General features: G+C 73.3%; 53 protein-coding genes (1 of these 53 cut by a window edge). 29 read left to right on the top strand and 24 right to left on the bottom strand.

Going from position 1 to position 55,719, the window contains the following annotated elements; translation table 11 throughout:
- Positions 1 to 45: 45 nt before the first annotated feature.
- The gene (locus AMK26_RS19590) at positions 46 to 285 is read left to right on the top strand and encodes a hypothetical protein (protein WP_073755971.1); all 240 of its coding nucleotides are present in this window, start codon (positions 46 to 48) and stop codon (positions 283 to 285) included.
- Here AMK26_RS19590 and AMK26_RS19585 read toward each other — a convergent pair.
- The 3 genes from AMK26_RS19585 to AMK26_RS19575 all read right to left on the bottom strand — a co-directional run bounded on the left by AMK26_RS19585 (position 259) and on the right by AMK26_RS19575 (position 2,549).
- Entirely contained in the window at positions 259 to 1,512 is a 1,254-nt protein-coding gene (locus tag AMK26_RS19585; RefSeq protein ID WP_073756295.1) for a cytochrome P450 family protein, read from the bottom strand. The genes AMK26_RS19590 and AMK26_RS19585 overlap by 27 nt on opposite strands.
- Positions 1,513 to 1,663: 151 nt before the next feature.
- A complete protein-coding gene (locus tag AMK26_RS19580) occupies positions 1,664 to 2,083 on the bottom strand; it encodes a cold-shock protein (RefSeq protein ID WP_073755970.1) in 420 nt (139 codons plus the stop codon).
- Positions 2,084 to 2,162: 79 nt separating this feature from the next.
- A complete protein-coding gene (locus AMK26_RS19575; RefSeq protein WP_073755969.1) occupies positions 2,163 to 2,549 on the bottom strand; it encodes a DUF4345 domain-containing protein in 387 nt (128 codons plus the stop codon).
- A gap of 110 nt (positions 2,550 to 2,659) precedes the next feature.
- On the opposite strand from AMK26_RS19575, the gene AMK26_RS19570 reads away from it, so the two are divergent.
- Together AMK26_RS19570 and AMK26_RS19565 are read left to right on the top strand one after the other, a co-directional pair.
- Entirely contained in the window at positions 2,660 to 3,631 is a 972-nt protein-coding gene (locus AMK26_RS19570) for a LysR family transcriptional regulator (RefSeq protein ID WP_073755968.1), read from the top strand.
- A 1-nt stretch (position 3,632) separates the two neighbouring features.
- Positions 3,633 to 4,133 carry a GNAT family N-acetyltransferase gene (locus tag AMK26_RS19565; protein ID WP_073755967.1) on the top strand — a complete coding sequence of 167 codons (501 nt, stop codon included), beginning with the start codon at positions 3,633 to 3,635 and terminating at the stop codon, positions 4,131 to 4,133.
- A 32-nt stretch (positions 4,134 to 4,165) separates the two neighbouring features.
- On the opposite strand, the gene AMK26_RS37030 is transcribed toward AMK26_RS19565, so the two are convergent.
- From AMK26_RS37030 to AMK26_RS19520, 10 genes are all read right to left on the bottom strand, one after another.
- The gene (locus tag AMK26_RS37030; protein ID WP_158071134.1) at positions 4,166 to 4,333 is read right to left on the bottom strand and encodes a hypothetical protein; all 168 of its coding nucleotides are present in this window, start codon (positions 4,331 to 4,333) and stop codon (positions 4,166 to 4,168) included.
- A 59-nt stretch (positions 4,334 to 4,392) separates the two neighbouring features.
- A complete protein-coding gene (locus tag AMK26_RS19560) occupies positions 4,393 to 6,519 on the bottom strand; it encodes an ATP-binding protein (protein WP_143608562.1) in 2,127 nt (708 codons plus the stop codon).
- Positions 6,520 to 6,733: 214 nt separating this feature from the next.
- Positions 6,734 to 7,423, bottom strand: a complete 690-nt coding sequence (locus tag AMK26_RS19555) for a response regulator transcription factor (RefSeq protein WP_241837970.1) — start codon at positions 7,421 to 7,423, stop codon at positions 6,734 to 6,736.
- A 48-nt stretch (positions 7,424 to 7,471) separates the two neighbouring features.
- Positions 7,472 to 8,593: an NAD(P)-dependent alcohol dehydrogenase gene (locus AMK26_RS19550; protein ID WP_073755964.1), complete on the bottom strand. Its 1,122-nt coding sequence runs from the start codon at positions 8,591 to 8,593 to the stop codon at positions 7,472 to 7,474.
- 17 nt (positions 8,594 to 8,610) lie between these two features.
- Positions 8,611 to 10,149 carry a GMC family oxidoreductase N-terminal domain-containing protein gene (locus AMK26_RS19545; RefSeq protein ID WP_073755963.1) on the bottom strand — a complete coding sequence of 513 codons (1,539 nt, stop codon included), beginning with the start codon at positions 10,147 to 10,149 and terminating at the stop codon, positions 8,611 to 8,613.
- Positions 10,146 to 10,691, bottom strand: coding sequence for a VOC family protein (locus AMK26_RS19540; protein WP_073755962.1), 546 nt, complete (start codon positions 10,689 to 10,691; stop codon positions 10,146 to 10,148). Before AMK26_RS19540 ends, AMK26_RS19545 begins: the two co-directional genes overlap by 4 nt.
- Positions 10,688 to 11,185 carry a hypothetical protein gene (locus AMK26_RS37350; protein WP_073755961.1) on the bottom strand — a complete coding sequence of 166 codons (498 nt, stop codon included), beginning with the start codon at positions 11,183 to 11,185 and terminating at the stop codon, positions 10,688 to 10,690. The genes AMK26_RS19540 and AMK26_RS37350 overlap by 4 nt, the downstream gene beginning before the upstream one ends.
- Positions 11,182 to 11,886, bottom strand: a complete 705-nt coding sequence (locus AMK26_RS19530; RefSeq protein ID WP_073755960.1) for a cupin domain-containing protein — start codon at positions 11,884 to 11,886, stop codon at positions 11,182 to 11,184. Before AMK26_RS19530 ends, AMK26_RS37350 begins: the two co-directional genes overlap by 4 nt.
- Positions 11,879 to 13,075, bottom strand: a complete 1,197-nt coding sequence (locus AMK26_RS19525; protein ID WP_073755959.1) for a sedoheptulose 7-phosphate cyclase — start codon at positions 13,073 to 13,075, stop codon at positions 11,879 to 11,881. The genes AMK26_RS19530 and AMK26_RS19525 overlap by 8 nt, the downstream gene beginning before the upstream one ends.
- Before the next feature lie 8 nt (positions 13,076 to 13,083).
- On the bottom strand, positions 13,084 to 14,235 hold the full coding sequence (locus AMK26_RS19520) for a 3-dehydroquinate synthase family protein (RefSeq protein ID WP_073755958.1): 1,152 nt from the start codon (positions 14,233 to 14,235) through the stop codon (positions 13,084 to 13,086).
- Positions 14,236 to 14,650: 415 nt separating this feature from the next.
- Between AMK26_RS19520 and AMK26_RS19515 the strand changes: the two genes are divergently transcribed.
- The 3 genes from AMK26_RS19515 to AMK26_RS19505 are packed head-to-tail and all read left to right on the top strand — an operon-like array spanning position 14,651 to position 17,031.
- Positions 14,651 to 15,445, top strand: coding sequence for an ABC transporter substrate-binding protein (locus tag AMK26_RS19515; protein ID WP_073756294.1), 795 nt, complete (start codon positions 14,651 to 14,653; stop codon positions 15,443 to 15,445).
- Positions 15,442 to 16,242, top strand: coding sequence for an amino acid ABC transporter permease (locus AMK26_RS19510; RefSeq protein WP_073755957.1), 801 nt, complete (start codon positions 15,442 to 15,444; stop codon positions 16,240 to 16,242). Before AMK26_RS19515 ends, AMK26_RS19510 begins: the two co-directional genes overlap by 4 nt.
- Before the next feature lie 9 nt (positions 16,243 to 16,251).
- Positions 16,252 to 17,031, top strand: coding sequence for an amino acid ABC transporter ATP-binding protein (locus AMK26_RS19505; protein WP_073755956.1), 780 nt, complete (start codon positions 16,252 to 16,254; stop codon positions 17,029 to 17,031).
- 566 nt (positions 17,032 to 17,597) lie between these two features.
- Here the strand turns inward: AMK26_RS19505 and AMK26_RS19495 are convergent.
- Entirely contained in the window at positions 17,598 to 18,206 is a 609-nt protein-coding gene (locus AMK26_RS19495) for a DUF6629 family protein (protein WP_073755954.1), read from the bottom strand.
- A gap of 47 nt (positions 18,207 to 18,253) precedes the next feature.
- Between AMK26_RS19495 and AMK26_RS19490 the strand changes: the two genes are divergently transcribed.
- Positions 18,254 to 19,099: a GNAT family N-acetyltransferase gene (locus AMK26_RS19490; protein WP_073755953.1), complete on the top strand. Its 846-nt coding sequence runs from the start codon at positions 18,254 to 18,256 to the stop codon at positions 19,097 to 19,099.
- Position 19,100: 1 nt separating this feature from the next.
- On the opposite strand, the gene AMK26_RS19485 is transcribed toward AMK26_RS19490, so the two are convergent.
- The gene (locus tag AMK26_RS19485; protein ID WP_073756293.1) at positions 19,101 to 21,041 is read right to left on the bottom strand and encodes an ABC transporter ATP-binding protein; all 1,941 of its coding nucleotides are present in this window, start codon (positions 21,039 to 21,041) and stop codon (positions 19,101 to 19,103) included.
- A gap of 133 nt (positions 21,042 to 21,174) precedes the next feature.
- Between AMK26_RS19485 and AMK26_RS19480 the strand changes: the two genes are divergently transcribed.
- The 5 genes from AMK26_RS19480 (at position 21,175) to AMK26_RS19460 (ending at position 26,498) form a co-directional block, all read left to right on the top strand.
- Positions 21,175 to 22,605, top strand: coding sequence for a collagen-binding domain-containing protein (locus tag AMK26_RS19480; protein WP_079277685.1), 1,431 nt, complete (start codon positions 21,175 to 21,177; stop codon positions 22,603 to 22,605).
- Between the two features lie 414 nt (positions 22,606 to 23,019).
- Complete coding sequence (locus AMK26_RS19475; RefSeq protein WP_107421007.1) at positions 23,020 to 23,694, top strand: nucleotidyltransferase family protein; 675 nt, start codon at positions 23,020 to 23,022, stop codon at positions 23,692 to 23,694.
- The gene (locus tag AMK26_RS19470) at positions 23,691 to 23,945 is read left to right on the top strand and encodes a hypothetical protein (RefSeq protein WP_073755951.1); all 255 of its coding nucleotides are present in this window, start codon (positions 23,691 to 23,693) and stop codon (positions 23,943 to 23,945) included. Before AMK26_RS19475 ends, AMK26_RS19470 begins: the two co-directional genes overlap by 4 nt.
- Positions 23,942 to 24,745 carry a metallophosphoesterase family protein gene (locus tag AMK26_RS19465; RefSeq protein ID WP_073755950.1) on the top strand — a complete coding sequence of 268 codons (804 nt, stop codon included), beginning with the start codon at positions 23,942 to 23,944 and terminating at the stop codon, positions 24,743 to 24,745. The genes AMK26_RS19470 and AMK26_RS19465 overlap by 4 nt, the downstream gene beginning before the upstream one ends.
- Before the next feature lie 94 nt (positions 24,746 to 24,839).
- Positions 24,840 to 26,498 carry a catalase gene (locus AMK26_RS19460; RefSeq protein ID WP_073755949.1) on the top strand — a complete coding sequence of 553 codons (1,659 nt, stop codon included), beginning with the start codon at positions 24,840 to 24,842 and terminating at the stop codon, positions 26,496 to 26,498.
- 55 nt (positions 26,499 to 26,553) lie between these two features.
- On the opposite strand, the gene AMK26_RS19455 is transcribed toward AMK26_RS19460, so the two are convergent.
- Positions 26,554 to 27,363 carry an SDR family oxidoreductase gene (locus tag AMK26_RS19455; RefSeq protein WP_073755948.1) on the bottom strand — a complete coding sequence of 270 codons (810 nt, stop codon included), beginning with the start codon at positions 27,361 to 27,363 and terminating at the stop codon, positions 26,554 to 26,556.
- Between the two features lie 126 nt (positions 27,364 to 27,489).
- Between AMK26_RS19455 and AMK26_RS19450 the strand changes: the two genes are divergently transcribed.
- Together AMK26_RS19450 and AMK26_RS19445 are read left to right on the top strand one after the other, a co-directional pair.
- Positions 27,490 to 28,728 (top strand): FUSC family protein, encoded by a 1,239-nt coding sequence (locus AMK26_RS19450; protein ID WP_073756291.1) that lies wholly within the window; start codon positions 27,490 to 27,492, stop codon positions 28,726 to 28,728.
- A gap of 85 nt (positions 28,729 to 28,813) precedes the next feature.
- On the top strand, positions 28,814 to 30,007 hold the full coding sequence (locus AMK26_RS19445) for an amidohydrolase (protein WP_073755947.1): 1,194 nt from the start codon (positions 28,814 to 28,816) through the stop codon (positions 30,005 to 30,007).
- 66 nt (positions 30,008 to 30,073) lie between these two features.
- Here AMK26_RS19445 and AMK26_RS19440 read toward each other — a convergent pair whose 3' ends face one another.
- The 4 genes from AMK26_RS19440 to AMK26_RS19425 all read right to left on the bottom strand — a co-directional run bounded on the left by AMK26_RS19440 (position 30,074) and on the right by AMK26_RS19425 (position 34,066).
- Positions 30,074 to 31,540: an aminotransferase class I/II-fold pyridoxal phosphate-dependent enzyme gene (locus AMK26_RS19440; protein ID WP_073755946.1), complete on the bottom strand. Its 1,467-nt coding sequence runs from the start codon at positions 31,538 to 31,540 to the stop codon at positions 30,074 to 30,076.
- A 42-nt stretch (positions 31,541 to 31,582) separates the two neighbouring features.
- Complete coding sequence (locus AMK26_RS19435) at positions 31,583 to 31,891, bottom strand: hypothetical protein (protein ID WP_073755945.1); 309 nt, start codon at positions 31,889 to 31,891, stop codon at positions 31,583 to 31,585.
- 9 nt (positions 31,892 to 31,900) lie between these two features.
- The gene (locus tag AMK26_RS19430) at positions 31,901 to 32,314 is read right to left on the bottom strand and encodes an SRPBCC family protein (protein WP_073755944.1); all 414 of its coding nucleotides are present in this window, start codon (positions 32,312 to 32,314) and stop codon (positions 31,901 to 31,903) included.
- A 225-nt stretch (positions 32,315 to 32,539) separates the two neighbouring features.
- Positions 32,540 to 34,066 (bottom strand): MFS transporter, encoded by a 1,527-nt coding sequence (locus AMK26_RS19425; protein ID WP_073755943.1) that lies wholly within the window; start codon positions 34,064 to 34,066, stop codon positions 32,540 to 32,542.
- 87 nt (positions 34,067 to 34,153) lie between these two features.
- On the opposite strand from AMK26_RS19425, the gene AMK26_RS19420 reads away from it, so the two are divergent.
- The gene (locus tag AMK26_RS19420) at positions 34,154 to 34,945 is read left to right on the top strand and encodes an SDR family NAD(P)-dependent oxidoreductase (protein WP_073756290.1); all 792 of its coding nucleotides are present in this window, start codon (positions 34,154 to 34,156) and stop codon (positions 34,943 to 34,945) included.
- On the opposite strand, the gene AMK26_RS19415 is transcribed toward AMK26_RS19420, so the two are convergent.
- The 4 genes from AMK26_RS19415 to AMK26_RS38380 are packed head-to-tail and all read right to left on the bottom strand — an operon-like array spanning position 34,942 to position 39,617.
- Complete coding sequence (locus AMK26_RS19415) at positions 34,942 to 35,979, bottom strand: 2-hydroxyacid dehydrogenase (protein WP_073755942.1); 1,038 nt, start codon at positions 35,977 to 35,979, stop codon at positions 34,942 to 34,944. The two genes, AMK26_RS19420 and AMK26_RS19415, sit on opposite strands and share 4 nt — an antisense overlap.
- A gap of 17 nt (positions 35,980 to 35,996) precedes the next feature.
- Complete coding sequence (locus AMK26_RS19410) at positions 35,997 to 36,614, bottom strand: histidine phosphatase family protein (RefSeq protein WP_073755941.1); 618 nt, start codon at positions 36,612 to 36,614, stop codon at positions 35,997 to 35,999.
- A complete protein-coding gene (locus AMK26_RS19405; protein ID WP_073755940.1) occupies positions 36,611 to 38,110 on the bottom strand; it encodes an FGGY-family carbohydrate kinase in 1,500 nt (499 codons plus the stop codon). The genes AMK26_RS19410 and AMK26_RS19405 overlap by 4 nt, the downstream gene beginning before the upstream one ends.
- Positions 38,103 to 39,617 (bottom strand): FGGY-family carbohydrate kinase, encoded by a 1,515-nt coding sequence (locus tag AMK26_RS38380; RefSeq protein WP_073755939.1) that lies wholly within the window; start codon positions 39,615 to 39,617, stop codon positions 38,103 to 38,105. Before AMK26_RS38380 ends, AMK26_RS19405 begins: the two co-directional genes overlap by 8 nt.
- Positions 39,618 to 39,820: 203 nt before the next feature.
- Between AMK26_RS38380 and AMK26_RS19395 the strand changes: the two genes are divergently transcribed.
- The 14 genes from AMK26_RS19395 to AMK26_RS19335 form a co-directional block, all read left to right on the top strand.
- Positions 39,821 to 40,594, top strand: coding sequence for a DeoR/GlpR family DNA-binding transcription regulator (locus tag AMK26_RS19395; protein WP_198944113.1), 774 nt, complete (start codon positions 39,821 to 39,823; stop codon positions 40,592 to 40,594).
- A 290-nt stretch (positions 40,595 to 40,884) separates the two neighbouring features.
- Positions 40,885 to 42,228, top strand: a complete 1,344-nt coding sequence (locus AMK26_RS19390; RefSeq protein ID WP_073755938.1) for an MFS transporter — start codon at positions 40,885 to 40,887, stop codon at positions 42,226 to 42,228.
- Positions 42,229 to 42,230: 2 nt separating this feature from the next.
- Positions 42,231 to 42,404 (top strand): hypothetical protein, encoded by a 174-nt coding sequence (locus AMK26_RS37345; RefSeq protein WP_198944112.1) that lies wholly within the window; start codon positions 42,231 to 42,233, stop codon positions 42,402 to 42,404.
- 260 nt (positions 42,405 to 42,664) lie between these two features.
- Entirely contained in the window at positions 42,665 to 44,449 is a 1,785-nt protein-coding gene (locus tag AMK26_RS19385) for an N-acetylglutaminylglutamine amidotransferase (protein ID WP_073755937.1), read from the top strand.
- Complete coding sequence (locus tag AMK26_RS19380) at positions 44,422 to 46,563, top strand: prolyl oligopeptidase family serine peptidase (RefSeq protein WP_073755936.1); 2,142 nt, start codon at positions 44,422 to 44,424, stop codon at positions 46,561 to 46,563. Before AMK26_RS19385 ends, AMK26_RS19380 begins: the two co-directional genes overlap by 28 nt.
- A gap of 96 nt (positions 46,564 to 46,659) precedes the next feature.
- Entirely contained in the window at positions 46,660 to 47,661 is a 1,002-nt protein-coding gene (locus AMK26_RS19375) for a glycosyltransferase family 2 protein (RefSeq protein ID WP_073755935.1), read from the top strand.
- On the top strand, positions 47,658 to 48,182 hold the full coding sequence (locus AMK26_RS19370) for a D-glycero-alpha-D-manno-heptose-1,7-bisphosphate 7-phosphatase (RefSeq protein WP_198944111.1): 525 nt from the start codon (positions 47,658 to 47,660) through the stop codon (positions 48,180 to 48,182). The genes AMK26_RS19375 and AMK26_RS19370 overlap by 4 nt, the downstream gene beginning before the upstream one ends.
- Positions 48,179 to 49,186 carry a glycosyltransferase family 9 protein gene (locus AMK26_RS19365; protein ID WP_073755934.1) on the top strand — a complete coding sequence of 336 codons (1,008 nt, stop codon included), beginning with the start codon at positions 48,179 to 48,181 and terminating at the stop codon, positions 49,184 to 49,186. The genes AMK26_RS19370 and AMK26_RS19365 overlap by 4 nt, the downstream gene beginning before the upstream one ends.
- A gap of 254 nt (positions 49,187 to 49,440) precedes the next feature.
- Positions 49,441 to 50,514 carry a glycosyltransferase family 9 protein gene (locus AMK26_RS19360; protein ID WP_443333170.1) on the top strand — a complete coding sequence of 358 codons (1,074 nt, stop codon included), beginning with the start codon at positions 49,441 to 49,443 and terminating at the stop codon, positions 50,512 to 50,514.
- Positions 50,487 to 51,356, top strand: a complete 870-nt coding sequence (locus tag AMK26_RS19355; RefSeq protein ID WP_073755932.1) for a glycosyltransferase family 2 protein — start codon at positions 50,487 to 50,489, stop codon at positions 51,354 to 51,356. Before AMK26_RS19360 ends, AMK26_RS19355 begins: the two co-directional genes overlap by 28 nt.
- Positions 51,353 to 52,249 (top strand): glycosyltransferase family 2 protein, encoded by an 897-nt coding sequence (locus AMK26_RS19350; protein ID WP_073755931.1) that lies wholly within the window; start codon positions 51,353 to 51,355, stop codon positions 52,247 to 52,249. The genes AMK26_RS19355 and AMK26_RS19350 overlap by 4 nt, the downstream gene beginning before the upstream one ends.
- Before the next feature lie 57 nt (positions 52,250 to 52,306).
- On the top strand, positions 52,307 to 53,401 hold the full coding sequence (locus AMK26_RS19345; RefSeq protein WP_073755930.1) for a carboxylate-amine ligase: 1,095 nt from the start codon (positions 52,307 to 52,309) through the stop codon (positions 53,399 to 53,401).
- Positions 53,402 to 53,604: 203 nt separating this feature from the next.
- A complete protein-coding gene (locus AMK26_RS19340) occupies positions 53,605 to 54,573 on the top strand; it encodes a UDP-glucuronic acid decarboxylase family protein (RefSeq protein WP_073755929.1) in 969 nt (322 codons plus the stop codon).
- Between the two features lie 43 nt (positions 54,574 to 54,616).
- On the top strand, positions 54,617 to 55,719 hold the 5' portion of the coding sequence (locus tag AMK26_RS19335; protein ID WP_073755928.1) for a carbamoyltransferase family protein. The gene runs 565 nt beyond the window's last position; 1,103 of the gene's 1,668 nt are visible here — the first part of the coding sequence; its start codon is at positions 54,617 to 54,619; its stop codon lies off the right edge, out of view.

Raw genomic sequence — 55,719 nt, 5'->3', positions numbered from 1 at the left:
AGTGGACAGCATGGACGGCACCAACCGGTCGACAGGGAGCGAGAGATGACCACCACGCTGACCACGCAGGAGCGCGCCGCTGCCCAGGCGTACATACGGCTGATGGAGACGGCCCAGGCGGTGCTCTCCGACCCGGAGCTGGCCCCGATGGCCGGGGTGTATCTGTCGTCGCCGATGGCGGAGGCGGACGAGGCGCTGGGCCGCGCCGGTCTGACGGGCAATGAGGCGCGGCTGCTGCGCCTGGTGACCGCCCTGCGCTCACCGGGCGGCGCCGCCCCCGCGTAGCCGTACGGGCAGGGTTCGTACGCTGTTGCCCACGAAGCTCGGGAGACGGGGCAGGCTGGCTTCGGGGACGGCGAGGTCCAGGTCCGGGAAGCGGGTGAAGAGCCGTTCCAGCGCGATACCGGCCTCCAGCCGGGCCAGCGGGGCGCCCAGGCAGTAGTGCGGGCCGTGGCCGAGCGAGAGGTGGCGGGGGCCGGAGCCGCGGGCGGTGCGGGTGATGTCGAACCGGTCGGCGTCGGGCCCATGGGCCGCCGGGTCGCGGCCCGCGGCGGAGTAACCGGCCAGGACGGGGGTGCCTTTGGGGATGAGTGTGCCGTCGAGGACGAGGTCGCGGACGGGGTAGCGGAAGGGGAAGTGGCTGACGGGGCTGTCCCAGCGCAGGGTCTCCTCGACGACGCCGGCCCAGTCGGCCCGGCCGCCGAGGACCAGGTCGAGCTGGTCGCGGTGGGCGCACAGGGCGCGGACGGCGTTGGTGATGAGGTTCAGCGTGGTCTCGTGTCCGGCGACGACCATGAGGAGCAGGGTGCCGATCAGTTCCGGCTCGCCGAGCCGGTCGCCGTTCCCCTCCCGGGCGGCGATCAGGGCGCTGGTCAGGTCGTCGCCGGGGTCGGCGCGCCGGGCCGCCACGACGGCGCGGAGGGCGGCCACCATCTCCCGGTTGGCGGCCACCGCCTCCTCGGGTCCGATGTCGGTGGCGACGACCCGGCTGGAGAGGTGGTGGAGCCGGTCGTGGTGTTCGGCGTCCACGCCGAGCAGCTCGCAGATCACGCCCATGGGGAGGGGCAGGGCGAAGTGGCGGCGCAGGTCGGCGACGCCGTCACCGGCCCTGGCGGCCTGTTCCAGGCCGTCGAGGAGCCGGGCGGTCAGCGTCTCGACCCGGGGCCGCAGTTCCTCCACCCGCCGTGCGGTGAACGCCTGGCCGGCGAGCGAGCGCAACCGCCGGTGGTCGTCGCCGTCGGCGGTGATCATGCCCTGGACGGTGGCGAAGGTCCGCAGGGGCCAGCCGCCGGGTATCAGCCCGTCCTGGAGTGCGGCGAAGTGTTCGGCGCCCTTGGCCACGTCCGGGTGGGTGAGGAACTCCTTCAGCGTCTCGTGGCCGAGCACGGCCATGCCGGGGACGTCGCCGGGGAGGACGACGGGCGCGACGGCGCCCTGGGCGAGGAGCCGCGCGTTGTCCGCGTGCGGGCAGCCCCCGGCGGGGTTCATCCGGTACGGGCGTGCAGCGGTCATGAGCGGGCTCCCGTCCGTCGCAGGGAGGTCCTTCATATGAAGGACCTCCGGAAAGATCCTTCACATCGGTGCCGCCCGGCGCACGAATGTCCGGCGCACGGATGTCCGCCCCACGGGCATCCGCCCCACGGGCATCGGTCGTACGGTCCGGTCAGCCCTCGACCCAGCCGTGCGAGCGCGCCAGTTCGGCGACGCGGGTGCGCACACGCTTGAGCTGGGCGGCGGTCAGGGTGGAGTCGGCGTCGATGAGGATCTCGGTCAGCTCGGCCTGGAACTCGGCGCTGGACAGCACGTCGACGGTGTCGTCGTCCGGGGCGTCCCGCAGCACCGGGACCGGCTCGGGCTGCGGCAGCCGGCGAGTGGGCTGCTCGACCAGCCGGATCTCGGACGCCTTGGGGCCCTTGTCACCCATCTCCAGGTAGAACTCGACCTCGCGGCCCGCCTGGTACAGGTACTTGTCGTCCACCAGGTCGTTCGCGTGCATGAAAACGTCCTCGCCCCCCTCTCTGGGGACGATGAACCCGTAACCGCGGACCTCGTCGAACCGAAGGATCTTGCCCACCATCAACACAGCCATACCTCCACGCCAACACCACTGCTCTTCCACCCGGGCGCCTCCCCCCGTGAGGCGCGCCCGCTCGCCGGTGAATCTACAGCGTCGGGTGGATCCGGGTGTACCAGAACAGCATCAGAGGCGGCAGGAGCAGTTCGACACCGATGAAGGCCGTGTGCATGGCGTGCGGTGCGCCCACGTCGAGGTACGAGATCCCACGTGCCACTCCCCCGAGGAACACGGCGCCGAAGACCGCCCGGAGGGCGGGGGCGTGGCTGTCCGGGCGGCGTGCGGCGACCGCCAGGATGATGCCGAGGCTGCACCAGATCCCGGCGAAGAACCGGTAGTTGCTGTCGACGGTGGTGCTCACCTCGGGGTCGCCGGGCAGCAGCGAGGGCCCGACAATGATCTCCAGCGCGCCGGTGACCAGCACGAACACAGCGAGCAGGACCAATACCGACTGGAAACCGCGACGTGCCGACATGTCTGCTCCTCAGGTGTCCGTGCATGACCGGCTTCCATCGTCGGCCGGAGGCCTCCTCTGAGGAAGCGGAAAATGATGCGCCTCGCACCCTCATTGATACCGTCCAGGGCATGGACGGCGAGCCGGGCGGGTCCGATCCGAGTGTGCGTCAGTTGCGGCTGCTGCTCGTACTGGCCGAGGAGCTCCACTTCGGCCGGGCGGCCAGGCGCCTCTACATCAGCCAGCCGGCGTTCAGCCGCCAGATCCGCAGGCTGGAGGACCACCTGGGCGTCGTCCTCCTGGAGCGCTCCACCCGGCGCGTACAGCTGACCGCCGCCGGGGAGGCGTTGCTTCCCCGGGTCCGGGCCATGGTGGAGGCCGCCGACCAGCTGCGCGAGGCCGTGCGCGCGGAGGCCGGGGCGCCGGCGGGCCGGGTGGTCCTCGGCTGCTACATCACCGCCCTGCCGGTCATCACCGCCCTCGCCGAGCGGGTGCGCGCGCGACACCCGGGCGTGGAGGTCGTGCTGCGGGAGGTGGACTTCGTCGAGCAGACCGCCGCACTGCTGGACGGCCGGGTGGACGCCGTCGTGGCGTACGCCCCCATGCCGCCCGGCATCCAGACGCTTCCGCTGGCGACGGAACGGCAGGTGGTGTGCCTGTGGGAGAAGCATCCCCTGGCCGGCCGGACCTCCGTGTCGGTCGCGGAGCTGGCCCACCTGCCCGTCATCGGGGTGTCGCCCCTGGTGGCCCGGGTGTGGCGGGACTTCTGGGCGGCGGACCCCCGCCCGGACGGGGCGCCGGTCACGTACACCGGCCATGCGACCACCACGTTCGAGGGCGGGATGTCGGCCGTCATCCAGGGGCACGGCATCCGTTTCGTGTCGGCCGGCTGCCGCGAGCTGTTTCCCCGGCCGGGGATCCGTTATGTCGACGTGTCGGACACGCCCGTGTACACGGCGGTGCTCGCCTGGTCATCCGCTCGCCGCGACACACCGGAGGTCGCCGCGCTGCGTCTCGCGGCGGGCGGCATGGTGGGGAGGGGAAGGACCGACCCGAACCCTCGCTGGTGGCACACCGAGCACACCGAGTCCAAAGGGGATTGACATGCCGATGATGCGCCGGGCGCGCGTGTCCGACCATCGCACGCTCGTCGAGTGCGTGCACAGGTGGTGGGGCGATTCGCGTACGCCCGCGGAGGCCCGTGAGCTGTCCCTGCTGCTGCCGAGGCTGTTCCTGCAGTGCTTCGCGGGTACGAGCCTGGTGGCCGAGGACAGTACGGGGGTCAAGGCGTTCCTGGTGGGCCTGTATTCCGGCGACAACGAGGAGGACGCCTACATCCACTTCGTGGGGGTCGATCCGGCGCTGCGGGGGCGGGGCCTGGCGCGCGGGCTGTACACGGCGTTCTTCGATCGTGCCGCGGAGGCGGGGCGGCGGGAGGTGCGGGCGGTGACATCTCCGGGGAACACCGGATCGATCGCGTTCCACCGGGCGCTGGGCTTCAGTCTGGTGGCGAGCGACGACGAGGTCGAGGGGGTGCCCGTGCACCGCGACTACGACGGGCCCGGGCAGGACCGGGTCTGCTTCCGCAGGAAGATCGAGGTGTGACGAGCGGGCCCGGGGGTTCCCGGGCCCGCGCGCTAGCCGCCCTTCTTGCAGATCGGTATGCAACCGGCCGCCTTGGTGACGCCCTCCTGTCTGCGCATCCGTCGCACGGCCCAGGGGATGCTGATCAGGGCTGCCGCCGCGGCGGTGGCGGCGCCTGCGGCCTTGGCCTTCGAGGACCGGGGTCGGCTGGTGCGGGCCATGAGGGACTCCTTCGGTGGGCTTCAGGTCGGTGTCGCTCGAGCGGGGGTTGCCCCGTCCCTCATGAGTCTGGGCGGTCCCGGGTCTCGGGTGCATGGGGCTGAGGTCCCGTCGTTGTCCCAGAGGCGATCGGCCTGGTCGCGACGGCGGAGGCCGGGCGGGAGGGGAACACGGCACGGACGACCGTCCCGTCGGCGCTGCTGGTGAGGGTGAAACGGCCGCCGAGCTCGTCGGAGCGTTCCGCCATGGAACGCAGGCCCACCCCGGCGTGCTGCTGGTGGTCGGAGAAGCCGTCGCCGTTGTCGTGGACCTGGACGGTGACGGTGTCGTCGGCGACGGTGACCATGGCGTGGGCGTGGTCGGCGTGGGAGTGGCGTACGGCGTTGTTGAGCGCCTCGGCGGTGATGCGGTACACGGCCACTTCGAGCGCGGCGGAGAGCCGGGGCAGCGGGTCGGGGCGTACGGTCACGGAGATGCTCAGCGTACGGCTGCTGAGGTGCTCGCCGAGCTGCCGCAGCGCCCGGGACAGGTCGGCGCCGTCCAGCGCGGCGGGCGCCAGGCCGTCGGTGATGTGGCGCAGCTCCCGGATGGCGCGGCCGATGCCCTCGGAGACGGTGAGCAGGGGGCCGGCGACATCGGGCTGGGCGGTGCAGCGTACCGCGTCGACCTGGAGGCGGAGGCCCGACAGGGCGGGGCCGAGGCCGTCGTGCAGATCGTGCCGCAGGCGGCGCCGCTCCTCCTCGCGGGCGACGATGATCTGCTCGCGGCTGCTCTGGAGGTCCTCGTACAGCCGCAGCGACGCGATCGCGGGGGCGGCGTGGTCGGCGAGCACCTGGACGGCTTCCCGGTCCTGCGGGTCCAGTGCGAGCTCGCCGGGGCGCGGGGGCACCGTCAGGCGGCCTATCTCCTCGCCCTGGTAGCAGAGCGGGAAGTTCTCGCCCGCCGGGCCGAGGTGGCCGAGGGCGACCAGTTCACGCGGGCCGTGGTGGGTGTCCACGGTCAGGGCGGCGGCGCTCAGGCCCAGCGTGTGCACGACCGTGGCGCACAGCAGCCGTGGCGCCTCGCCCGGGTCGGGTGCCTTGCTCAGGCGGTCGGCGAGGTCGCGGACGACCTGGTACGGCTGGGCGCGGGCGCCGTAGTAGTAGCGGTCGACGACACGGGACGCCCAGCGGGCGGTGGGGCGCAGCAGCGCCCCGATCAGCAGGGCGACGGCGAAGGGCAGCAGGGTCGAGCCGTCGAGGTCCCGGAGCCCGGCGTTCCAGACGAGCAGTCCGCCGGCGCCATACACCAGGAACAGGACGAAGGTCAGCACGAGGGCCGTCAGGATGCGGCGGGCCGCCCGGTCCAGGTGCCAGGCCCGTTCGCGGAGGTCGATGAAGGCGAGGGCGGCCGGCCAGACGGCCGCGCCCAGGTACTGCACCGCGTAGACGACGGTCCGCGGGGTGTCGGCGTAGGCGCCGAAGTACATGACGGCGAGCCACACCAGGTACGGCAGGGCCAGGAAGTAGTTGCCGCGCCCCGCCGCCGGTGTGCGGTACCAGCGGACCACCAGGATGAGCAGGGCCGCGCCGGCGGCGAACGGCGGCACCCACTCGATCGCCGGGACCATCACGGGTGCGGCCCACTGCCCGAGCCCCGCCCAGCCGCCACCGGCGAGGGGGTTGTCCATGTACCAGGTGTCGAGCTGGATGAACTCGTACAGCTGCTGTGCGAAGCTCCACACCGTCAGGGCGATCGCGTAGGCCCTGGCCCATCCGCGGGGGAACCGGCCGTCGGGGAGCCACAGCGGGAGGGTGTAGACGACCGTTCCGAACAGGGCGTAGCCCGTCACGTCGACGAGTATCAGGACGGTCGCGACCGCCGGGGGGACTCCGGCGAGCCCTGCCGTCAGGGACAGGGCCGCGCCGCCCGCGAAGACGCCGCCGGTGGACAGCAGCAGCCAGCCCAGGGCGAGTCCGGAGCCGCGCGCGACGAGTGCCATGCCGGACAGGGCGAGCCCCATGGCCAGCAGGGCGCCGATGGCCGCGTAGTGGAGGGTGATGGTGTCCAGGACCGGATGGACGGGATGGACGAGGACGAGCGTCACCCACAGGAATCCGGAGAGCATCGCCACCACGCACACCACATAGGCGGGGAGAGCGGCAGGACCGGCTCCGGGAGTCCCCCTGGTGGTCTGCGGTCGAGGCATCTCACGCTCCTCGCGGTCGGTGCTCCCGTTCACGTTCAGGGTGGGCGGCCCGCTGTCCCGGCCGCATGAGGTGGATGTCCCATCCCCGGTCCCGCCCCGGTCCCGCCTGGTTCCGGGCCGGTCCCGCACTGGTTCCGGGCCGGCGCCTCCTGGGCCGGTGCCCCGGGCCGGTGTCCTGGTTCCGGGCAGCGGTCCCCGGGCAGGGGCGGTGGAGTCAGGCGTCCTCGCCGAGGCCGGCGTCCCGGGCGCGGGCGACGGCCTCGGCGCGGGTGGCCACATGCAGCTTTTCGAAGATGTGCGTGATGTGGTTGCGCACGGTCTTCTCCGACAGCACCAGCTCGCGGGCGATCCGGCGGTTGTCGAAACCGCGGGCGATCAGCTCCAGGACCTCCACCTCACGCGCCGTCAGCGCCGGGAAGAGCTGCTCGGCGTCGCGCCGCCGGCTGCCGGAGACCAGCCCCGTCAGGCGGGCGGCGACTCCGGCGCCGAACACGGCGCCGCCTGCCGCGACGGTACGCACGGCGTGCAGCACCTCGTCCGCGCTCGCGCCCTTGACGACGTAGCCGCGCGCGCCCGCCTGGAGCGCGGCGAGCAGGTCGCCGTCGTCGTCGGACATGGTGAGGGTGAGGACCGGCAACCCGGGATGGAGCTCGGCGAGCCGGCGGATCGCCTCGATGCCGGAGCCGTCCGGAAGGGACAGGTCCATCACGACGACGTCCGGTCGGCACCGTCCCACCGCGTCGGGCACTTCGGCGACGGTCTCGGCCTCGCCGACCACCAGTACCTCGCCGAGGTTCTCCAGCGCGGACTTCAGGCCGTTCCGGAACAGCGGGTGGTCTTCGACGATGAGCGTGCGGAGCACGGGCCGCTCCGCCGCGTCCGGAGTTTCACCTTCTTCACTCACACTGCAGACGGTAAGTGATCTTTGTGACGGAGGCATATTTTTGAGGCATTAGGGCATGGTCAGCACCGGTTTGACGACCTTGCCGCTCGTCGCGGCCGCCGCGGCTTCCTCGATCGCGGCGAAGGGGAACGTCTCCACGATCGCGTCGACGGGCAGGCGCCCGGCCCGGTACAGGTCCAGCAGGGCCGGGATGGACACGCGCGGCACGACACCGCCCTGGTTCACGCCGACGATCCGCGGCCCCCGGTCGAGCATCCGCGGTACGTCCAGACACACGTCCGTCCCGGCGGGCGGGGCGCCGACCACCCCGCACACGCCCCCGACGGCGAGACCGTCCACCGCCTGGCGCAGCACGCGCGGCAGACCGCTCGTCTCCAGTGCCCGGTCCGCGCCGCGCCCGCCCGTCAGGTCCCGCACCACCTCCAGGGGGTCGGCGTCGCCCGGGTCGACCGCGTCGGTGGCGCCCAGCCGGAGAGCCAGGGCCCGCCGCCCCGCGTCGGGGTCGACCGCGACGACCCGGGTGGCGGCGGTGAGCCGGGCGGCCATGACGGCGGCCAGGCCCACCGATCCGGTGCCGTACACGGCGAGGGTGTGGCCCGGCTCGGGGCGCAGCACGTTGAGCACGGCGCCCGCCCCGGTCTGGACGCCGCAGCCGAACGGGGCGACGACCTGGGGCGGCAGGTCTCCGGGCACGGGCACCACATCGCGTACGGAGGCGAGGGCGAGCGTCGCGAACGAGGACTGGCCGAAGAAGTGTCCGTGCAGCGGGGCGTCCGCGTGCCGGCCCGTTCCGCGCAGGGTGGGGCTGCCGTCCAGGCGGCTGCCGCCGAACAGGTTCAGCGCCGGCCAGTGGGCGCATCTGACCGGGTGGCCCGTCAGGCACTCCGGGCAGGCCCCGCACGAGGCGAAGCTCATCACGACGGTGTCGCCGGGCGCGACGGAGGTGACGGCGGCGCCGACGGCCTCGACCGTGCCGGTGCCCTCGTGGCCGAGGACGGCGGGCAGGGGGAAGGGGGTGTGCCCGGCGCGGACGCTGAGGTCGGTGTGGCAGATGCCGACGGCGCGTACGCGCACGAGGACCTCGTCCGGGCGGGGCGCGTCGACCCGTATCTCTTCGAGGGTGAAGGCGTGGCCGGGGGCACGGACCACTGCGGCGGTGGCGGAAGGCATGGGGCTCTCCTTACGTGTCAGGGCAGCACGCCGCCTTCGCGGGCGGTACGCAGTGCCTGGGCGGCGATGGTCAGCGTCGGGTTGACGGCGGCGGAGGAGGGGAAGAAGCCGCCGTCGACGACGAACAGGTTGCGGACCTGGTGGCTGCGGCAGTGCGGGTCGAGGACGGAGCGGGTCTCGTCGAGTCCGGCGACCGTCGTGCCGCACTGATGGCCGGTGGCCTCCACGCCCATCCGGCGGCGCAGCACCAGCGGGTAGCCGGCGCGCCGCATCATGCGGGCCGCGCCGCGCACCAGGCCGCGGTGAGCGCGGGTGTTGGTGGGCCGCCGGCGCAGGATGACACCGCCGTCCGGGCCGGGCAGGACCCGGTTGTCCGGGTCGGGCAGGTCCTCGGACATCACCCACCAGTCCACGCTGCGCGCGGCCACGGCGCCGAGGATCCGGCGCGGCACGTGCGGGTGGGAGGCGGCCAGCGCGGCCTCGTGGACCTTCCCCATCAGCTGGAGGTTGCCGAGGGGGTGGTAGAAGTCGTTGACGGCAAGGGTCTTCTGGAACGTCACGGGGTTGCGGCGCCGGGGGTCGACGGCCATGAGCACGCTGTTGTTGTGCACCATCAGGTTGCGGCCGACGAGCCCGCTGCCATTGGCCAGCCCGTCCGGGTGCGCCGCCCCGCCCGAACGCAGCAGCAGGGCAGCGGAGTTGATGGCCCCGCAGGACACCACCACGGTGCCCGCCCAGATGCGTACGGTCCTACCGCCCCGTTCGGCGTCGACGGCGGTGACCCGGCGCCCGGCCGGGTCGGTCAGCAGCCGCTCGGCCCTGGTACGGGTCAGCAGCCGGACCGTCCCGGTGCGCAGCGCGGGCCGCAGCGCACGGGTCTCCGCGTCGCTCTTGGCGTCGACGCGGCACGGGAAGGCGTCACACGTACCGCAGCGGAGGCAGGCGCCGCGTGCGGCCAGGTCGATGCCCAGCTCGACCGGGAAGGGGTGCAGCCCCTGGTCCGTCAGCTTGGCCGCCAGCTCGCCGATGACCGGCTCGTGCGGGACGGGCGGATGGGGATACGGCTCCGAGCGCGGCGGCGCCGTCGGGTCGGCGCCGTCCTGGCCGTGGACGCGGTAGAGGCGTTCGGCCTCGGCGTAGTACGGCTCCAGGTCGGCGTACGAGAACGGCCAGCCGGGCGAGGTCCCTTCGAGCTGCTCGGTGGCGTCGAAGTCGCTGACGCGGAGCCGGGGCAGGGCGGCGCCGTACACCTTGGTGGTGCCGCCCACGTAGTAGTGGTTGGCGGGGGTGAAGGGGCGGCCGTCGGCGGTGTGCCAGGTGCCCGCATTGTGGTAGCGGCCCTCGCCGAAGACCGCGTCGGGCGACCAGTTGGCCTCCTCGTGGGGGAGGAAGCCGCCGCGTTCGACGACCAGGACGCGGGCGCCGGTGGAGGCCAGGGCCCAGGCGAGGGTGGAGCCCCCGGCGCCCGATCCGATGACGGCGACGTCGGCGTCGTAGGTGTCCTGCTCCTGGATGACGACGGGCGGAGCGCCCCGCCCCCAGATGGTCCCGTTCATGAGGTGCCTCCCGCGGGGTCGAACAGACGGACCGGTGTCTCGTGGTGGTATGGCAGCCGGGCGGGCGCCTGGACGAGTTCGATGTGCAGGCCGATGGGGGTGCGGAGGTAGAGGAAGCGGGTCCCGGCGATCGGCCCGTCGCCGACCGTCTGCGGCTCGCCGAGCGGGCGGACCCCGTCGTGCGCGGTGAGCCGGCGCAGCGAGGCGTCGAAGTCGTCGGTCCACAGGGCGAGGTGGTGGCCGCCCCAGTCGCTGTTGCGGGGGTACGCCCGGCGCTGGCCGGGCGCCTCGTACGCGAACAGCTCGACGTTGGTGACCGGGCCGAGGCGCAGCATGGCGATGTGGGCGACGGCGTGCGGGTGGACGCCCAGCTGGCGGGCCATCCACTGCCCGTCCGGGTCGGCTATCGGGCCGGTCCGGTAGGCGAGTTCGGCGCCGAGGACGCCGGTGAAGAAGCCGACCGCCTCGTCGAGGTCGGGCACCGTGTAGGCGACGTGGTGGACGGCGGTGACGCCGGGCACCAGCTGCGGGTGTGCGGTCATGACGGGTGCTCCTCGGGGATGCTGGGGGTACGGGGCGGCAGGGTGCGGGTGACGGCGGGCGGGGTGAGGGTGAGGCACAGCAGGGCGGCGCCGTCCGGGCCGGCGGTGAGCCGGACGCGGTCCCCGTGCCGGCCGAGGACGAGGGCGCGCGCGGTGAGCGGCGCGGGGGCGTCACGGACGGGGCCGTCGGGCGGGGCGCCGGGCGCGTCCTCGGGCGGGGCGCCGGGCGGGGCGCCGGGCGGGGCGCCGGGCGGGGCGTCCGCCGTGACATCGGGCGTGACATCGGGCGTGACCGAGCCCGACAGGACGTACCAGGCGGCTTCGGTGCCGTCCCGGCCGGACAGGTCCAGGCGGGTGCCGGGGTCGAGGCGTACCTCGTCGAAGGCCTCGCACTCGCTGTGGAGCATGCCGCGCCGGGCGAGGCAGCGGATGGTGGTCCGTTCGCCGCCGGGGCCGAGGAGGACGGAGGCCCGGTCGCCGGAGTGGATGATCACTGGGGTCCCTCCGGTACGGCGAGCGCGGCGTGGAAGTACTCCAGCCCCTCCGAGCCCGCGCTCAGCCACACGGATGTGCCGAGCGGCAGGGTGAGGGCGGTGCCCCGCGTCACGGACACGTGCCGGCCCGTGGCGCGGGCGGTGCCCGACCCTCCGGTGATGAACACGGTGTGCTCCTCGCCGTGGGCGTCGAGCGCGGTGCTGCCGCCGGCCGGCAGTCGGGTGAGGCGGACCGTGCGCAGGGGGCCGGTGAGGACGGTGGAGGCGTCCAGCGGGCCGTGGCGGCGCAGGTCACGGATGACGGCACTGCGGTGACGGTCCATCTGCTGCTCCTTCGTGGTGTCCGTGGTGGTGAGTTCGACGACGAGCCAGGCCAGGGGCCGGCGCCCGGTGTTGCGCAGCGCGTGGCGGGTGCCGAGGCCCGTCAGGACGGTGTCGCCCGCCCTGACGGGGAGCGGGCGTCCGTCGAGGGTGATCTCGCCGCGCCCGGAGAGCAGGAAGTACAGCTCCTCGGTGCGGGAGTGCAGGTGCTCCCCGCTCACCCCGCCCGGCGGCAGCCAGGCCCATTCGACGGCCTCCCAGCCGCCGTGGAGCCCGGTGCGGCGGGCGAGGCACGTCCAGCGGGAGTGACCTTCGGCGGCGTGTACGCCGTGGACGTCGGCGGGGGCGTGCACATCGGCGACGACGACTGCCTCACGCATGGGAGGTCACCTCCCCCAGGGCGGCCAGGTCACCGGCCGCGCGGGCCAGTTCGCCGGTGGTGAGGTCGTTGACGAACACGGAGCCGCCGATGCCGACCGGCAGCGGCAGGCGCTGCTTGCCGTCGCGGTGGCGGACGGTGTCGGCGAGCGCCTCCTTGAGGACGCCCGGTTCGCACAGGGGGTGCGTGACGGGCAGCCTGAGGGTGCGCATCACGTTCAGGACGCGGTCGCGCTGATCCGTGCTCATCAGGCCCCGCCGGCAGGCGATGACGGTGGTGAGCGCCATGTCGAGGGCGACGGCCTCGCCGTGCAGCAGGGCGGGCAGGGCCCGCATCTCCAGCGTGGGGCTGAAGGAGTGCCCGTAGTCCACGACGCGTTCCAGCTTGTGTTCCCACAGGTTGTCGTGGAGTTCTTCGAGCATGCCGTGCACGGCTCTGCCCAGGACCTCGTCGCCCGTCGCCCCGGCCGGCTGGAAGTGGTCGGCGACGAGCCGGGCGCCATGGGTCTCCAGCAGTGCGAAGAGGTCGGCGTCCTTGATCAGGGCGATCTTCAGGATTTCCGCCATGCCGTTGCTGACGTGCCGCTCGTCCAGGGTGGCGAGGAAGCCGGGGTCGAGCAGGGTCTCGGTGGCGGGGTGGTAGGTGCCGAGCCGGTTCTTGCCGGTGCCGAAGTTGACGCCGGTCTTGGCGCCGACGCCGGCGTCGACCAGCCCGATGAGGGTGGTGGGTACGCGGACGTAGGGGGTGCTGCGCCGGTACAGGCTGCACGCCAGGCCGACGATGTCGAGCAGCACGCCGCCGCCGACCGCGACGACCGGCTCCCGGCGGCGGTCCAGGCCGAACCGGTCCATCGCGGCGACCACGGAGAAGACGGAGTCCATGGTCTTGAGCCGCTCGTGGGCGGGCAGCACGTGGATCGCGTACTCGTCGTGGCCGCGCGCGTCGCAGTAGGCGCGGATCAGGTCGCCGTACAGCATGTCGACGCGTTCCTCGACGACGAGGAGCCGCCGGGCCGGGGCCGGGCCGCCGTCGACGGCTCCGGCCTTGGCGAGGGCGCTGTTGGACGGGTTGAAGACGCCGGGCGCGAAGCCGACGCGGTAGCTGACCGGTTTGGCGGTGCTGACGGTCCAGCTGCGGACCGGGCCGCCGTGGGTGAACAGTCCGTGCGGGTCGGTGTGGTGGGCGAACATGGTTCTCCTCAGTCGATGGTGATCAGGTCGGTCTCGGATACGGGGGTGTGGGGGGCGATCACGTCGAGTGCCGGGCGCAGTACGTCGTCGTCGACTTCGGTGAGCATCCGGCCGCGTACGACGTGCGGGGCGCCCAGCCCGTCGAGCAGCACCATCCGGGCGGGTCCGGCGTACGGGGCCGGTACCGGGCCGGTGGCCGCGCCACGCCGGAGGACCGCCGCGACGGTGTCCACCGTGAGCGGGGCGGGCAGCTTGCGCGGTGCTCCCCAGCGGGCCATCAGCTCGTGGTGGGCGCGCTCGGCGGCCGGGTCGAGCAGCCCGAGCAGGACGGCGACCCGTGCGGCGACGAGCATCCCGAGCGCGGCTGCGTCGCCCTCGGACAGCCCGGCGCCCATGGACAGCAGGGCGTCCGCGACGGTGCGGCCGTAACTGAACGCCATGGCCGGGCCTTGTTCGCTCGGGTCGTAGTACATGAGCGTGGCGCGGATGTCGGCGTTCAGGGCGACGACGCGTGCCATGAGGGGGGCGTCGAAGCCGGTCACGTCGGGCCGCAGCAGGGCGGCGGCCGTGTCGTAGAAGGACGGGCTGACCGCCAGGACGTTCCTGACGAGGGCCGCGAGCCCGGTGCGCAGTTCGTCCGGCGGCAGGGTGCGCAGCAGGTCGAGCTGGGCCCAGACCAGGGTGGGCGCCAGGCCGTGGGCGGCCGGGTGCTCCAGGCTCAGTGCCGTGTCGGTCATGGCCCGCGGCGTGGTGGGCACGAGGAGCAGGCGCGGCCGGTCCGGGGTGCCGGCGGCCAGCCGGGCGGCGGCCTCGATGACGGTGCTGCCGCCGAGGGCGACGACCACCGTGTCCGGCGTGGGGGTCTCGTCCCAGGCCGTGTCCGGGGCGGGGGCCCGAAGGACGCGCGTCGGGGCGGCCGGGCCGAGCGCGGACAGCACCCGGGCGGTGTGGCCGCGGGGCAGTCCGGCGTCGGTGACCAGCCAGAACGCGTCCGCCGCCAGGTCGGTGGCGATCCGCGTCAGCTCCGGCCAGGTGGCGTCGCCGCCCCGGACGAGGACGGGGAAGTGGAGGTTGCCGGCGAGGATGGCGCGGTCCATGGAGATGGCGGTCGGCGGAGTGGTGGTCGGTGGAGTGGTGGTCGGTGCGGTGGTGGGGTACATGAGAGAGCTCGTTCACTCGTTCACTGGTGCGTCTCGGAATGTCGCCCCTTCACCGTCGGGCGCCCGCTGTCCCGTCCACCTGAGGCCCCGGCCCCCACGCGGCCCCTGACCTGCCCCGCTTCCCACCGGGACGTGCACCCGGCCCCCTCGCGCACCGGCCCGGGACGCCGACCGGGACATGGACCGGGCCGTGTCCGGGGGCCTGGGACATGGGGCCCGGACCCGGGCCGGGATCCGGGGCGGCGATCTCCGCGACGGGGCGCGCTCCGTGTCATACGATCACGCCCGGCGGCTGCGTCACCCCGGCGTCACCCCCCGGCGTCATCCGAGGCCGCCCACGCGCCCATGGAGGTCAACCGTGACGAGGACTGCCGGCGCCAAGCGACGCGCCCACCGCACCCCCCGTACCGTCTTCATCGCCTGTGCCGCGGCGACCGGGCTGCTGCTCGTCGCCACCGGGTGCGGGAACGGCGACGAGGGTCCCGGTGAGGCGGCGGGCGGGGTGCCCGTGGTGGAGAAGGGCAAGCTGACGACCTGCACCCATCTGCCGTACCCGCCCTTCCAGTTCGAGCAGGACGGCGAGATCGTCGGCTTCGACGTGGCGCTGATCGACCTGGTCGCCAAGAACCTGAAGGTCGAACAGAAGATCCTCGACACACCGTTCGAGAACTTCAAGACCGGCGCGTTCCTCAACTCCGGCGAGTGCGACCTGGCCGCCGCCGGGATGACCATCACCGAGGAGCGCAAGAAGAACGTCGACTTCTCCGTCCCCTACTTCGACGCCACCCAGGCCCTGCTGGCGACCAAGAAGAGCGGCGCCACCAGCCTCGCGGACGTCAAGGCGAAGAAGCTGAAGCTGGGCGCCCAGGCCGAGACCACCGGGGAGAGCTACGCCACGTCCCAGGGCTTCGACCCGGTGGCGTTCGAGAGCTCCGACGCCGTGCTCAACGGGCTGCGCACCGGCCAGGTCGACGCCGTCGTCATCGACTACCCGGTCGTGCAGGGCTGGTTGAAGGACAAGGCGAACGCCGACGCCTTCGCGCTAGGGCAGAACATCGAGACCGGTGAGCAGTACGGCTTCTCGGTGAAGAAGGGCAACGACAAGCTCCGCGCCGCGATCGACAAGGCGATCAAGGACGCCAAGGCGGACGGCACGTACAACAAGCTCTACGAACAGTGGATCGGCCCGCTGCCCAAGGGCCTGTCGTGACCTCACGGCTGACGAGGCGGCAGCGGCGGCGGATCTCGCGGGGCGTTCAGTACGCGGTCTTCGTCGCCGTCGTCGTCCTGATCGCCGTCCTGGCCGACTGGGACCGGCTGCAGAACCAGTTCGCGCAGGCGGACCTGGCGGGGCGGCTCTTCCCGGACATCATCACCACCGCGCTGCGCAACACGGTGGTGTACACCCTCTCCGGGTTCGCCTTCGGCCTCGTCCTGGGCCTGGTCATCGCCCTGATGCGGCTGTCGTCGGTGGCGCCCTACCGGTGGGCCGCGAGCGTCTACATCGAGATCTTCCGCGGCCTGCCCGCCCTGCTGATCTTCATCTTCGTGGGCGTCGCCGTACCGCTCGCGTTCCCGGGTACGGAGATCCCCGGCGGGACGTACGGCAAGGTCGCCCTCGGCCTCGGGCTGGTGGCCGCGGCGTACATGGCGGAAACGATCCGGGCGGGCATCCAGGCGGTGCCCAAGGGCCAGATGGAGGCGGCGCGTTCGCTGGGCTTCTCGCACGCCCGCGCGATGGTGTCGGTGATCCTCCCGCAGGCGTACCGGATCATCATCCCGCCGCTCACCAATGAACTGGTGCTGCTGTTCAAGGACTCCTCGCTGGTGCTGTTCCTCGGGGTGACACTTCAGGAACGGGAGCTGACGAAGTTCGGCCGGGACCTGGCCAGCCAGACCGCCAACTCCACACCCATCCTCGTCGCCGGCCTGTGCTACCTGCTGGTGACGATTCCGCTGAGCTTCGTGGTGCGCCGCCTCGAGGCCCGTGCCGCCAGGGCCAAGTGAGGGATACCGATGCCGACACGGAACGAGATCGAGATCCGGGGGCTGTACAAGTCCTTCGGCGACAACGAGGTGCTGCGCGGCATCGACCTGGACGTCGCCACCGGCGAGGTGGTGTGCGTCATCGGGCCGTCCGGCTCCGGCAAGTCGACACTGCTGCGCTGCGTGAACCTGCTGGAGGAGCCGACCAGGGGGCAGGTCTTCGTGGGCGGTACGGAGGTCACGGACCTGGACGTCGACATCGACGCCGTACGCCGCCGGATCGGCATGGTGTTCCAGCAGTTCAACCTCTTCCCGCACGTGACCGTGACCGAGAACCTCACGCTGCCGCAGCGGCGGGTGCTGGGGCGCGGCAAGGAGCAGGCGGCGAAGGTCGCCCGGGAGAACCTGGCGCGCGTCGGGCTGGCGGACAAGGCGGACGCCTATCCGGCGCAGTTGTCGGGCGGGCAGCAGCAGCGGGTGGCGATCGCGCGGGCGCTGGCGATGGGCCCGGAGGTGATGCTGTTCGACGAGCCGACGTCGGCGCTCGACCCCGAGCTGGTCGGCGATGTGCTGGCCGTGATGCGGATGCTGGCGGCGGAGGGCATGACGATGATGGTCGTCACGCACGAGATGAGCTTCGCCCGGGAGGTCGCCGACCGGGTGGTGTTCATGGACGACGGCCGGATCGTCGAGGAGGGCCCGGCCGCCCAGGTCGTGGGCGACCCACGGCACGAACGTACCCGCCACTTCCTGACCCGCATCCTCGACCCGGCCGCCGCCGAACCTCCGGGACCGGAGGACACCCGCTAGGTGCGCTCCGTTCCGCAACGGCGGTGTCGCGCAACAGGCCCCGGCCACCCGCTGGTCACCCTCTAGCCGCGGAACCAGCCCTCCGCCTCGACGAGAGGCATAGGCACGGCCCACGAAACCGCAGCATTGGTCTGCCGACGGTGATACTCACGGACGCTCGGAGCGACGCAGGTATGATCGGCGGCTGTCGCCTCGCGCCACACATATCCCTTGACACATGTATCCGGGCCGTAAGGGCCGGCCGCCGCAGCAGAGTTCATGCTGCTGAGATCGCTGAGTGCGCCGATCAACAGCCCGGCAACCAGCACAGCCGACCTCTTGCGCAATACCCCCCAGGTACACGTCGATTCGCTTCGCATGTGCGTCTCCGGGGAAACTGGGTATCGCCGGGAACGCTCGTGCCCCGGCACTCCGAGGCAGAGCGCAGCGCTCGAAAAGCATGCCATGCGATGGGCCGGGGGACACCGAGGTCGCCCGCGCCGATGAGTCCAAGTGCAGCATGAGGCCGCGCCCCCGGCAACTCGGTCCCCAGACCTTCGCCCTGAGGGAGGGACGTCACTGAGCCCTCAGCCTGTACGCCGGGTCCTGGCGAGCAGGAGCAGGGACGCCACCGCGGCGAAGGCGCACCAGGTGGAGACGAACTCGGTGCGCCACAGCGCGACGCACAGCGCCGCCCCGGCCGCGACGACCGCGCCGAGGATTCTCAGGCCCCGGTCGGCCGCGAGGAGCAGGGCGCCGACGGTGGCCAGGAGGTAGCCGGCGACGAGGAGCGGGGCGTACGGGAGGTCGAGGACGTAGCCGATGGTGCGGCCCCGGATGTGGGCCGTCACCGGCCGGGTGGCGAGGCAGTACGCGAGAGCGGCGGCCGTCACGAGCCCGGCGGCGGCCGGGACGGTGAGGCGGGCGCGGCTCGCGGCGGGCGTGACGAGCAGGACGCCGAGCGGCAGCCAGAGGGGCAGCAGCGGCAGCGCGATGACGGCCCAGGCCAGGGTGGCGGGGCCGCTGCCGCCGCCGGCGTCCCAGACGGCCGACTCGACGATCTGGTGGGCGCCGAGCAGCAAGGGCAGGGCGGCGAGCGGCAGTTCGCGTACGCCTCGGGCGCGGGCCACGCACAGGGCGCCGACGGCGGTGATGACGGTGCCGGCCGCGAGGTCGGCCGTCGCGCTCCAGCACATGTGGGTAGCGTACGAGGGGAACCGTACGACGGCCGGGAGGAGATCCCTTGTCAACGCTGCGGGTGTCGCGGGCGACGCCGGAGGACTGGTCGGTGGTCGGGGAATGGGCCGCGGCGGAGGGCTGGAACCCCGGCCTTTCGGACGGGCCGAGCTTCTTCGCGCAGGATCCCGGCGGGTTCTTCCTCGGCAGGCTCGACGGCGAGCGGGACCCGGTGTCGGCCATCTCGGTCGTCAACTACAGCGACGCGTACGCCTTCCTCGGCTTCTATCTGGTACGCCCCGACCGGCGCGGCCTCGGGCACGGGCTGGCCACCTGGAAGGCGGCGCTCGCCCATGCCGGGGACCGCACCGTCGGCCTCGACGGGGTGCCCGCACAGCAGGCCAACTACCGCCGCTCGGGGTTCGCCCTGGCGCACCGCACGGCGCGCTATGTGGGGGCGGTGTCGCCGCGTACGCCGGGGGCGGGTGTGGTGCCGGCCGCCGAGGTGGGGCTCGCCGCGATCGCCGCGTACGACAGCGGCTGCTACCCGGCGGAGCGGCCCCGGTTCCTGGAGCGGTGGCTGGGCGCGCCCGGCCACCGGGCGCTGGCGCGGGTCGTGGACGGCCGCCTGGCGGGGTACGGGGTGATCCGGCCGGCGCTGGAGGAGGCCCGGGTCGGTCCGCTGTTCGCCGACTCGCCGGGTGACGCGGAGGTGCTGCTGGACGCGCTCGTGGACGGTTTCGGGGCGGAGCGGGTCGCCGTGGACGTACCGGAGTCGAACGCGGAGGCGGTGCGGATGGCCCAGGCGCGGGGCCTGGTGCCGTCGTTCCGTACGGCACGCATGTATACGGGGCCGGTGAGGCCGTTCGCCCAGGAGCGGGTCTTCGGCGTCAGCACCCTGGAGCTGGGGTGACTCAGGAGCCGGTCCCGTACTGGTCGGCCTGGAGGAGGTACATGCGCCGGTAGCGGGAGCCCGGCCGGTCCATCAGCTCCCGGTGCGAGCCCGACTCGACGAGCCTGCCCTCGTGGAGGACGTGGATGACGTCGGCGGACTGGATGCCGGCCATGCGGTGGCTGACGAGCACGACGGTCCTGCCCTCGCCGGTGAGGGCGCGGATGCGTTGGAACGACTCGATCTCCGCCTCGGGGTCCAGGGCGGAGGTCGGCTCGTCGGCGATGACGAGGCCCGCCTCCCGGTAGCGGAGGCGGGCCTGGCCGACGGTCTGCCACTGGCCGCCGGAGAGCTCGGAGCCGTGCCGGAACTGGCGGGCGAGCAGGGTGTCGTAGCCGCGTGGCAGGGTGGCGCCGAGCCTGTCGGCGCCGGAGTAGGCGGCGGCGCGCTCGACCCGGCCGGCGTGCGGGGCGGCGTGGGGCTGCCCGATGCGGATGTTGGTGTGGAGGGTGAAGGGCCAGCGCTGGAAGTCCTGGTCGAGGACGGCGACATGGCGGAAGACGTCGAGCCGGTCGGCGTCGGCGAGGTCGGTGTCGCCCCACAGGACGCACCCCTCGCCCGGCCTGTGGAGGCCGGCGAGGATCTTGACGAGGGTCGACTTGCCCGATCCGTTGGCGCCGACGAGGGCGACGACGGAGCCGGCGGTGATGGTCAGGGACACGCCGCGCAGGGCGGGTTCGTCGCGATCGGGGTAGCGGAAGGTGACGTTCTCCAGGGTGATCTTCTCGGGGAAGTCCGGGACGGGGGTGCCGCCGGACGGGATGGCCCGCGATTCGGCGGCGGCAGTGAAACGGTCGAGGTCGCGGACGTACAGGGACTCCTCGTGCAGGGTGTTGATGTGGGTGATCAGCGCGCTGAGGCTGGCCGAGCCGGTGCGTACCGCGAGGGCGGCTGTGCCGGCCATGGCGATGTCCATGCGGCCGGTGACCAGCAGGGCGCCGAGGGCGGCGTACGTGAGGAGGGCGGCCACGCCGGAGAACGCGGCGGCGAGCAGCTCGGTGACGGCGCGTCCGTCGGCGAGGCGGGTCTGCTCGGCCTCGGAGGTCTCGGCCATGTCGTGGAACTTGTCGAGGAGGTAGCGGCCGACCTGGTGGACGCGGATCTCCTGGGCCGACTCACGGCTGGTGATGAGGTTGTTGACGAGGCGGGCCGCTCGCTCGTGCTCGATCCAGTTCATCCGGGAGGCGTAGCGGCGCTGTGCCACATGCATGGCGCCCCAGCCGCGCGGCAGGGCGATCAGGACGAGCAGTGGCAGGAGCGCCGGGTGGAGCACGGTGAGGACACCGGCGGCGGCGACGATGGTGAACACGCCGTTGAGGGCGCCCACACAGGCGCCGATCATGTTCCGGGCGGCCAGGGCGCCGAACTGGGCCGAGTCCAGGAGCTTGCGGAACGCCCCGTCCTCGATGGCTTCGAGCTCCACTCCGGCGGCGCGGTGGAGGTACTTCTCGGTGGCGAGCCGTTCCACTTTGGGCTCCAGGCGGCCGGTGCCTGCCGTGGAGAGGGAGGCGAGGACCGCGTTGACCACGGCGAGGACGCCGGCGGCGATCAGCGCGGGCAGGGCGGCGCGGAGGCGTTCGGTGGTGGTGCCGGCGGCGAAGAGGGCCTGGAGGACCTGGTTCGTCAGGAGCAGTCCCACGGCCTGGGCGATGCCCTGGCCGATCTCGGTGAGGCCGACGGTGAGCAGGGCGCGCCGGTCGGACTCCCAGGAGAGCCGGAGGGTGCTGCCGATGAGGCGGGGCAGGGCGCGGACGGCGGCCAGGGGCTTGAGGTCGAGCACGGCGTACTCGTGCTTGACCCAGCCGAAGTCGTAGCGCAGGGCTCCGCCGAAGAGCTCGCGTTCGCTGTCGGAGACGGGTGGCTCGGCCCTCCAGGCCCGCCGGAACAGCTTCTTGTCACGCACGATCCCCACCCCCCGGCTGCGGCGCCCTTGCCGTCGCAGCAACCGCTCCCCCACCGCCGACCGGGTGAAACGTCGCCCGGCCGGGTGGGCGCGTCCCCGCCACCATGGGTCCGATGATCCTATTTTCTCCGCTATGCGAACGACTGGACTGGCGGCCGTGATTCCGGCGGTGGTGTGCGGGCTGTGCGCGGTGAGCCCCGGAACACCGGCGGCTGGGGCACACGAGACCTCCACCGTGATCGGCAACCCGATGGCCGGGAACCACGGCTTCGGTGTCGTCACGCGCCGGGACGCGCGGCTGGGCGGTACGGAGTCCGGGAGCGCCGTCGCCGTGGGCGGCGACCTCGCCCTCGGGTCGCGGTACACCGTCGCGCCGCGCGGCGCGGGCGGCTTCGTGGCTCCCGGGGACGCGCGGCCCACCGCTCTCCTGGTCGACGGCGCGGTCGACTTCCCCGGCAGCGCGGTGGACGCGGTGCTGCGGGTGGCCGGCGACCGCTACGTCAAGGTGGGCGACCTCGGCGGCGGCGCGCGGACCACCGGCATGAACGGCACGCCGGTCAGGACCCGGCTGGTCGCGGCCGGGGCCGGGTACGGCACGACGCCGCGCGTCGAGCTGACCACCGCGCAGCCGCCCCCGTCGGTGGGGCCGGCGCGGGGCCTCATCGACTTCGGCACCCTCTTCGCCGGCCACCGGCAGCGCGCCGACGCACTGGCCCGGTGCCGGGCCACGGTGACGCCGCGCGACGCGGGCGGCGCCACCGTGCGCGTCCGGCTGGCCGACGACCGTACGAACGTGCTGCGACTGACCGGCGCGCGGCTCGCCGGCATCCGGGTGCTGGCGTTCGAGAACCGGCCGACGGCCGCGCGCCCGCTCGTGATCGTGGTCGACACGACGGCCGAGGGCGGCGAGCTGTCCTGGCGTACGCCGACGATGGCGGGCGTCGGGGGCGAGGGGGCCCCGTACATCCTGTGGACGTTCGCCGACGCCACCGACATCGCCCTCACGGCGGGCGACACCCTCACCGGATCCGTCTACGCACCGCGCGCGGAACTGACGGACGGCAGCCCGGCCGACATCGAGGGCGACGTCGTGGTCCGCGCGCTGAAGGCGGGCCCCCTCGCGGGCGGCATCCGCAACGCCCCTTTCGCGGCGGAACCGTCGTGCGACGACGACCCGGCGGCGGCGCCCGCGCACTCCCCCTCACCGGCCCTGTCACCACCGGGCGCGCCCGGACCGGAACCGAAGCCGGAGCCTGGGCCGAAGCGCGAGCCGGACGCGGAGCCCGAACCGGAACCGGAGCCCGCTGTCCCCGGCCCGGAACCGGAGCCCGCCGCCTCGGAAGCCGTCACGGACGCCCGGCCCCCCTCCGAGCCCTCCCCCGCCGAGCCCTCCCCCGCCCCGCGCGGCGAGCCGCGCGCCGAGCGGGCCGAGGGCGCCGAGATGGCGGACACGGGCGCCCGCCCGAAGCTCTGGCTCCTGGGCGCCGGCGCCGTCCTGCTCGTCACCACCGGCGCCGTCCTGACCAGGGCGTCCCGCCGCGACCACCGGGACCCCGGCGAGTGAACCGAGTTCCGGGGCCACGGCGGAGAACCGAGCCATAAAAGAGAGAGGCCCGGGTACCCGAACCGCCTCCCGCAGGCCGACGAGGAGGGCGGAACACCCGTGAGGAACCACTCGCAAGACGCCACCCAGCCGGGCGGGCCGGCCGAGCCGTCCGGGCCGACCGGGCTGCGACTGGCCGGGGGCAGAGCCGTGGAGGGCGAGCCGGACGGCGCGCTCCTCGGCGCGCCCATGGGCGGCGGGGCGGCGGGCGGCAGCCCGGGCGGGCCCACTGGCCCCGGTGTCACCGGAGGCCCGGGCGGCCCCGGGGCCACCCAGCCGGGCGGACCGGCCGAGCCGTCCGGGCCGACCGGGCTGCGACTGGCCGGTGGCAGAGCCGTGGAGGGCGAGCCGGACGGCGCGCTCCTCGGCGCGCCCATGGGCGGCGGGGCGGCGGGCGGCAGCCCGGGCGGGCCCACTGGCCCCGGTGTCACCGGAGGCCCGGGCGGCCCCGGGGGCCTCAGTGGCAGCCATCCTCCGGACCGTACGCAGTCCATCCTGGAGGCCACCAAGCAGGTGGCGGGACTGCTCAAGAGCACCGGCCATCCGTTCGCCCTGGCCGGCAGTGTGGCGGCGTACGCGCACGGCGTCCCGCAGAGCCTCCAGCACGACACCGACTTCGCCATCCTCCGCGAGGACGCGGAGGCGATCACGCAGGATCTGGAGGCCGCCGGCATCCAGGTGCGGGTGCCGCCGGAGGACTGGCTGATCAAGGCCCGCAGCCACGGTGAGGAGATCGACCTGATCTTCGAGCTGGCGCGGCACCCGGTGACGCGTGAGCTGCTGGACCGGGCCCACATCCTGCCGGTGGACTCGGTACGGATGCCGGTGCTGGCGCCGACCGACCTGGTGGGCAGTCTGCTGGCCGCCTTCTCGGAGCACCACTGCGACTTCGGTGCCGTCCTCCCGATCGCCCGCACCCTGCGGGAGAAGATCGACTGGGACCTGCTGCGCCGGGAGAACGAAGGCTCTCCGATGCCCGAGGCGTTCCTGTACCTGCTGGAGCGCCTGAACGTCATCGAACCACCCGAACCACGGGAGGCAACGTCATGAGCGCCGCCGACACCGCCGAGTACCGCATCGCCCATCTGCGGGACCGGCTGGCGAGCGAGGACATCGCCGAACTCGGCATCAGGATCGAGCAGCGCGGTACGAGCGTGATGCTCTACGGCACGGTCGCCAGCGCGGAGTGCCGGTCCGAGATCCTGCGCATCGCCCAGGAGGAGCTGGCCGGGCTGCCGCTGCGCGAGGACCTGGTCGTCGTCTGCGGGGACGCCCCCGACCACCCCGAGGAGCTGTCGTGATCCGAGTAGCAGCGGTCGGTGACATCCACCTGGGCCCGGGCAGCGAGGGTGCCCTGCGGCCGGCCTTCGACAAGATCCACGAGCAGGCGGACCTGCTGCTGCTCGCCGGTGACCTGACGCGGCACGGCACGGCCGAGGAGGGCGAGGTCGTGGCCGGCGAGGTGGCCGGCCTGGGTGTGCCCGTGGTCGCCGTCCTGGGCAACCACGACTACCAGAGCGACCAGGAGGCGGAGGTGGCGGCGGCGCTCGACCGGGCCGGGGTGACCGTCCTGGAGGGCGAGGGCACGGTGCTGAACGTCGGTGGGGTGCGCGTGGGCGTCGCCGGGACGAAGGGGTTCGGCGGCGGGTTCGCCGGGCGCAGCGGCGGTGAGTTCGGCGAGCCGGAGATGAAGGACTTCATCCGCTACACCCGGCGCTGCGCGGACGGGCTGCGGAAGTCCCTGACGATGCTGCACGAGGCGGACTGCGCCGTACGGATCGCGCTGACGCACTACGCGCCCGTGCCGGACACGCTCGCGGGCGAGCCGCTGGAGATCTATCCGTTCCTGGGCAGCTACCTGCTGGCCGAGGCGGTCGACGAGGGCGGCGCCGACCTCGCCGTACACGGTCACGCCCACCATGGCACCGAGCACGGCATGACCGGTGACGGGGTACGGGTGCGCAATGTCGCCCAGCCGGTGATCGGCCGGGCGTTCGCCGTCTACCACCTGCCCGTGCACGCCGGGAGCGCGGCCGTGGGTGACGGTGGCGTGAAGGCGGGAGCCGGCGCGGCGGCGCACAAGGCGGGGATCGGCGGTTAGAAGGGCCCGATGGGCGGGTAACGGGGCATACTGCGACATACAGGACGCAGTGGCAGGACGCAGAGCGACAACAGCAGCAGAGGAGCCGAGGATCGTGACGGACGTTTCGAGCCAGGGTCCCGCACCCGGCGACGACCGGAAGGTACTCACCAACCGGCAGGGCCACCCTGTCTACGACAACCAGAACCAGCGCACGGTCGGGGCCCGGGGCCCGGCGACGCTGGAGAACTACCAGTTCCTGGAGAAGATCAGCCACTTCGACCGGGAGCGCATCCCCGAGCGGGTCGTCCACGCGCGCGGGGTGACGGCCTACGGCTACTTCGAGGCGTACGGCTCCTGGGGCGACGAGCCGATCAGCCGCTACACCCGCGCCAAGATCTTCCAGGAGCGCGGCAAGCGCACCGACCTGGCCGTCCGCTTCTCCACGGTGATCGGCGGCCGGGACTCCTCCGAGGCGGCGCGCGACCCACGAGGTTTCGCGGTGAAGTTCTACACCGAGGACGGCAACTGGGACCTCGTCGGGAACAACCTGGGTGTCTTCTTCATCCGGGACGCCATCAAGTTCCCCGACGTGATCCACTCCCTGAAGCCGAACCCGGTCACCTTCGAGCAGCAGCCGCGCCGGATCTTCGACTTCATGTCGCAGACCCCGGAGTCCATGCACATGCTGGTCAACCTGTTCAGCCCGCGTGGCATCCCGGCCGACTACCGCCATATGCAGGGGTTCGGCGTCAACACGTACAAGTGGGTCAACGCCGAGGGCAACACCGTCCTGGTCAAGTACCACTGGATGCCCAAGCAGGGCGTACGGAGCATGACCGAGGAGGACGCGGCCAATGTGCAGGCCGAGGGCCTCGGCCACGCCACCAAGGACCTGTACGAGGCGGTCGAGCGCGGCGACCACCCGGAGTGGGAGCTGCTGGTCCAGATGATGGAGGACCACGACCACCCGGAGCTGGACTTCGACCCGCTGGACGACACCAAGACGTGGCCGGAGCAGGACTTCCCGCCGAAGCCGGTCGGCAGGATGGTGCTCAACCGGATGCCGGAGAACTTCTTCGCCGAGAACGAGCAGATCTCCTTCGGTACGGGTGTGCTGGTGGACGGCCTGGACTTCTCGGACGACAAGATGCTGGTCGGCCGGACGTTCTCGTACAGCGACACCCAGCGCTACCGGGTCGGCCCGAACTACCTGCAACTGCCGGTCAACCAGGCCAAGAACGCGGACGTGCGCACCAACCAGCGCGACGGGTTCATGACGTACCGCCAGGACGGCCACGGCGAGAACCCGGACGTCAACTACGAGCCGTCGATCCGGGGCGGGCTGCGCGAGGGCCAGTACCCCACGCACGACGAGCAGGGCCCGGAGATCCGGGGCAGGCTCACCCGCAAGCGGATCCCGCGGACCAACGACTACATGCAGGCCGGCCAGCGCTATCTGCTGATGGAGCAGTGGGAGCGGGACGACCTGGTGCGCAACTTCGTCAACGCGCTGAAGCAGTGCGACCGGCCCGTGCAGGAGCGGATGGTCTGGCACTTCCTGCTGGTCGAGAACGACCTGGGGCTGCGCGTCGGCGAGGGCCTCGGCATCAGCCCGCAGGACGTGGCCCACCTGGAACCCCTGGCGAGCCAGGACCTCACCGAGGAGGACCGCAAGCGGCTGGCCAACCTCGGGGAGAACCCGCCCCGGGACGTCGAAGGACTGACGATGACGCACTGCGTGCCGGACGAGCGGCATGTGGTGACCCGCTGACGTCGTACGTGTGACAGGGCCCCCGCCCATCCCGGGCGGGGGCCCTGTCACACGCTCATGGCCGTCGCCAGGCGTCGCTCTCCAGGTGCGAGCCGGCCTGCGGGCCCATCCGGAGCATGCCGCCGTCCACCACCCACGAGGCGCCCGTGACGTACGAGGCGTCCTCGCCCGCCAGGAAGGCAATGACCGCCGCGACCTCACGCGCGTCGCCCGGACGCCCCAGCGGCACGCCGGGCCGGGACTTCTTCGTCACGTCCTCGTCCTCCTGGCCCGTCATCGGGGTGGCGATCTCGCCCGGCGCGACGGCGTTCACGGTGATGCCGTACTCGGCCAGTTCCAGCGCCATGACCTGGGTGAGCAGCCCGAGTCCGCCCTTGGCCGCGCAGTAGGGCGCCGCTCCGACGCGCGGCTGGTGCTCGTGCACGGACGTCACATTGACGATCCGCCCGCCGTCGCCCTGCTCGATCATGCGGCGCGCGGCGGCCTGCGAGCACAGGAACGGGCCGATCAGGTCGACGTCCAGCACGTCCCGCACGGTGTCGTACGTCATGTCCAGGAAGGGCGTGGCGGTGCCGGTGCCGGCGTTGTTGACCAGGACGTCGACGCGCCCGAGTTCGCCGGCCAGCTCGTCGACGACGCCGGCGGCCTCCGGCAGCCGTGTCAGGTCCAGGTGCGCGACGGCGGCGCGGCGCCCGTGGCCGCGTACCTCCTCGGCGGTGCGGTGCGCGCCCTCCTCGTCGGTGTGCCAGGTGATGCCGACGTCCATGCCCTGCGCGGCGAGCCGGACGGCGGTGGCGCGGCCGATGCCGGAGTCGGAGCCGGTGACGACGGCGACGGGGGTGCCCCGGTTCACGGGCGGGTTCATCGTGCCTCCTCGGCAAGGGGAATCGGGACTTTGGCGGTACCACGTCACGGGTGAGGCAAAACGGCGTTGGAGGGGTTCCTGGGGCTGAAGTGTGGTGAGTGGCTCATGATCGGGCACGTGAAGGGGATGCCGGACGTATCAGCACCCGTGATCAAACTGGTGCGGCGGACCACCGAACCCGTCGCGGCGCAGACGCTGCGCTCCACGGCCGCCGCCGTCATCTCCTTCGTCGTCGCCCTGATGGTTCTGCCCGCGCAACCCGCCCCGCTGACGGCCCCGCTGACCGCGCTGCTGGTCGTGCAGGTCACCCTGTACGCGACGCTCACCACGGGTATCCGGCGCGTCAACTCGGTCGTCGTCGGTGTCCTCATCGCCATCGGCTTCACCGCCCTGGTGGGACTGACCTGGTGGAGCCTGGGCCTGACGATCTTCACCGCGCTGATCATCGGCCGTTTCGTGCGGGTGGACGAGTTCGTCCCCGAGGTGGCGATCAGCGCGATGCTGGTCCTCGGTGTCTCCCAGGCCACGTCGGCGGCCTGGCACCGGGTGCTGGAGACGCTCATCGGCGCCGGGGTGGGCCTGCTGTTCAACCTGCTGTTCGCACCGCCGGTGTGGACGCAGTCGGCCGGGGCGTCCATCGACGGGCTGGCGCGCGGGATGGGCCGGATGTTCCGCACCATGGGCGCGGAGATCTCCGAGGGCCACATCCCGTTCCCGCACGCGGCGGCCCGGCTGCACGAGGCGCGGCGGCTGGACCACGACATCGTGGAGGTCGACGCGTCGCTGCGGCAGGCGGAGGAGAGCCTGCGGATGAATCCGCGCGTACGGGAGGGGCTGCTGTCCCGGGTGGTGCTGCGGACGGGGCTGGACACCCTGGAGATCTGCGCGGTGGTGCTCCGGGTGCTGACCCGGAGCCTGACCGACCTGGCGAAGTTCCGTACGGAGGAGTCGCTGTTCCCCGAGGACGTGTCGGCCGGGCTCAAGGAACTGTTCGAGCACATGGCCGACGCCATCGAGAGCTTCGCCCGCCTGATCACCACGCAGGTGGCCGCCAACGCGGAGGCCGCGGAGGAGCGGCTGACCGCCGCCCTGGCCGCGAGCCGGGTCACCCGCGACCGGGTCGCCGACATGCTGCTGGAGGACGTGCAGGAGCACCCCCGGCAGTGGCAGTTGCACGGCGCGCTGCTCGCCGAGATCGACCGGATCCTCGACGAGCTGGACCTGGACAGGCGCAGCGAGCGCCTCATGCAGGAGCTGGACCGCCGCTCGGCGGAGCTCAGCGAGCGCTACCCCCGGCTGGCGGCCCTGCGCCGCCGGCTGCGCGGCGAGGGCGGCACCGAGCGGCGGCCGGGCGTGGAGACCTGAGCCCCGTACCTCCGCGTACGCATCGGCCGTCGGGGGCGTGGAACCCGTACGGGGAGCCAGTCCCCGCCTGTCGAAGGAGGCGTACGTGTCGCAGAACCCCGAGCCCGTGTACGACCGGATCAGGGAGGAGGTCGCCGTCCGAGCGGAGCGGCTGTGGGACGTCGGCCTCGCGCTGCACCGCTCACCGGAGACGGCGTTCGAGGAGCGGGAGGCGGCGCGGCTGCTGACCGGCGAACTCGAACGGGAGGGGTTCGAGGTGGAGCGCGGGGTGGCGGGCCTGCCGACCGCGTTCACCGGCCGCACCGGCTCGGGTGACGGGCCGTGCGTGGCGCTGCTGCTGGAGTACGACGCGCTGCCGCTGCTGGGGCACGCGTGCGGCCACAACCTGATCGCCGCGGCCGGTCTGGGCGCGGCGCTCGCGGTACGGGGAGCGCTCGGCGAGGTCCCGGGATCGCTGCTGGCGGTGGGTGCGCCGGCGGAGGAACGCGGGGGCGGCAAGGTCGTGGAGGTGGAGGCGGGGCTGTTCGACGGGGTGGACGCGGCGCTGATGTTCCACCCGGGCGTCTACAGCTGGTCGTGGGCGCCGCTGACGGCCAGCGCCCAGATCCGGGTGGCGTTCCACGGGCGGGCCGCGCATCCGACGGGCAACCCCACGGAGGGCATCGACGCGCTCGGCGCGCTGATCCAGCTGTTCAACACCCTGGGCGTGCTGGACCGGCGGCTGCCGGCCGGGTCCCACGTACAGGGCATCATCACGGACGGCGGCCGGGCGACGAACATCGTGCCCGAGTACGCGGAGGGGCTCTTCGGGCTGCGCGGGGCGACGACGGCCGCGCTGGAGGACCTGGTGGAGGAGGTGCGCTCGTGCGCGCAGGGCGTGGCGACGGCCACGCGTACCCGGGTGGAGGTGACCGGTGTGGGCGGCCGCTACGAGCACTTCCGCGACAACGAGGTGCTGTCGGGGCTGTTCGCCCACCACCTGGACCGGGCGGGCATCCCCTTGTCGGAGCCCGAGCCCGGCGTGTACCTGGGATCGTCCGACATCGGCAATGTGAGCACGCGGGTGCCCGCGGTCCACCCGTTCGTCGCGATCATGGGCTCGGACGCGTCGGACCACACACCGGAGTTCGCCGAGGCGGCGGCGGGGCCGCGCGGGCGCCGGGTGATGCTGGCGGCGGCGGAGGCGCTGGCGTGCACGGCGGCGGATGTGCTGCTGCGCCCGGAGGTGCCGGAGGAGGCCTGGGCGTGCCTGCGGGAGAAGGCCGCGGCGGGCCTGTGACCGTGGTGTTTCCCTGTGACGGTGGCGTTTCCCTGTGACGTGGCGTTTCCCTGTGACCGTGGCGTGTCAGTGCTCCACGGTCACCCGTACCGTCTTGACCTCCGTGTCGGCGGCGTCCGGGACGACCATGCCGGCGTCGACACCGCTGCGCAGGTAGTGCAGCACCTCGGCGTTGAGCTTCTCGCCGGGCAGCGCGGCGGGGATGCCGGGCGGGTACGGGGTGAGCATCTCGGCGCTGATCCGGCCGACGGCCTTCTCCCACGGCACCTGCTCGACCCGCCCGAAGAACGCGTCGCGCGGCAGCATGACCTGCTCCAGGCGGAGGTCGGCCGGGTCGGGGACCTCCACCCGCGGCGCGGGGCGCAGTTCGTCCGCGTGGCCGGCGACGTCGCGCAGCGCGGTGAGCAGGGCGTCGGCGCTGCGTTCGTCGTCGGCGTGGGTGAGCTGGGCGCTGCTGCGGCGGTGATCGGACAGGTGCATGTTGACGCGGTGGTGCTCGCGCAGCCAGTCGGCGACCCGGTAGCCGGTCGTACCGAGCCCCGTGATGTCGATGATGACCTGGAGGGGGTCGAGGTCGGCGGAGCGGCCGGGTCCGCAGAAGTCGTCGCGCCCGTGCACATGGAGGCCGTCGATCTCGGCGATCCGCGTCCGTACCGTCTTGGCCAGGGCCAGCGCGTCGTCGTAGAGGGCGTGGCCGTGCTGCACCATCTGGCGGCGCCAGCCGTCGAGGGCGGCGTAGACGAGGACGGAGGGGCTGGTGGTGCCGAGCAGGTCCTCGCGGTTCTTCAGGACCTCCGGTTCGATGAGGTCGCCCTGGAGGTGGAAGACCGAGCCCTGTTCGAGGCCCGAGCCCATCTTGTGGACGGACGTGACGCAGACGTCCGCCCCGGCGTCCATGGCCCAGGTGGGCAGGTCCGGGTGGAACGGCAGGTGGGCGCCCCACGCCTCGTCGACGATGAGCGGCGCGCCGTGCTCGTGGCAGGCCTCGGCGATGCCGGCCAGGTCCGAGCAGGTGCCGTACGGCGTCGGGGTCGTCACCAGGGCGCCCCGCGCGTCGGGGTGCTCGGCGAACGCGGCGCGGAAGGCGTCGGCGGACGGCGGGTGGGCGAGGTGGAGCTCGGCGTCCCACTGGGGGTCGACCCAGATCGGGACGATCCCGGCCAGGACGAGGCCGGACACCACCGACTTGTGGGCGTCGCGCCCGACCAGCAGCTTCTCGTGCGGTCCGGCGACGGACAGCATGGCGGCCTTGATGGACAGGGAGCTGCCACAGGTGGAGAAGAACGTGTGCTCAGCCCCGACCGCGTCGGCCATCAGCTCCTGCGCCGTGGCGAGGATGCCGTGGGAGGAGGTCCGGTCGTCCAGCCCGCTGGTGGCGAGCACGTCGGAGCGGAAGACGGCGTCACCGAGGACGGCGCGTACGCGCGGGTCGGCGCCGCGGCCCTGTTTGTGGCCGGGCGGAGTGAAGGGTGTCTGGTCTTTGGAGTGGTACGCGGCCAGCGCGTCGAGCACGGGTGCCTGTGAATGGTCCATGCCGTCCCAGTGCCCCGCGAAGCAGGACGAAAACCGGGACGATCATGGGCGGGGGCGGATGCGCTGCCACCGTGGCCGGGCGTCGCCGCCCCGGCGGCCGGCGACGGAGGCGCAGCGGGGACAGACCCGCTGGACGCGGTCGGCGGCGCCGCCGGACTCGGGCAGGACGTCCGGCCAGACGACGTGCGGGAAGCGGCCGAGCTGCGACCGGCTGAGGGAGAGGCCGCAGACGGTCTGGTTCATGCCCGGCTCCCAGGCGTGGACCTCCCCGGCGGGCAGCCGGCGGCGGCCCTCCTCCTCGTCCGTCCACTGTCCGGAGGCGGCGACCGCGTACCGCTTGGTGGCGGGCATGGGCGACCGTCAGCCGGCGGCGTTGTCGACACGCATGCGGACCTGGTCCTCCAGGCGCTGGAGGCTGTGGTCGAGGGCGTCGTTCACCGGCTTCTCGCCCGGGTCGTGGCTCTCGTCGAAGAAGGACAGGTGCACGGTCACCTCGCTGGCCCCGCTGCCGATACCGGCGACCTGGAGCCACCCGGCGTAGCTGCCCTGCTCCCTGGTGCCCCACTCGAGGCGCATCTGGTCCTTCTCGGCGCGCAGCAGCGCGGAGGTGTCCTCGTCGGTGCGGTCCTCGTGCACGGTGACGGCGGGCAGCTCCTCGGCGTGCACGTGCAGGGCCTCGGGCAGCCAGTTGTCGAGCTGGTCGACGTTGGCGGCCTGGTCGAAGACGTGCTCGGGCAGTGCCGGCATGGTGCGTGAACGCTCGTACTCGGTCATCGCTCCACCGTTCCTCGTCTCTCGGCTCGGTCTTCCGAGGGGACGGGTGCCCGGCCTGCGGGAGCTGAAGCCGGGCGGGAACGCAAGACGCCCCGGCTGGACGGGGGAACCAGCCGGGGCAGCGTGTGGCGGTCGTGAAGGCGTCTTCACAACCGACTGAATGAACGATAAACCATTGAGCGGCGCACCATCCAATCGGCCGCCGGCTCGCCGCGCGTCACCGCGTCACGGCACCGTGCGCGCGGTGGCGGTGGTGGGGCCGGCCGGAGTCATGGCCTTGGCGGCCTGCGCGGACAGCGGGGTCGCGATGTCCTCCAGCGACCTGCGTTCGGCGGCGACGGCGAAGAACAGCGCCACCAGGCCGGCCAGCACCATGAGCGTGGCGCCGATACAGAAGGCGAGCACGGTGTCCGCGACCACGCCGCTCTCGGTGAGACCGGCGAAGATCAGCGGGCCGGAGATACCGCCGGCGGCCGTGCCGACGGCGTAGAAGAACGCGATGGCCATCGCGCGGGTCTCCATGGGGAAGATCTCGCTCACCGTGAGGTACGCGGAGCTGGCACCGGCGGACGCGAAGAAGAGCACCACGCACCAGCTGAGGGTCATGGTGGTGGCGGTCAGCCAGCCGTTGGAGAACATCCAGGCGGTGACGAACAGCAGCAGGCCGGACAGGATGTACGTACCGGCGATCATCGGGCGACGGCCCCAGGTGTCGAAGAAGCGGCCGAGCAGCAGGGGCCCCATGAAGTTGCCGAACGCGATGACGGCGAAGAAGTAGCCGGTCGAGCCGGTGCCGATGTCGAAGAACGTCACCAGGATCGCGCCGAACCCGAAGGTGATGGCGTTGTAGAGGAAGGCCTGCCCGATGAAGAGGGCGAGGCCCAGCACCGCCCGCCGGGGGTAGGCGCGGAAGAGCGTACGGGCGATCTGTACGAAGCCGACACTGTGCCGCTGCTTGATGGTGATCGCCCCGGCCGGCTCGGGCAGCGGCCGGCCCGTCTCCGCCTCCACCTGCCGCTCGACGTCCGCCACCAGCTGCTCGGCGCCCTCCTCGCGCCCGTGGATGAACATCCAGCGGGGACTCTCCGGCACATGGCGGCGGACGAGCAGGATGACCAGGCCGAGGACGACGCCGAGGCCGAAGGAGATCCGCCAGCCCAGGTCCTTGGGGAGGATGTCGGTGTCGAGGGCGAGGACGGACAGCAGGGCGCCGCCCATGGCGCCGAGCCAGAAGCTGCCGTTGATGATCAGGTCCACCCGGCCGCGGTACTGGCTGGGGATCAGCTCGTCGATGGCGGAGTTGATGGCGGCGTACTCGCCGCCGATGCCGAAGCCGGTCAGGAAGCGGAAGACGAAGAACCACCAGGAGGAGAAGGACAGCGCCGTCAGCGCGGTCGCGGCCAGATAGACCGCCAGGGTGATCAGGAAGAGTTTCTTGCGGCCGAAGCGGTCCGTGAGCCAGCCGAAGAACAGCGCCCCGGAGCACGCCCCGGCGACGTACAGCGCGGCGGCGACGCCCGTGACCTGCGCGCTGCTGATGGCGAGCCCGCTGCCCTCCTCGGAGAGCCGGCCGGCCATGCTGCCCACGATGGTCACTTCCAGGCCGTCGAGGATCCAGACGGTGCCCAGTCCGATGACGATCATCCAGTGCCAGCGCGACCACGGCAGTCTGTCCAGTCGCGCCGGAACCTGGGTCGTCACGGTGCCGTTCGGCGCTTGCCCAGCCGCTTGCCCGAGATCCCGCTCTGTCATGGGTCACCTCCGAGGCGTGAACACGGCGGGCGGGTACCCCATGATCAATTGGGTGAAACGGAGCCGATGGGTGGGTACCCGGCGCGCATGGACACCGTGAAACCGCTGGCGGTGGTGACCGGCGCGTCCAGCGGCATCGGTCTTGCGCTGGCCCGGCAGTTCGCCGGCCACGGGTTCGACCTGGTGGTCTGCGCCGAGGACGCGGCCCTGACGGCCGCCGCCGAGGAGCTGCGCGGCCGGGGCGCCGGCGTCGTCGCCGTACGGGCCGACCTCGCCACCTATGACGGGGTCGAGCAGCTGTACGCGGCGGTCCTCGCGACCCGCCGGCCGGTCGCCGCCGCCGCGCTGAACGCGGGCGTGGGGCGGGGCGGGGCGTTCCTCGACGTCGACCTCGCCGACCACGCCCGGATCATCGACCTGAACATCAACGCGACGGTGCACCTCGCGCACCGGCTGCTGCGCGGCATGGTGGAGGAGGACGAGGGGCGGCTGCTGGTCACCTCGTCACTGGCCTCGATGGCGCCGGGGACGTGCCAGTCCGTCTACAGCGCCTCGAAGTCGTTCCTCCAGTCCTTCGCGCAGGCCCTGCACAGCGAGCTGCGGGACACCGGGGTGAGCGTCACGGCGCTGATGCCGGGTGCCACGCGGACGCCCTTCTTCCACCGCGCCGGCATGGCCGACACACGCCTGGGGCGCATGGCGAAGGACGATCCGGCCCGGGTCGCCGAGGACGCCTTCGAGGCCCTGATGCGCGGCCGGGGCAAGGTGGTCGCCGGGTCGGTGCGGACGAAGGTCCTGGGCGTAGCCACCAAGGTGCTGCCCGACCGTCTGAAGGCCGCCGGCCAGCGGTACCTGTCGCAGCCGCGCCCGAAGCGTTAACGCCCCTCGGGGTTGGCGCAGTGGGCGAGCGGTTCGCCACGGAGGAAGCGGGCCGCCTCGGCCGCCACGATCCGGGCCGCCTTGTGGGCCACCTCCCGGCTGGCGCCCGCGATGTGCGGAGTGAGGACGACGCCCGGCGTGGACAGCAGGCGGGCCCCGGCCGGGACCGGCTCGGCGGGGAACACGTCGAAACCGGCGCCCGCGAGCCGCCCCGAGTCCAGCGCGTCGCACACGGCCTCGTAGTCGACGAGCGCGCCGCGCGCGCAGTTGACCAGCACCGAGCCGGGCGGCATCGACGCGAGCTGAGCCGCCCCGATCATGCCCTTGGTCTCCTCCGTCACGCGCGCGTGCAGCGAGACGATCCGGGAGCGGCCCAGCAGCTCGTCCAGCGGCACCAGTTCGGCGATGCCCCCCACCGCCTCGGGCGTGACGTACGGGTCGTGGACCAGGACCTTGGCGCCCATGGCGACCAGGACACGGGCCACGCGTGAGCCGATCGCGCCGAAGCCGACCAGGCCGACGACCGAGCCGTCGATCTCGATGCCGCAGTTGTCGTAGTCGTAGTAGTCGCCGCGCCAGGTGGCGTGCTTGAGGTCGGTGTGGACGTCGCCGATGCCCCGCGCGGCGGCGAGGATCAGGGCGAGGGTGTGCTCGGCGGTGGCGACGGCGTTGCGGCCGGGCGCGTAACAGACGGCGACACCATGGCGGGTGGCCGCCTTAAGGTTGGCGTTGACGGGGCCGCCTCGGCTGACGCAGAACAGTTCCAGGTCGGGGCAGGCCGTGAGGATCCGCTCGGTGAGCGGGGCCATCTGGGTGAGGCAGATCCGTACGCCGCGCAGCGCCTCGATCAGCTCGTCCTCGGTGCCGGACGCCTCGTCGACCTCGGCGACCGGGCCGAAGGGCGTGTGCGGCCAGGGCAGTTGGATCCGGCGTACGTCGAGGCCGGCGCCGGGCGGTGCGGCGGCGCGGAGTTCCTCGTCGAGCAGCCGGGGCAGGACGAAGTGGTCGCCGGCGGCGAGGACGGTGGTGGTCACGGTGATGCTCCGAGGGGTCAGTGGGTGGTGAGGGCGGGCGCGTTGAGCCGCAGCAGGGAGGCCTGCCGGCCGGGCAGCAGCCGCAGTTCGGTCAGGGCGCCGTTCTCCAGGGCGGGGAAGACCTGGCGGTAGCGGGCGAGCGGGATGCCGAGGAGCTCGCACAGCACCAGGCGTACGAGGGTGGAGTGGGCGACGACGAGGACGCGGCCGTCGGGGAGCTCCCGCGCCACCTCCTCCAGGCAGGCGATGGCGCGCTCGGCCGCCGCGGCCGGGTCCTCGCCGCCCGGCAGGTGGTGGGTGACCGGGTCGGTGAGGAAGGCGGCGAGCGCGTCGGGAAACTCCTCGGCCATCTCGCCGCGCGTCAGCCCGTCGCCGCGCCCGAAGTCCACCTCGTACAGCCGCTCGTCGACCCGGGGGGTGAGGCCGAGCGCCGTCGCGGCGGGTTCGGCGGTGAGGCGGGCGCGGGACAGCGGCGAGCAGAGGACGGCGTCGAGGTGCTGTCCGGCGGCCCAGGCGCCGAGCGTGGCGGCCTGCTTGTGGCCCAGCTCGGTCAGCGGTACGTCGGTGCGGCCCGCGTAGCGGTTCTCCGCGTGCCACTCGGTCTCGCCGTGGCGTACGAGGACGAAGTCGGTCACTGCTCGGCCTTTCTGCGGGCGTGCGCCGCGACGGCCTGATCCAGCCGGCCGCGTCGGGTCAGTTCGTCGACGAAGTCGAGGTAGACGGGGGTCAGCCGGGCCGTGCGGGACGGGTCGGGGGTCAGGTGTGCGCGGACGCGCACCATGGCGGCCGCGGCCTGTTCCAGCGTGGCGCCCGAGGCGGTCGCGGCGAGCACCGCCATGCCGGTGGCGCTCTCGGCGTGTTCGGGGAGGGTGACCGTACGGCCGAGGACGTCGGCGCGCAGCTGCGACCAGTAGGCGTTGCGGGCGCCGCCGCCGGTGAGGGTGAGCGGGCCATCGACGGGGGCGCCGAGGTGGTCGAGGTAGTCGAAGCAGAGGCGTTCGACGCAGGCCACGCCGAGCAGCAGGGCGTGGAACTCCTCGGCGTCGCCGGACGGGTCGCCCAGGACGAACGCGGTGGCGTCGGGCGCCCGGAACGGGAACCGTTCGCCGCCCTCCCCCGCGAGGGGGTAGGTGACGGCGGTGGAGCCGGTGGCGGCGGCCTGCCGGGTGAGGGCGTCGAGGTCGGCGCCGGGGAAGCGCCGGGCGATGGCTCCGGCGCCGCTGCTGGACGCGCCGCCGGGCAGCCAGGTGCTGCCGGGGCCGCGGTGGCAGTAGACCACTCCCCCGGGGTCCCGTACGAGATGGGGGCTGACGCCCTTGAGGACGAGGGTGGTGCCGAGGACGGAGTTCCAGGCGCCGGGTGTGAGGGCCCCGGCGCCGATCTGCGCGGCGCAGCCGTCGGTCATGCCCGCGACGATGGGCGTGCCGGCGGGGATGGCCGTGGCCCTGGCGGCGTCGGCGCAGACCGTCCCGATGACCGTGCCGGGCCGGACGACGTCCGGCAGCAGCCCGGCGGGGACGCCGAGTCCGGCCAGTTCGCCGTCCGGCCAGCGCTCGTCGACCAGGTGGTAGCCGGTCTTGAGGGCGTGGCTGGCGTCGCTCGCGACCTGCTGCCCGGCCAGGCGCCAGGTGATCAGGTCGGCCTGGTGCAGCAGCCGGGCGTCGGGGAAGTCGGTGTTGTCCAGCAGCCACAGCAGCTTGGGCAGCGCCCAGGACGGCTGCATGGTGCGGTAGCCCAGCTCCTGCCAGACTTCCCCGCCCGCCTTGTTGACGCGGGACGTGTACGCGCGGGCGCGCCCGTCGTCGTACATCAGGCCGGGTGTCAGGGGTCTGCCCCGCTCGTCGGCGAGGAGGACGGTGCCGGAGGTGGCGTCGACGGCCAGACCACGGACGCGCTCGGGCGCGATACCGGTCAGGGCCTCGCGGCAGGCGCCGGCGAGGGCGGACCACCACTGCTCGGGGTCCTGTTCGTGGCGTACGCCGTCGCGGTGGCCGGCCAGCGGGCGGGACGCGGCGGCGAGGAGCCGGCCGGTACCGTCCACGGCGACCGCCCGGGCGCTCTGGGTGCCGAGGTCGAGGCCGAGGTGGACGGCGTCGGCCGTCAGGGCGTCGGCGGAGAGGGCGTCAGACATGTGGTGCCTTCTGTACGTCGGTGGTGGTGGCGGGCGACCAGCCGAGGGAGCGGGCGGCGCCGCGCCAGGCCAGGAACGACTCGTAGAGCCCGTCGTAGAACGCGCCGCGTTCGGGGTCGGGCTCCCAGCCGGAGCGCATCCGGACGTACGTGGCGGCCGCGTCCCGCATGCTGCTCTCCGCGCCGCTGAGGACGAGACCGGTCAGGAAAGCGCCCTTGGCGCCGAGTTCGGTGTCGGCGCTGCGGGCCGTGGGCACCCCGGTGACGTCCGCGATGAGCCGGCACCACTGGTCGCTGGCGGACCCGCCGCCGCACAGGCGCAGTTCGTGGACGTCGGTGCCGGACGCCCTCAGGCAGTCGCGGACGACGAGCGCCAGGCCCTCGAAGACCGCGCGGGCGAGGTGGGCGGGCGTGTGGTCGAGGGACAGGCCCCAGAAGGTGCCGCGGGCGCGCGGGTCGAGGAAGGGGGCGCGTTCCCCGGCGGGCGAGAGGTACGGCAGGAACACCGGTCCACCGGGCCCGGGTTCGGTGCCGAACGCCAGCTCCCCGAGGGCGGCGGGCCCGTCGACGGCGAGGAGGCGGGACGCCCAGTCGAGGACCTCGGTGCCGGAGAGGGTGGGGAAGGCGCGGAGGATGCGTTCGCGGCCGCGGTAGGCGATGTTGATGCCGCACGGTTCGCCGCTCGTGTCCACCTGGCGGGTGACGATCTCGGTGCACAGGGTGGTGCCGAGGATGGCGCACGCCTGGCCGGGGTCGACGACGCCGGCGCCGCGGGCGGTCGCGGCGATGTCGTAGGGGGCCATGACGACGGGCAGGCCGGCCGGGAGGCCCAGTTCGCCGGCGGTGTGGTGGGTGATCTCGGCGATCCGCTCGTTCTCGCCCAGTACCTCCGGCAGAAGACGGGCGTGCGCCTCGAACCCGAACAGGTCGACGATCGCCGGGTCGTAGGCGCCGGTGGTGTGGTCGAGGAAGGGGGCGGAGGCGTCGGACTCGTCGATGGCGGTCACTCCGGTCAGCTTCAGGAACAGCCAGCCGGCCGCCGTCAGCGCCGTACGCGAGCGCTCCAGGCGTCCGGGGTCGTGGGCGGCGAGCCAGCTGATCACCGCATTGGGCATGCCGCTGCAGGTGAGGGAGCCATTGCGGCGGTAGGCCTCCTCCAGGACGCCGTCGGCGGCCCAGCGGGTGAGCAGGTCACCGGCGCGGCCGTCGGACCAGAGGATGGCGGGACCGGTGGGGCGGCCGTCGGCGTCGACGAGCCAGCAGCCGTCACCCTGGGCCGTGAAGCTCACCAGCCAGACCTGGTCGTGGACCGGGCCGAGCTGGGAGAGGGCGCTGCGTACGGTGAAGACCACGCCGTTCCACACCGCGTCCATGTCCTGCTCCGCCCAGCCGGGGCGGGGGCGCAGTACCTCCGTGCCGATACGGGAAAGCGCTATTTCCTGCCCCTGGTCGTCGAAGACGACCGATTTGATGACGGACGTACCGACGTCGATGGTGAGAACCGACATGACTGGAATACCTGCCCCTTCACTCGCGGACGTCAGGTAAACGCGCGGCCGGGCGGAGCGTCAATCGGCCGCGCGATTATCCCGTGACCGGCCGTGGCCGCCGTGTGAGATCCCGGCCCCGCACCGCTCGGCCGGGCGGCGACACGGTGCTGCCGTGTTAAGTTCACGTGAGATTCGCACCGTGTGGCAAGGAGCCGGACGCCATGACCCGTATGGACGCCCAGGAGGAGCGGCGGCGCACGCTGCGCGAGCTGGTGACCGCGAAGGGGTTCGTGCGGACGAACGACCTGGCCGACGAGTTCGGCGTGAGCGTGATGACGATCCACCGCGATCTGGACGCGCTCCAGGCGCAGGGCTGGCTGCGCAAGGTGCGGGGCGGGGCGAGCTGTCTGCCGTCGACGCAGTTCCACGGCAGCGTGAGCGAGCGCCTGACGACGATGGCGCAGACCAAGCACCGGCTGGCGCGGGCCGCCGCGGAGCTGCTGGCGCCCGGGCAGATCGTGATGCTGGACGACTCCACCACCTGCCTGAGCCTGGCCCAGCAGATGGCCGACCACACGCCGCTCACGGTGATCACCAACTCGCTGCCGGCCGTCACGGCGCTGGCGCGGGAGCCGGGGGTCTCGCTGATCGCCCTCGGGGGCACGTACTTCCCGGCGTACGACGCCTTCATGGGGCTGCACACGGCGCACAGTGTGGAGTCGTTCCGGGCGGATGCGCTGTTCATGTCGACGACGGCGGTGACCGGGGGCCGCTGCTACCACATGTCGCCCGAGACGGTGCAGGTCAAGCGGGCGATGATGGCGTCCGCGGCGCGCCGGGTGCTGCTCATCGACCACACCAAGTTCGCCAATCAGGGGCTGTACGCGCTGGCCCCGCTCACCGACTTCGACCTGGTGCTGGTGGACGACGCGGCACCGGCGGCGGAGGTGCGGCGGCTGCGGGACATAGGCGTGGACGTGCGGATCGTCGAGTGAAGATCACAGACGCCACGTGAAGGTAACACCGACTTAACCTGACGGCCGGTGCGGCGCCCTGCCGGGACGGGGCCCTTGAGCTGCGGTGACGGCAGCTTTCGGGTGACCCGGGACACCGCCGCCGCATCCTTTTCACGCCACGGCCGGGGCGCGTCACGGGGTTTTTCTCCCGCTCATTGACCCTTCTCACACGGTCGTTTCATCGTGACGCCTCACAGCGCACCGCTCCCCGCGCTTTCCCGCGGCGCTTCCCCGCGCTTTCCCCGAATTTTCGAAAAAAGGTGGTTCTCGTGGCCGTCGTTCTTGACCCGTCGTCTTCCGCCGAAGAGACACCCGCGAGGCATTGGCTGGACAGGATCGGCATTCCCAAGGCGCTCGCCTGGGGATTCCTGGGCGTGCTCATCTTCATGATCGGCGACGGCGTCGAGTCCGGTTACCTGTCCCCCTACCTCCTGGACGAGGGCATGTCCAAGGAGCGGGTGGCGCTGCTGTTCACCGTCTACGGCGTCACCGCGAGCGTCGCCGCCTGGTTCTCCGGCGCCCTGTCGGACCTGTGGGGGCCGCGCCGGGTGATGATGCTGGGCCTTGGCATCTGGGGCGTGTTCCAGGTGGTGTTCCTGGTCTTCGCCGTCCCCGCGGTCGACTTCTGGCTCCTGCTGCTCTCCTACGGGCTGCGCGGCTTCGGCTATCCGCTCTTCGCGTACGGCTTCCTCATCTGGGTCACGGCGGTGACGCCGAAGGCCCGGCTAGGCTCAGCGGTGGGCTGGTTCTGGTTCGCGTTCACGGGCGGGCTGCCGACGCTGGGGTCGCTGGTCGCCAGCTTCGCGGTGCCGCGGATCGGCGCGTACAGCACGCTGTGGCTGTCGCTCGGGCTGGTCCTGGCGGGCGGCCTGATGGCCGTGCTCCTGGTGCGCGAGCCCACCGGCAGAAGCCGGCTCGCCCCCGCCGGTGAGCGCCCGGTCACCACCCTGATCGGCTCGCTCGCGATCGTCTGGCGCAACCCGAGGATCGGTACGGGCGCGGTCGTGCGGGCCATCAACACGGCGCCGCAGTTCGGCTTCCTGGTCTTCCTGCCGGTCTTCTTCACCGACACGCTGGGCTTCTCGCTCAGCGAGTGGCTCCAGCTGCTGTCCGCGATGTTCGCCACGAACATCTTCTTCAACCTGATCTTCGGCGTCGTCGGCGACCGCATCGGCTGGCAGCGCACCGTCGCGTGGTTCGGCGGGGTCGGCTGCGCCGTGACCACGCTGCTGCTGTACTACGGCACCGTGTCGGCGGGCGACAACTACGCCCTGGCGATGGTGCTGGTGAGCCTGTTCGGCGCGACGCTCGCCGGTTACGTACCGCTGTCGGCGCTGATGCCGTCGCTGGACCCGGCCCACAAGGGCCAGGCGATGTCGGCCCTCAACCTGGGCGCCGGAGCCAGTACCTTCCTCGGCCCGGCCCTGGTGGGCGTCTTCCTGGGTCCGCTGGGTGTCCAGGGCGTGATGTGGATCTTCGCGATGCTGTACCTGGCGAGCGCCGTCATGGCGCTGTTCCTGAAGCTGCCCGACCCGGTAGCGCCGGGGGCGCCGGGGTACTCGTCCCGCCCCGGCCCGGCATCGCGGGCACGGAACGAGTCGCCGGAGGCGTAGCGATGAGTGATGCGTGGGACTACCCGACCCCCTCCCAGGCGGAGGGCGAGCGCGAGCCGGGTGTGGACGAACACCCCGACGTGGCCCGCTCGACTCCGTCCCAGGCGGAGGGCGAGCGCCTCGCCAATGAGGAGGAGCAGGAGTCCGGCAAGGACAAGGGCATGGACACGAGATAAGACGGTCGGCGGTCCGTGAGGGGCGGGCGCCCGGCAGGCGCCCGCCCCTCACCGACGACGCTCCAGGCATGCCCGGCGATCAACGGGGCACCCGGCCGGATGGAGCGGGTCGCCGCGCACGGCCGGGACGGACGGCAGGCAGGGGTGCCCGCTCCCCGTCTTCGAGGAGTTGTGGTGACTGATTCATATGCGGTTGAGGAGGACGCTGAGGTCCCGGATGTGCTTGGGGCGGCGGATACGGCACGGCAGGGAGGTGCCGTATGTGTGGCCTGAGTGGGGAGATCCGCTTCGACGACCGCCGGCCCGATGTGGCCGCGGTGGAACGCATGACCGACCGGCTGGCGGCCCGGGGGCCGGACGGCCGGGGCATCTGGTCGCAGGGGCCCGTGGCGCTGGGCCATCGCCGCCTGAAGATCATCGATCTCTCGGAGCGCGGCGCACAGCCGATGACGGACACCGAGGCCCGGCTCACCGGGGTGTTCAACGGGTGCGTCTACAACTACCAGGAGGTGCGCGCCGAGCTGCGCGCCCTGGGGCACCGGTTCTTCTCCACCTCGGACACCGAGGTGATCCTGAAGGCCTACAGACAGTGGGGCACGGACTGCGTCGACCACTTCATCGGCATGTTCGTGTTCGTCATCGTCGAGAACGACACCGGCCGGGTGGTGCTGGCCAGGGACCGGCTGGGCATCAAGCCCCTGTACCTGGCACACGCGCCCGGCCGGCTGCGATTCGCCTCGACCCTGCCCGCCCTGCTGGCGGGCGGCGGCATCGACACCTCGCTCGACCCGGTGGCCCTGCACCAGTACCTGAGCTGGCACGCCACGGTGGCGGCGCCCCGCACGGTGCTCGCCGGGGTGCGCAAGCTGCCGCCCGCCACGGTGCGGGTGGTGGAGCCGGACGGCTCGTACCGGGACCGCTGCTACTGGCAGCCCTCGTACACGCGCCGCCCCGAGTTCGCCGGCATGGACGCCGGTGACTGGCGGGACGCGGTGCTGGACGCGCTGCGGACGGCGGTGCGCCGCCGGATGGTCGCCGACGTGCCGGTGGGCGTGCTGCTGTCGGGCGGTCTCGACTCGTCGCTGATCGTGGCGCTGCTGGCCGAGGAGGGGCAGAAGGACCTGGCGACGTTCAGCGTGGGGTTCGAGGCGGAGGGCGGCGAGGAGGGCGACGAGTTCACGTACTCGGATCTCATCGCGCGGCGCTACGACACCGACCACCACCAGCTGATGGTGCCCTCCGACCGGGTGTCGACCGCGCTCGACGCGGCGATCGCGGCCATGAGCGAGCCGATGATCAGCCATGACGTCGTCGCCTTCCATCTGCTGTCCGAGCTGGTCTCCAAGGAGGTCAGCGTCGTCCAGAGCGGTCAGGGCGCCGACGAGGTGTTCGCCGGCTACCGCTGGTACCCCGAGATGGCCGCCGTCGAGCGGGAGCGCGAGCCGGAGAGGTACGCCGACGTGTACTTCGACCGGCCGCACTCCGAGATGGCCCGGATCCTCCAGCCGCACATGCTCACCGACCACGACGTCTCCAGCCGGTTCGTACGCGAGCACATGGCCGCGCCCGGTGCCGAGACCGCCCTGGACGCGGCGCTGCGGCTGGACACCCACGTGATGCTGGTCGACGACCCGGTCAAGCGGGTCGACAACATGACCATGGACTGGGGCCTGGAGGCGCGCACACCGTTCCTGGACCACGAGCTGGTGGAGCTGGCCGCGGCCTGTCCGCCGGAGCTGAAGCTCGCGCAGGGTGGCAAGGGTGTGATCAAGGACGCGGGACGGGCGCTGCTGCCGCGCGAGGTCGTCGACCGGCCCAAGGGGTACTTCCCGGTGCCGGCGATCCGCCACATGGCGGGGCCCGTCCTCGAACGGGTCCGTGAGGCGTTGTACGCGCCCGAGGCGAAGGCGCGCGGTCTCTTCCAGGAGGAGTACATCGCCGAGTTGCTCGCCGCCCCCGACGACCACCGGACGAAGCGCGGGGCGAACGCCCTGTGGCACGTAGCGTTGCTGGAGATATGGCTGCAGACGCACAGGATCAGCTGACCGGAGCGACACCACCGGGCGGCGCCACGCCGGCGGCACCCTTGCTGGTGCCGCTCACCGACGCGGCGGGCCTGCGGGACACCCCTCAGCCGCTGGTCTCGCACGGCTGCTGGTACCCGTCGGCGGACCCCACCGGCGAGCACGTGGCGTTCATCTGCGACCGGACCGGGGTGCCGCAGCTGTGGACCGGTCCGGTGGCCGGAGGGTTCGACGGGGAGGGCATCCACCTGCTCGACTCCGACCCCGACCCGGTGACGGAGGTGGCGTGGTCGCCCGACGGGCGCTGGATCGCGTACACGGTCGCCCCCGGCGGCGGCGAGCACACCCGGGTGCTGTGCGTACGCCCGGACGGCACCGGACGGCGGATCGTGGCGGGCGCGGACTCGGGGAGCTCGGCGTACCTGGGGTGCTGGGCGCGCGACGGCTCGGCCGTGGCGGTCACCGTCGCCGAGCCCCCGCCGTCGCTGGGCGGCCCGCCCGACCGCGAGGACGCCGCCGTGGAGGAGCCGGAGGCCTTCGGGGAGCTGCCCGCCGACTGGGCGGGACGGGACGGCCACGCCACCCTGCTGGGCGGCGCCCATCGGGGCGAGGTGGGCCCGCAGGACGCGGGGCCGGAGCTGGACGGTGCCGTGCGGGACCGGCTGAGCGCCTACCTGGCCGATCCGGACGGGGTCCGGTCGCCCGTGCTGGTGGCCACCGAGTCCGGGGCCGCGACGCTGCGGGTGTGCGACGTCAGCCAGGACGGGCGGTTCGCGCTGGTGCGCCGGGGGCCGCGCGGGCGGCGCGAGGCCGTGGTGGTGCGTACCGCAGACCTGGGCACGGGGTCCGTTCTGCGGGTGGCCGACGGGGACCCCTGGATCGGCCGGTTCTCGCCGGACGGCCGCACCGTGTGGCTGCGCAGCGACCACGAGCGGGAGTTCGCGGCGCTGCTGGCCGCCGGGCTGGACGGCGAGGGACGGCGGACCGGACTGTCCGTGGTCGCCGAACGGGAGGGCAGCGACCTCGAACTGCTGGCGTTCACCGAGGACGGGCGTACCGCCGCGCTCGCCTGGAACGTGCGGGGCGCGAGCGAGTTCCGGACGCTGGGCCTGCCGGTGACCGAGCCGGCCGCGCCCGCGCCCAGCGGCGGCGCCACCGGCACGGCGCCGCCCCACGAGGTGACCCTTCCGCACGAGGTGGTGACCCGGATCAGCCGGGCCGGGCCCGACGGGATGGTGCTGGCCCTGTCGGGTTCGCAGCGGAAGCCGGGCGTGTGGTGGCTGTCCGGTACGGCGTCCCCCGCCCGCACGCCCTGGTCGTCACGGGACGAGGACGCCGTCCCGCCGGGCCGCCCGCCCGTACGCCCGGCGCCGCTGCGGCCCACCGCGCGCGACGGGCTGGTGCTGGGCGGCTGGTACTACCGGGCGCCGGGGCGCGCCGAGGGCCGGCCGGCGCCGTGCGTGATCCACCTGCACGGCGGCCCGGAGGAGCAGGAACGGCCGGTGTTCGAGCCGCTGTACCACGAGCTGACCGGGCGGGGCCTGGACGTCTTCGCGCCCGACGTGCGCGGCTCCTCCGGCTACGGGCGGTCCTTCGTGGACGCCGACCTCGGTACGGGGCGGTTCGCTGCGATCGAGGACGTCGCCGACTGCGTGGCGCACGTGGTCCTGACCGGGCGCGCCGACCCCACGCGACTGGCCGTGATGGGCCGCTCGTACGGCGGATACCTCACGCTGGCCTCGCTGGTGTGGCACCCGGAGCTGTTCCGTACCGGCGTCGCGGTGTGCGGGATGTCGGACTTCGCGACGTTCTTCGCCGGGACCGAGCCGTGGATCGCGGAGTCGGCGGCCCACAAGTACGGCCACCCGGTGCGCGACCGGGAGTTGCTGCGCGCTCTGTCCCCCATGAGCCGGATCGACGAGCTGCGCGTACCGCTGCTGGCGGTGCACGGCGAGCACGACACCAACGTGCCGCCGGGCGAGTCGGAGCAGGTCGTGCGGGCGGCGCGGGAGCGGGGGCTCGCGGCGGAGCTGCTGATGCTGCGCGAGGAGGGCCACGATTTCCGGCGGGCGGACAACCGGCGGCTGTTCCGCCGGACCGCCGCCGACTGGATGGAGCGGCATCTGACCGGCTGAGCCGTGCGACGGCTCCACCATGCGCATAAAGTGACCGAAGACGGGCATTCCGTATGTCGCTGTGGAAACCGACCCAGGATGTGGAGGCGCGGACGCATGATCCCCTCGCTCGCCTCGTACGCCGTGGTCGTCCCCACCATCGGACGGCCCTGCCTCGTCGACGCGCTCGCCTCGCTGGCCTCCTGCGAGGGGCCCGAACCGAGCCGGATCGTGCTGGTCGACGACCGCCCCGGACTACCGGACGGCCCACTGCCACTGGAGGCGCTGGGCGCGCTCGCGGACCGCGCCCTCGTCCTGCGCACGGGCGGCCTCGGGCCCGCGGCGGCCCGTAACGCGGGGGTGCGCGCCGTGGAGGAGCCGTGGACGGTGCTCCTCGACGACGACGTACGGGTCAGCGCCTACTGGCGCGAACAGCTCGCCCGCGACCTGGCGGAGGCCTCCCCCGACACGGGCGGCGTGCAGGGCGTCGTCCGGGTGCCGCTGCCCGCCGACCGCCGCCCCACCGACTGGGAACGCAACACGGCCGGCCTCCAGGGTGCCCTGTGGGTGACCGCCGACATGGCCTACCGCACCGAGGTGCTCAAGGCGGTCGGCGGCTTCGACGAACGGTTCCCCCGGGCCTTCCGCGAGGACGCAGACCTGGCGCTGCGGGTCATCGACGCGGGCTGGCGGATCGTACGCGGCGAACGGCTCACCGAGCATCCGGTACGGCCGGCCGACCGGTGGGTGTCCGTGCGGCTCCAGAAGGGCAACGCGGACGACGCGCTGATGAAGCGACTGCACGGCCCCGACTGGTGGGAGCGGGCGGCCGCGCCGCGCGGCCGGATCCGGCGGCACGCGGCCGTCACCGCCGCGGGCGTCGGAGCTTTGCTGCTGGCCGCCACCGGACGGCGGCGGGCCGCGCGCCTCGCCGCGGCGGGCTGGGCGCTGGGCACGGCGGAGTTCGCGCGAGCACGGATCGCGCCGGGCCCGCGGACGCTGGACGAGATCGTGACCATGACGGTGACGAGCGCGCTCATCCCCGCCGTCGCCACCTGGCACCGGCTCTCCGGGGAGCTGCGCCACCGGTCGGCGGAGAGCTGGGACGGCGTCCTGTGACGCGCCCGGCGGCGGTGTTGTTCGACCGTGACGACACGCTCGTCGAGGACGTCCCGTACAACGGCGACCCGGAGAAGGTCCGGCCCATGCCGGGCGCGCGGGAGGCGCTGGGACTGCTGCGGGAGCACGGGCTGGGGCTCGGGGTGGTCTCGAACCAGTCGGGCATCGGGCGCGGGCTGCTGACGGAGGCCGACGTCCGGGCGGTCAACGCGCGCATAGAAGCCCTGTTGGGTCCCTTCGACGCGTGGGTGCACTGCCCGCACGTACCGGACGACGGCTGCGGCTGCCGCAAACCGGCGCCGGGCCTGGTCATGGAGGCGGCACGCCTGCTGGGGGTACGGCCCGAGGAGTGCGTGGTGATCGGCGACATCGGCTCCGACATGGGCGCGGCGCTGGCCGCGGGCGCGCGGGGGGTGCTGGTGCCGACGGCGCGGACGCTGCCGGAGGAAGTGGCGGCCGCGCCCCATGTGTGCCGGGACCTGCTGAGCGCGGTACGGCATGCGCTGGGGAGGCGGTCATGAGGGCGCTCGTCGTGCGCCTCGACAGCTTCGGGGACGTCCTGCTGGCCGGGCCCGCCGTACGAGCGGTCGCCCACCGGGCGGACCGGGTGACGCTGCTGTGCGGCCCGCGCGGGGCGCCCGCCGCGCGGCTGCTGCCGGGCGTGGACGAAGTGCTGGTGTGGGACGCGCCGTGGGTGGGTTTCAGCCCGCCGCCGGTGCAGCGCGCCGACATCGACCGGGTGGTGACCCGTATCGCCGCCACGCGCGCCGACGCCGCGCTCGTCCTGACGTCGTTCCACCAGAGCCCGCTGCCCGCCGCGCTGTTGCTGCGCATGGCGGGCGTCGGGCACATCGCCGCCGACAGTGTGGACGCCCCCGGTTCGCTGCTGGACGTACGCCATCGGCGGGCGCCTCGCGCCCATGAGGCCGAGGCGGCGCTGGACCTCGCCGAGGCGGCGGGCTTCCCCCGGCCGCCGGGCGACGACGGGCGGCTGCGCGTCCACCACGCGCCGGGCGCACCGGAACTGACCGGGCCGGGGCCGTACGTGGTGGTCCACCCGGGCGCGAGCGTGGAGGCCCGGCGGTGGAGCCCGGAGCGGTGCGCCCACGCGGTACGGCTGCTGGCCGGGGCGGACCACCGGGTGGTCGTCACCGGCGGGCCCGACGAGCGGGAGCTGACCGCGCTGGTCGCGGGCCGCGACGGGCTGGACCTGGGCGGCCGGACGCAGCCGCCGCAACTGGCGGCGGTGCTGGCGGCGGCGGGCGCGGTGGTCACCGGCAACACCGGCCCGGCGCACCTGGCGGCGGCCGTAGGCACCCCGATCGTCTCCCTCTTCTCACCGGTGGTCCCCGCCGAACGCTGGGGCCCCTACGGCGTCCCGCACGTCCTGCTGGGCGACCAGGCGGCACCGTGCGCGGACACCAGGGCCCGCGAGTGCCCGGTGCCCGGCCATCCGTGCCTGGACGGGGTGACGGCGGAGGACGTACTGGCGGCGGTGGAGAAGCTGCTGGAGGCCGGGGAATGAGGCCCGGATCCCACCGCCCCGCAGCCGGGCGACGGCCGGGGTGGGGCCGTGCAGGGTCGTCCCCGCAGAGGTTGGCGGCGACGGGTGGGCTCCCGCTCCGACGTACCCGAGGCCGCCGGCCTCGAGGAGACGAGCCCGGAGGGGCCACGCCCCCCACCCACCTGCGGTGGCCGCCACCCGGCACCGCGCCAGAACGGGACGGCTCCGGTCAGCCGGCGGGTTCGGAGCGGAGCCCCGGCAGGCCGCGGGTGCTGGTGCTACGGGCACTGGGCCTCGGTGACCTGTTGGCCGGGGTGCCCGCGCTGCGCGCGCTGCGGCGGGGATTTCCGGGGTACGAGATCGTGCTGGCCGCGCCGGAGCAGCTGGCCGCGCCCGCGGCCGCGTCCGGCGCGGTGGACCGGCTGCTGCCGGCGTCGGCGCCCGGGAGGGCCGTACCGGTGCGGCTGGAGTGGGAGGGGCCGCCGCCGGACGTGGCGGTGGATCTGCACGGCAACGGACCGTCCAGCCACCGGCTGCTGCAACGTATGCGCCCGGGGCGGCTGCTGGCGTTCGCGCACCCCGGGACGCCGGAGATCGCGGGGCCCGAGTGGCGGGCCGAGGAGCACGAGCGCGCCCGGTGGTGCCGGCTGCTGGAGTGGTACGGCATCCCGGCGGACCCGGCCGATCTGCGGCTGCCGGTGCCCGGCGTGCCCTCCCCCGCGCCCGGCGCGGTGGTCGTGCACCCGGGCGCCGACTCGGGGGCGCGGCGCTGGCCGGCGGAGCGGTACGCGGCGGTGGTGCGGGGACTGCGGCGGCACGGGTACCGGGTGGTGCTGACCGGCGGGCCGGGCGAGGACGAGCTGCTGGACCGGGTACGGGACGGGGTCCTCCGGCCGGACGGCCCCGAGGCCGGCGGGCCGCTCGGCACGCCGGCCCCGCGTGGCCCCGCCGGGGCGCCCGCAGCCGGTGGGCGCGCCGGGGAGGGGGGCGTGGACGGCGACGTCACCGTGTTCCGGGGCGGGCTGCCGTTCGAGCGGCTGGCCGCCCTGTTCGCGGGCGCGGCGGCCGTGGTGAGCGGCGACACCGGCATCGCGCATCTGGCGGTGGCGTACGGCGTCCCCTCCGTCACCCTGTTCGGTCCGGTATCGCCCGGATTGTGGGGCCCGCCTCCGGGTACGCGGCACGTGGCGTTGTGGCACCCGGGGCCGTCGGGTTCCCGGCCGGGCGACCCGCACGGGCGGGAGCCCGACCCCCGGCTGTTGCGGATCCGGCCCGACGACGTCCTCAAGGCCCTGTTCGACCACCCGGAGGTACCGCGCCCGTGGACAGCCGCACCACCGTTGTCGTGATCACCCACAACCGCCGCGAGCAGCTGCTGGGGACGCTGGACCGCCTCGCCGCGCTGCCCGAACGGCCCCCGGTGATCGTCGTCGACAACGCGTCGACCGACGGCACACCGGAGGCCGTCGCCCGGCTGCACCCGGAGATCACGGTGCTGACCCCGGGGCTGAACCTGGGCGCGCCGGGCCGCAACATCGGTGTACGGCACGCCCGTACGCCGTATGTGGCGTTCAGCGACGACGACTCCTGGTGGGAGCCGGGGTCGCTGGGGCGCGCGGCGGACCTGATGGACCGCCATCCGCGGCTGGGGCTGCTCGCCGCCCGCGTCCGGGTCGGCCCCGACGGGGAGCCGGACCCGCTGAACGACCAGCTCGCCGCCTCCCCGCTGGAGCGCGCCGCCGATCTGCCGGGGCCTCCGGTGCTGGGCTTCCTGGCGTGCGCCGCGGTGGCCCGGAGGGAGGCCTACCTGGAGGCGGGGGGCTACCACCCGATCCTGTTCCTCGGCGGTGAGGAGACGCTGCTGGCGTACGACCTGGCGGCGCACGGCTGGGGCGTGTGCCACTCCCCCGACGTGGTGGCCGTGCACAGCCCGGTCGGCGGGGTGCGGCCCGGCCGACCCGCCGTCCAGCTCCGCAACGCGGCGCTCACCGCGTGGCTGCGCCGCCCGCTGGCGGTGGCGCTGCGGCACACGCGCGGGATCGCCGTACGGGCGCGGCGGGAGCCGGAGGCCCGGGAGGCGCTGCGCGAGCTGCTGGGGCGGCTGCCCGTGGCGCTGCGGGAACGCCGGCCGCTCCCGGCGGCCGTGGAGGCGGCGGCCCGCCGCCTGGACGTCCAGGGGGCCGTGCCGTGACGGACGGCCGCACGACCGTCGTCGTGATCACCCACAACCGGCGCGACGAGCTGCTGCGTACGCTGGGCAAGCTGGCCGCGCTGCCGGAACGCCCGCCGGTGATCGTCACCGACAACGGCTCGACGGACGGCACCGCGGAGGCGGTCACCCGGCTCCACCCCGAGATCACGCTGCTGACGCCGGGCCAAAACCTCGGCGCGGTGGGCCGCAACCTCGCGGTACGCCGCGTCCGTACGCCGTACGTCGCCTTCTGCGACGACGACTCCTGGTGGGAGCCGGGGTCGCTGGCGTACGCGGCGGACCTGCTGGACCGGCACGACCGGCTCGGGGCGGTCACGGCACGGATCCTCGTCGAGCCGGACGGCCGGGAGGACCCGATCGTGGCCGAGCTGCGCGACTCGCCGGTCCAGGGCCCGGACTGGCTGCCGGGGCCCGCGCTGGGGTCGTTCCTTGCGGCGGCGACGGTGCTGCGGACGGAGGCGTTCCGGGCGGCGGGCGGGTTCAGCGAGCGGCTGTGGCTGGGCGGCGAGGAGGAGCTGCTCGCCACGGACCTGGCGACCCAGGGCTGGTGGCTGGCGTACGTGGCGGGGATGACCGTCCACCACGCGCCGTCGGTGGCGCGGGACCCGACGCTGCGGCGGGTGCACGGGCTGCGCAACACGCTGTGGTTCTGCTGGCTGCGCCGCCCGGTGCTGCCCGCGCTGCGCCGGACGCTGGACCTGGCGCGTACGGTTCCGCGCGACCGGGCGTCGCTGCGGGCGTTCGGGCTGGCGCTCGCGGGGCTGCCGTGGGTGCTGCGGGAGCGGCGGGTGGTGCCGCCGGCGGTGGAGGCGCGGCTGGGGGCGCTGGCGGAGTCGCAGCGCACGTCGACGGCTCGGCGCTATGTGGGCTGACCGGGTGAGCTGACGATGTCCGATTCATCCGATCGTTCGGAGGGTACCCGGGGCGACATGATCACCATTGGGGTCGAGGAAGAGTACTTGCTGCTCGATCCGGACACGTGCCTGCCGGTCCCGCTGGCGGACCATGTACGTGCGGCCGCGGGTCTCGAGCCGATCGTCGAGGACGCGGAGGTCCAGTCGGAGCTGCTGCAGGCGCAGGTGGAGGTGGCCACGCCGGTGTGCACCGACCTCGGGGAGGTCGGCGGCCACCTGCTGCGGCTGCGCCACGCGCTCGGCACGGCGGCGGAGAAGAACGGCTGCCGGATCGCGGCGTGCGCGACGGCCCCGTACCGGGAGGTGGCGCCGGTGCCGGTCACGCAGAAGGCCCGCTACCTCGCGATGCGCTCACAGGCACCGCAGCTGGTGGCCGAACAGCTCGTCAACGGGATGCATGTGCACGCGGCCGTGCCGGACCGGGAGATGGGCGTCGCGGTCCTGAGCCGGATACGCGTCTGGCTGCCCGTCCTGGTCGCCATGTCGGCCAACTCGCCCCTGTGGGACGGCAAGGACACCGGTTTCGCCAGCTGGCGCACGGTGATCTTCGGGCGCTGGCCGGTCAGCGGCCCGCCGCCCTCGTTCGCCTCGCTCGCGGACCACGAGAGACGGGTACAGTCGCTGCTGGACACCGGCATCATCACCGACACCGGCCAGCTCTACTGGCAGGCCCGGCTGTCCGACAAGTACCCGACCATCGAGGTGCGGTGCGCGGACGTGCAGCTGCGCGCGGACGCGGCCGTCATGTTCGCCGGGATCATCCGCGGCTTGATCGCCACGGCCATCCGGGAGGAGAAGGCCGGCCTGCCGCTGCCGCAGTGCCCGCCGGAACTGCTCCAGGCGTCGAACTGGCACGCCGCCCGCCATGGTCTGAGCGGCCTGCTGGTCGATCCGGAGGGGAAGGCGCGGCGGGCGGGCGACGTGCTGTGCATGCTGCTCGACCACGTCACCCCCGCGCTCGACGAGGCCGGTGACAGCCGCGAGGTGGCCTCGCTGGTCCACCGGCTGCTCCAGCAGGGCACGCCGGCGGACCAGCAGCGCCGGGCGCTGGCCGAGGGCGGCCTGCCGGCCCTGGCGGAGCTGATCACCAGCGAGACCGTCGCCCCCTGACCCCGTCCGACCTGGGCGTATGAACCCGTTGGACAGCCCGGGGAACGCCCGCCGAAGCCCCCGGCACGGCCACCGTCACCAAGCGTGACCACTCGAACGGCTCACACCACCGCGCCCCGGGCCCCCGTACGGCCCAGCCTGGTCGCAGGTGCAGGGGGCACTGGAGCGTCGTTCGCGTTCCGCACTCGTACGGAGGAGACCGCATGAACACCGCTTTCTCACGCAGCTGGGAACACGCCGTCGTCACCGGCGGCGCCGGCTTCGTCGGTTCGCACCTGTGCCACGCGCTGCTGGACTCGGGCACCGCCGTCACATGCGTCGACGACTTCAGCACCGGGCGGCCGGAGAACATATCCGACCTGCTCGGCCACCCCGGCTTCACGCTCGTCGAGGCGAACGTCTCCGAGCCCTTCACCGTCGACCGGCCGCCCGACCTGGTGCTGCATTTCGCGTCGCCCGCGTCGCCCGCCGACTATCTGCGCCTCCCGCTGCACACGCTGGACGCCGGCAGCCTCGGCACCCGCCACGCGCTGGAACTCGCGCACCGCTCCGACGCCCGCTTCCTGCTCGCCTCCACCTCCGAGGTGTACGGCGACCCGCAGCAGCACCCGCAGAACGAGCGCTACTGGGGCAACGTCAACCCGGTCGGCCCGCGCAGCGTGTACGACGAGGCGAAGCGGTTCGGCGAGGCGCTGACCACCGCCGAGGCCGAGGTGCACGGCACGGACGCCGGCATCGTACGGCTGTTCAACACCTACGGTCCGCGGATGCGCGGCCACGACGGCCGGGCCGTCCCCACCTTCGTACGCCAGGCACTCGACGGCGAGCCCCTCACGGTCACCGGCGACGGGCTGCAGACCCGGTCGCTGTGCTACATCGACGACACCGTGCGCGGCATCCTCGCCGCGGCGGCCCACGGGCTGCGCGGCCCGGTGAACATCGGCAACCCGACCGAGATCACCATGCTGGAACTGGCCCGGCTCGTCATCGAACTGACCGGCTCCGACTCGGAGATCCGCTTCATCGAACGGCCGACGGACGACCCGGCCGTGCGCTGCCCCGACATCACCCTGGCCCGCGACAAGCTCGAATGGGAGCCGGTGGTCAGCGCCGAGGAGGGTCTGCGGCGCACCATCGCCTGGTTCCGCGACCACGCGGACTCCCCTTCCTGACGCCCGTCCGTCGTACCCGACTCGCCGAAAGGCCTGGGACCCCATGCGCATTCTCGGAATCAACGCACTCTTCCACGATCCGGCCGCCGCGCTGGTCATCGACGGACGCACCGTCGCCGCCGCGGAGGAGGAGCGGTTCTCCCGCCGCAAGCACGGCAAGCGGCCGGTGCCGTTCTCCGCCTGGGAACTGCCCGAGAAGGCCGCCGCCTGGTGCCTGAAGCGGGCGGGCCTGCGCCCCCAGGACCTGGACGCGGTGGCGTACTCCTTCGACCCGGAACTCGCCCGGCCCGCCGATCAGATGGGCCTGGACGACCCGTGGGACCACCTGCGCCTGACGTACGCACGGGAGGCACCCGGCTTCCTCAAGGCGACCCTGCCGGGCCTGGACCCGGGCATCGTCCGCTTCGTGCCGCACCACATGGCGCACGCCGCCTCCGGCGCCTTCGCCGCCGAGGGCGCCGACACGTCGTCGGTGCTGGTCCTCGACGGGCGGGGCGAGCGGGCCTCGCACCTGGCGGCGCGCCGCGTCCACGACCGGCTGGAGGCGCTGTACGCACAGGAGCTGCCGCACTCGCTGGGGCTGGTCTACGAGGAGCTCACCGACCACCTCGGGTTCCTGCGCTCCTCCGACGAGTTCAAGGTCATGGCGCTCGCCTCGCACGGCCGGCCCCGGATGCTGCCCGAGCTGCGGCGGTACGTGTACCCCACGGGTGACGGCGGGTTCCACGCGACCGGGGTGCCGTGGGCGGAGCTGTGTCCGCGGCGCCGCCCGGACGAGGCGTGGACGCAGGACCACGCGGACATCGCCGCCAGCGCGCAGGCCGTGCTGGAGGAGACGCTGCTGGACCTCGTGCGCTGGCTGCACGGCCAGACCCACGACGGCGTCCTGACGCTGGCCGGGGGCGTCGCCCTCAACTGCGTGGCCAACTCGCGGATCGCCCGCGAGGGGCCGTTCGACCGGGTGTGGGTGCAGCCCGCGGCCGGTGACGCCGGTACGGCGCTGGGCGGGGCGCTGCTGCTGGCGGCGGGCGGCGGGGACGACCCGGATCCGATGCCGGGCGCCGATCTGGGGCGGGACTGGTCGGACGCCGAGCTGGGCGCCTGGCTGAAGACGGCCGCCGTTCCCTTCGACCGGCCGGCGGACAT

The organism is Streptomyces sp. CB03234, from assembly GCF_001905885.1.
Lineage (GTDB): Bacteria > Actinomycetota > Actinomycetes > Streptomycetales > Streptomycetaceae > Streptomyces.
This window is presented reverse-complemented; position numbering and strand designations above follow the sequence as displayed.

What these genes read in the sequence shown, in the direction of transcription:
- AMK26_RS19590 (WP_073755971.1), top strand. Translation starts at nt 46, where the DNA reads ATGACCACCACGCTGACCACGCAGGAGCGCGCCGCTGCCCAGGCGTAC.
- AMK26_RS19585 (WP_073756295.1), bottom strand. Translation starts at nt 1,512, where the DNA reads ATGACCGCTGCACGCCCGTACCGGATGAACCCCGCCGGGGGCTGCCCG.
- AMK26_RS19575 (WP_073755969.1), bottom strand. Translation starts at nt 2,549, where the DNA reads ATGTCGGCACGTCGCGGTTTCCAGTCGGTATTGGTCCTGCTCGCTGTG.
- AMK26_RS19570 (WP_073755968.1), top strand. Translation starts at nt 2,660, where the DNA reads ATGGACGGCGAGCCGGGCGGGTCCGATCCGAGTGTGCGTCAGTTGCGG.
- AMK26_RS19565 (WP_073755967.1), top strand. Translation starts at nt 3,633, where the DNA reads ATGCCGATGATGCGCCGGGCGCGCGTGTCCGACCATCGCACGCTCGTC.
- AMK26_RS37030 (WP_158071134.1), bottom strand. Translation starts at nt 4,333, where the DNA reads ATGGCCCGCACCAGCCGACCCCGGTCCTCGAAGGCCAAGGCCGCAGGC.
- AMK26_RS19560 (WP_143608562.1), bottom strand. Translation starts at nt 6,519, where the DNA reads ATGCCTCGACCGCAGACCACCAGGGGGACTCCCGGAGCCGGTCCTGCC.
- AMK26_RS19550 (WP_073755964.1), bottom strand. Translation starts at nt 8,593, where the DNA reads ATGCCTTCCGCCACCGCCGCAGTGGTCCGTGCCCCCGGCCACGCCTTC.
- AMK26_RS19545 (WP_073755963.1), bottom strand. Translation starts at nt 10,149, where the DNA reads ATGAACGGGACCATCTGGGGGCGGGGCGCTCCGCCCGTCGTCATCCAG.
- AMK26_RS19540 (WP_073755962.1), bottom strand. Translation starts at nt 10,691, where the DNA reads ATGACCGCACACCCGCAGCTGGTGCCCGGCGTCACCGCCGTCCACCAC.
- AMK26_RS19530 (WP_073755960.1), bottom strand. Translation starts at nt 11,886, where the DNA reads ATGCGTGAGGCAGTCGTCGTCGCCGATGTGCACGCCCCCGCCGACGTC.
- AMK26_RS19525 (WP_073755959.1), bottom strand. Translation starts at nt 13,075, where the DNA reads ATGTTCGCCCACCACACCGACCCGCACGGACTGTTCACCCACGGCGGC.
- AMK26_RS19520 (WP_073755958.1), bottom strand. Translation starts at nt 14,235, where the DNA reads ATGTACCCCACCACCGCACCGACCACCACTCCACCGACCACCACTCCG.
- AMK26_RS19505 (WP_073755956.1), top strand. Translation starts at nt 16,252, where the DNA reads ATGCCGACACGGAACGAGATCGAGATCCGGGGGCTGTACAAGTCCTTC.
- AMK26_RS19495 (WP_073755954.1), bottom strand. Translation starts at nt 18,206, where the DNA reads ATGTGCTGGAGCGCGACGGCCGACCTCGCGGCCGGCACCGTCATCACC.
- AMK26_RS19480 (WP_079277685.1), top strand. Translation starts at nt 21,175, where the DNA reads ATGCGAACGACTGGACTGGCGGCCGTGATTCCGGCGGTGGTGTGCGGG.
- AMK26_RS19475 (WP_107421007.1), top strand. Translation starts at nt 23,020, where the DNA reads ATGGGCGGCGGGGCGGCGGGCGGCAGCCCGGGCGGGCCCACTGGCCCC.
- AMK26_RS19470 (WP_073755951.1), top strand. Translation starts at nt 23,691, where the DNA reads ATGAGCGCCGCCGACACCGCCGAGTACCGCATCGCCCATCTGCGGGAC.
- AMK26_RS19455 (WP_073755948.1), bottom strand. Translation starts at nt 27,363, where the DNA reads ATGAACCCGCCCGTGAACCGGGGCACCCCCGTCGCCGTCGTCACCGGC.
- AMK26_RS19450 (WP_073756291.1), top strand. Translation starts at nt 27,490, where the DNA reads ATGCCGGACGTATCAGCACCCGTGATCAAACTGGTGCGGCGGACCACC.
- AMK26_RS19440 (WP_073755946.1), bottom strand. Translation starts at nt 31,540, where the DNA reads ATGGACCATTCACAGGCACCCGTGCTCGACGCGCTGGCCGCGTACCAC.
- AMK26_RS19435 (WP_073755945.1), bottom strand. Translation starts at nt 31,891, where the DNA reads ATGCCCGCCACCAAGCGGTACGCGGTCGCCGCCTCCGGACAGTGGACG.
- AMK26_RS19430 (WP_073755944.1), bottom strand. Translation starts at nt 32,314, where the DNA reads ATGACCGAGTACGAGCGTTCACGCACCATGCCGGCACTGCCCGAGCAC.
- AMK26_RS19425 (WP_073755943.1), bottom strand. Translation starts at nt 34,066, where the DNA reads ATGACAGAGCGGGATCTCGGGCAAGCGGCTGGGCAAGCGCCGAACGGC.
- AMK26_RS19420 (WP_073756290.1), top strand. Translation starts at nt 34,154, where the DNA reads ATGGACACCGTGAAACCGCTGGCGGTGGTGACCGGCGCGTCCAGCGGC.
- AMK26_RS19405 (WP_073755940.1), bottom strand. Translation starts at nt 38,110, where the DNA reads ATGTCTGACGCCCTCTCCGCCGACGCCCTGACGGCCGACGCCGTCCAC.
- AMK26_RS38380 (WP_073755939.1), bottom strand. Translation starts at nt 39,617, where the DNA reads ATGTCGGTTCTCACCATCGACGTCGGTACGTCCGTCATCAAATCGGTC.
- AMK26_RS19395 (WP_198944113.1), top strand. Translation starts at nt 39,821, where the DNA reads ATGACCCGTATGGACGCCCAGGAGGAGCGGCGGCGCACGCTGCGCGAG.
- AMK26_RS37345 (WP_198944112.1), top strand. Translation starts at nt 42,231, where the DNA reads ATGAGTGATGCGTGGGACTACCCGACCCCCTCCCAGGCGGAGGGCGAG.
- AMK26_RS19385 (WP_073755937.1), top strand. Translation starts at nt 42,665, where the DNA reads ATGTGTGGCCTGAGTGGGGAGATCCGCTTCGACGACCGCCGGCCCGAT.
- AMK26_RS19380 (WP_073755936.1), top strand. Translation starts at nt 44,422, where the DNA reads ATGGCTGCAGACGCACAGGATCAGCTGACCGGAGCGACACCACCGGGC.
- AMK26_RS19375 (WP_073755935.1), top strand. Translation starts at nt 46,660, where the DNA reads ATGATCCCCTCGCTCGCCTCGTACGCCGTGGTCGTCCCCACCATCGGA.
- AMK26_RS19365 (WP_073755934.1), top strand. Translation starts at nt 48,179, where the DNA reads ATGAGGGCGCTCGTCGTGCGCCTCGACAGCTTCGGGGACGTCCTGCTG.
- AMK26_RS19345 (WP_073755930.1), top strand. Translation starts at nt 52,307, where the DNA reads ATGATCACCATTGGGGTCGAGGAAGAGTACTTGCTGCTCGATCCGGAC.
- AMK26_RS19340 (WP_073755929.1), top strand. Translation starts at nt 53,605, where the DNA reads ATGAACACCGCTTTCTCACGCAGCTGGGAACACGCCGTCGTCACCGGC.